Origin of the sequence: Geodermatophilus sp. CPCC 206100 (assembly GCF_048569675.1) — a bacterium.
Taxonomy (GTDB): Bacteria; Actinomycetota; Actinomycetes; order Mycobacteriales; family Geodermatophilaceae; genus Geodermatophilus.
In genome coordinates this window covers 1-57,401 of sequence record NZ_JAQISV010000017.1, presented here as the reverse complement: position 1 = coordinate 57,401, position 57,401 = coordinate 1, and the positions used below count along the sequence as shown (strand labels likewise).

Here is a 57,401-nt window from a genome sequence, read left to right as displayed (position 1 = left end):
AGCACGCACGGTCAGGCCCCCTTCAGCGGGCGGTAGGCGGAGCTGCGGCCGACGACGACCCGCTCCCAGGAGTCGTCGACGCCGAGGGTCGTCTCCGCGGCGCCGAGGAAGAGCCACCCGTCGGGCCGCATGAGGGCGCGGACCCGGCGGAGGATGGCCTGCTTGGTGGGCAGGTCGAAGTAGATGAGGACGTTGCGCAGGTAGACCACGTCGAACGGGCCCATCCGCGGCAGCGCGGCGGCGAGGTTGCACTGGCTGGCCGAGACCATCCGGCGCAGCGTGGGCGCGACCTCCCACTCGGTCCCGGCCCGCGTGAAGTGCCGCACCAGCATCGGCGCGGGCAGCCCGCGGTTGACCTCCAGCTGGCTGAACCGGCCGGCGCGGGTCCGCTCGACCATCTCGCGGGAGATGTCGGTCGCGGTGATCGACACCCGGCCCGCGGCGTTGGGCATCGCGTCCTCGAGCAGCATCGCGATCGTGTACGGCTCCTGCCCGCTGGAGCAGGCCGCCGACCAGATGTGCAGCCGGTCGACCGGGCCGCGCGCGGACAGCAGCGCGGGCAGCACCGTCGAGGTGAGGGCGGTGAACGGGTCGCCGTCCCGGAACCACGAGGTCTCGTTGGTGGTGAGGGCCTCGACGATCTTCCGGGTGGACTCGGGGCTGGGCCGCGAGCGCACCGAGTCGACCAGCTGGCCGACGTCGGGGAGGCCCATCTGGCGGGCGATCGGCAGCAGCCGCGCCTCCACGAGGTACTCCTTGCCGGGAGCGAGCACGATGGCGCTCTCCCGGTGCACGAGCTGGCGGACCCAGTCGAAGCTGGTCGCGGTGAGGGTCATCGCCGTCCTCCGACGGTCGCGGGGGCTGCGGTGGCGGTGCGCGCGGTCGACAGCCGGCGGTGCAGCGCCTCGGCGACCCGGTCCAGCGGCAGGATCTCGTCGGCCAGGCCGGCTCCGGCGACCGCGCCGGGCATGCCCCACACGACCGACGAGGCCTGGTCCTGGACGACGACCGCGCCTCCGGCCTCGCGGATGCGCGCGGCGCCGGCCCGGCCGTCGGAGCCCATGCCGGTGAGGACGACGCCGAGCACCGCGCCGTCGAACGCGTCGACGGCGGAGCGGAACAGCGGGTCGACGGCGGGACGGCAGAAGTTCTCCGGCGGGCCCTGGTCGAGCCGGGTGGCCAGGCCGCGGGTGGTCGTGCGGATGGTCAGGTGGTGGTCGCCCGGGGCCAGGTGCACGGTGCCCGGCGCCAGCGGCGCCCCGTCGACGGCCTCGGTGACGCGCAGGGCGCACAGCCGGTCCAGCCGCTGCGCGAACTGGCGGGTGAACACCGGCGGCATGTGCTGCACGAGCAGGACCGGCACCGGGAGGGTCGCCGGCAGCACGGGCAGCAGCTTGGCCAGCGCCTCGGGGCCCCCGGTGGAGGAGCCGATGACGAGCACGGCCGGCTGCTTCACCGCGCCCTGGCGCGGAGCCGCCGGGGCGATCCGGGCGGGGGCGGGCGCGGCGGCGCGGCCCGGCCCGGGGGTCACCGGGCGCCCGGTCAGGGCCTTGATCTTGGGGATGAGCTGCTGGCGCACGCTCTCCATCGACTGCGCGACGCTGCCGACGTTCGCCGGCTTGGTGACGTAGTCGTTGGCGCCCGAGGAGAGGGCGTCCAGGGTCGCCGCCGCGCCGCGCTCGGTGAGCGTGCTGAACATGATGATCGGCACCCGGCTGCGCGCGGTCCGGATGGCCCGCACCGCCTCGATGCCGTTCATCTCCGGCATCTCGATGTCCATCGTGATCAGGTCGGGCTTGAGCTGCTCGAGCTTGGTCACGGCGATGCGGCCGTTGACGGCCGTGCCGACGACCTCGATCGCGGGGTCCTCGGACAGGACGTCGGTCACGATCTTCCGGACGACGACCGAGTCGTCGACCACCATCACCCGGATCGGGTCCATCCGTCCTCCGTCTCCCCGTGGGGGCAGGCCCAGCAGGGCTCTCGCGTGCGTGGTGCGACCGGACCGTCCGGAGGCCGCGCGGAGCGCGGGGGCGCGCCGCTCCGGTGGGGCGCGTCCGACGACGGTGCTGTCCTCCGAGTTGTCGGCCCGCGGGCGCCGTTCCTTGAGCCGATGCCGAGGATTTCGCGACGTTCTTCGAACGGCCGGAAATGTTGATCAATGACCATTCCCCGCACTCGTCGACTCGTCTCGGGGGCAACCCGGGGTGACCCCGCGCCGGCGGTCGAGCGCCGTCTGCACCTGTCTAGCCACGCACCTAGAGAGCGATAGACCCCGCTACCGAGGGTCGGACGACGGATCGGCGGGTAGCCCGCCCACATGGCGCTCCCCCGGGTCCTCGTCCTCGTGCTCGCCGGCGGCGCGGGCGGCCGCCTGCAACTGCTGACCGAGCAGCGCGCGAAACCCGCCGTCCCGTTCGCCGGCGTCTACCGGCTGATCGACTTCCCGCTCAGCAACTGCCAGCACTCGGGGCTGTCCGACGTCTGGGTGTCGGTGCAGTTCCACCCGACGTCGCTGTCGCAGCACCTCGCCAACGGCCGGCCCTGGGACCTCGACCGCACGAACGGCGGGCTGCTGGTGCTGCCCCCGTACCAGGGCACGGACCGGGGCGGCTGGGTGTCGGGCACGGCGAACTCGCTGTGGCGGTACGCGCCGCTGGTCCGCGACCTCTCCCCCGACGCGCTCGTCGTCGTCAGCGCCGACGCCGTCTACAAGCTGGACTACCGGGAGGTCGTCGAGGGCCACCTGGACTCCGACGCGGAGGTCACGATGGTGACCACCGAGGTCGCGGCCGACGACGCCCCGCGGTACGGCATCGTCGAGGTCGGCGAGGGCGACCGGGTCCGCGACTACTCGTACAAGCCCGACGAGCCGCGGACGACGACGGCCACCAACGAGGTGTTCGTCTTCCGCCCCGGGCCGACGCTGGACCGGCTGGAGGCGCTGGCCGCCGACCTCGGCGAGGAGGGGCTGGAGGACGTCGGCTCGCACCTGCTGCCGGCCCAGACCGGTGACGGGCTGGCCCGCGCCCACCGGTTCGAGGGCTACTGGCGCGACGTGGGCACCGTGGACGCGTACTGGGCGGCCCACCAGGACTTCCGCTCCGCCGAGCCGCCGCTGGACCTCGACGACCCGCGCTGGCCGGTGCACACCCGCGGCGGCCGGCACAGCGCCGCGCGGTTGCTGCGCAGCGCCGAGGTGGAGGACAGCCTGGTGTCCGGCGGGACGAGGGTGGCCGGCCGGGTGGTCGGCTCGGTCCTCTCCCCCGGTGTCGTGGTGGAGGAGGGCGCGACCGTCGTCGACTCGGTGCTGCTGCCGGGCGCGCGCGTGCGGGCCGGGGCGACGGTGACCCGCGCCGTGCTCGACGACCGCGTGGACGTCGGGGAGCGCGCGTCGGTCGGGGGCGAGGGGGAGGTCACCCTCGTCGGCCGGGAGGCGTCCGTGGCGGCCGGCAGCGAGATCCCCGCCGGCGCGCGCTTCCCGGACCCCGACGACGAGGCATAGGAAGCTCTACCCCGCGTCGGCGGCCGCCCGACGTGGGGAGAGCTTCCTATGCCTCGGAGGGGGCGAGCAGCACCTCGAGGGCGTCGGTGCCCAGCAGGTCGGCCATGACGATGCCCTGCACACAGCCGGCGACGGCGTTCCAGGCACCGGCGGCCGCCTGCGCCGCATCGAACCCGCCGTCGCGGAACGCCTGGACGGCGAGCAGCTGCGCGGTCGCCAGGGTGCGGGTGCGGCCGGAGACGTGCGCGGCCCAGGCGGCCTCGTGCATGGCGGTGGCCCACGGCCGGCGCTCGGCCCGGGCGGTGTCGACGGCGGCCAGCCAGCGCGCCCGCCCGGCGGCGTCCAGGCCGCGCAGGGCGTCGAGCAGGCCGGTGAGCTCACCGGTGGCCGGCCCGAGGTCGAGCGACGGCGCGGGCACCAGACCGGCCGCCACCGCGAGGGCGAACGGCCCGGTGAGCTGCCGGCGCACCAGCGGCGGCAGGACGCCGGCGGCCCAGGAGCCCACGGCGGCGTCGGCCAGCACGTCGGCCGCGGCGGCGAGCGCGTCGCCGTCCAGCAGGCCGGTGGCGGGGTGCTCGGGGCCGAGGACGTCGTCGCGGACGATGCGCTCGAGGGCCGCGGCGTCGCCGATGGTGCTGCGCTGCAGCTGGTCGACGAGGACGCTGGTGCGGTCGGCGGCAACCGGCAGGTCGACGACGAAGTTCCGCACGTGCGGGGTGCTGACGGCCATCTCGCGGGCCCGGCGCGCCCGGACGGCGACCGCGGCGCGCTCCTCCCGGTCGCGGCCGGCGGCCGGGTGCGCCCCGGCGACGTGGGCGAGCGTGGTGGCGTCGGCCGTGAGTCCGGCCAGCAGGGCGTCGGCGACGTCTCGGCCGGCCGGCAGGCGGACCAGGTCGAAGCCGAGGGTGGCGGCACTGACCAGCGAGTAGGGCACGGCAGTGCCTCCCTTCCACGTCCCCCGAGGTGAGGTCTGCCCATGCTGGCCGTGATCAGCGGGCTGCGCCACGTGACCGTCACCCGTTCGCCCGACCCCGATGGGGGGAGGATCGCGCGTCGTGCGGCAGACCGTCAGCAGACGACTGCGGGCAGTGATGCCCAGACGCGGACGGCCCCCGGCCCGGCGGCCTCAGTTGAGGACCGCCGGACCGGGGGCCGGAGGTGGGCGTCGGCCGCCGGGGGAGTCCGGCCGCGCCAGGTGGGAGTCCGTCGGTTTCCGCGGAAACCGTCGGGACGAGTCCGTCGGTTTTCGTGGAAACCGACGGGCTGCGGCCGCCTGCAGGGTCCGCCACGAGCGGGCGAGTGGCGGGGGCAGGGGGGTCCTCCTCCTAGGCGCCGACGGCCTTCTGCACGTCGAGCGCCAGCAGCAGCTGACCGTGGAGCTTGAACGCGCCCCGGATCAGCTCCCGGGCGGAGCCGTCCAGGGTGTCCGGCGGCGCCTCGAAGTCGGCCGGGTCGACGTCGACCACGTCGGCGATGGCGTCGACCAGCAGGCTGACCGCCTCGCCGTGCAGCCGGACGACGATCACGACGGCGTCGGTGCCCTCGGGCCGCGGCGGACGGCCCAGCCGCTCCCGCAGCTCGATCGCGGTGACGACCTGGCCGCGCAGGTTGATCAGGCCGGCGACCGCAGCGGGCGCCAGCGGCACCCGGGTGAGCCCCTGGCTGCGCAGCACCTCCTGCACGTGCGCCACCTCGACGCCGTAGAGGTCGCCGTCCAGCCAGAAGGTGGCCAGCTGGCCGCCGACGGCGGGGGCCTCGGTGTCCGTGGTCATCTCAGACCTCCAGCAGGGGAGCGGCGACGCGCGCAGGCGTCGCGGGGGCGGAGTAGAAGGCCGGGTCGGCGGCGAGGATCGCGGCCCGGACGTCGAGCAGCTCGGTCACCTTCTCGCCGAGCACAGCCGAGCCGAGCAGGCCCAGGTCGTCGATGTCGCTGCGGACGGCGGCCTCGCCGTCGACGATGTCCAGGATCTCCTCGACCACGATGGCCACGCTGCGGCCGTGGTCGGAGTAGACGATGACCTCCAGCACCTCGCGGTCGGACTCGCCGTAGGCGCCCAGGTGCCGGTCGAGGCGGACCATCGGCAGGATCGCGCCGCGGTACTGGACCACCTCGCGGTTGCCGACCCGCTCCACGGACTCGGCGCGCACCTGCTCCAGGCGGGTCACCGTGTCCAGCGGGATGGCGACCCGGCGTCCGCCGCCGATCGCGGCCAGCAGCATGCGCTGCCGGTCGGACTCGGTGGCGACGGCCTGCAGGGCGGCCTCGCGGGACTCCTGCCGCTCGGTGGTCTCGGTGCGCAGGGCGCGGCGGGCCAGCGCCTGCACGTCGAGGATGAGCGCGACGGCGCCGTCGCCGAGGACGGTCGCGCCGGAGTACAGGCCGATCGCCTTGAGCTGGCCGCCGACGGCCTTGACCACGATCTCCTCGGTGTTGATCACGCGGTCGACGACCAGGCCGAAGCGCCGGCCCTCCGAGCGCAGCACCGCGATGACCACGTGGCCGTCGTGCCGGTCGGAGGTCAGCCCGAGGACGTCGGTCAGCCGGACCAGCGGGAGCAGCTCGCCGCGCAGCCGGTACACCGGGGCGCCGCCGACCTCCTCGACCGCGGTGGCGGCCTTCTCGGCGTCGAGCGCGACCAGCTCCTGCAGGCTGATCTGCGGGATCGCATAGCGGTCGCCGGCGCACTCGACGGTCAGCGCCGGGACGATGGCCAGGGTCAGCGGGATGCGCAGCCGGCAGACGGTGCCCTTGCCGGGCACCGACTCGACCTCGATCGTGCCGCCGATCGACTCGATGTTGGTCTTGACGACGTCCATGCCGACGCCGCGGCCGGAGACGTTGGTGACCGCCGCGGCCGTGGAGAAGCCGGGCAGGAAGATCATCTGCAGGACGTCCTGCGGGCTCATGCGGTTGAGCACGTCCAGCGAGATCAGCCCGCGCTCGACGGCCTTGGCGCCGACCCGGGCCGGGTCGATGCCGGCGCCGTCGTCGGCCACCTCGACCACGACCTGGCCGCTCTCGTGCTTGGCGCGCAGGGTCAGCACGCCCTCGCCCGGCTTGCCCGTGCTCCTGCGGACGTCGGGGGCCTCGATGCCGTGGTCGACGGAGTTGCGGACCAGGTGGGTCAGCGGGTCCTTGACCGCCTCGAGCAGCGTCTTGTCGAGCTCGGTGTCCTTGCCCTCCATGTCCAGGCGGACCGTCTTGCCGCACTGGATGCCGAGGTCGCGGACGACGCGCGGCAGCTTGGACCAGATGTGGTCGATCGGCTGCATGCGCGTCTTCATGACGCCCTCCTGCAGCTCGCTGGCGATGAGGTTCAGCCGCTGCGAGGCGCGCACCAGGTCGGTGTCGTTGGAGCGGCCCACGTACTGGACGATCTGGTTGCGGGTCAGGACGAGCTCCCCGACGAGCAGCATCAGCTCGTCGAGCAGGTCGACGTCCACCCGGATGGTGCTGTCGGCGACGGCCCGGCGGGCCTGGCCGCCGTTGCTGTCGGCCGCCGGCGCGGCCTCGGCCTCGGGGACCTCGACGGTCTCGACGGCCGGCTGCGGCCGGGGGGCGGGCACGGGGGTCTCGGCCACGGGCGCGGGCACCTCCGCGGCGGGAGCGGGGACGGCGGCAGCGGGGACGGCGGCAGCGGCCGGCTGCTCGGCGACCGGCGCCTCGACGACGGCGGCCTCGGCGACGGGAGCGGCCACCGCGGCGGGCGCCTCGTCGTCCATCGCGGCGCTGATCGCGGCGACCACGGCCTCGACGTCGACCGAACCCTCGCCGCCGCTGGCCTCGATCGAGGCCAGCAGCGAGCGGACGGTGTCGACCATCTGCAGCAGCACGCTGGTCCGGTGCGGGGTCAGCGCCAGGGCACCGTCCCGCAGGCGGGAGAGCATGTTCTCGCCGACGTGGGTGACCTGCTCCAAGCGGTGGAACGCCAGGAAGCCGCTGGTCCCCTTGATCGTGTGGATCGTGCGGAAGATGCTCGACAGCCGCTCCCGGGAGTCGGGCTCCTGCTCCAGGGCGACCAGGTCGGTGTCCAGCTGGTCGAGGTTCTCGTGGCTCTCGACCAGGAACTCCTCGACGATGTCGTCCAGACCGTCCACGTTGCTCTTCTCTCTCGTCCGTCGGCGCAGCGCGCGCCTCGGAGGGGTTCATCGGCCGGGGGGCCTGGGTCCTCAAGCCCAACGGGCTCCTGTCCGGGGGCCGGCGCGGCGGCGGGAGTCGCCGCGCCGGCCCGTGGCCCTCCTGCGGGGTCCCGCCGCGAGCTCGCGAGGGGTGGAGGCAGGAGTGCCCTTCAGTAGGTGAAGCGGGCCACGCTGGTGCGCAGGTCGGCGGCCATCCGGGACAGCTCGTCCACCGCGGTGCGCGTCTGGGTCAGCGCCTGAGTGGTCGCGCCGGCGGCACTGGAGACCCCGGTGATGTTCTCCGCGATCTGCCCCGACCCCTGCGCGGCCTCCTGCACCGACCGCGACATCTCATTCGTGGTGGCGGTCTGCTCCTCCACCGCCGAGGCGATCGTGGTCTGCCGGTCGGAGATCTGGGCCACGATCTGGGAGATCTCCCCGATCGCGGTCACCGCCGCCCCGGTGTCACCCTGGATGGCCTGCACCCGCCGGGCGATGTCCTCGGTCGCCTTCGCCGTCTCCTGCGCCAGCTCCTTGACCTCGTTGGCCACCACCGCGAACCCCTTGCCCGCCTCCCCGGCCCGCGCCGCCTCGATGGTGGCGTTCAGCGCCAGCAGGTTCGTCTGCTCCGCGATGCTCGTGATCACCTTGACCACGTTGCCGATCTCGGCCGAGGACTCCCCCAGCTTGGCCACCGTCGCCGTCGTCGTCTCCGCCGCCGTCACCGCCCGCGCCGCCACATCCGAGGCCTCCGCGGCGTTGGTCGCGATCTCCCGGATGCTGGCGCCCATCTGCTCCGCGCCGGCCGCGACCGTCTGCACGTTGCGCGACACCTCCTCCGCGGCACCGGACACCACCCCGGACTGCGCGCTGGTCTCCTCCGCCGACGCCGAGATCTGCGCCGAGGACGCCGACAACTCCTCCGAGGACGCCGCGACGGCGTCCGCCGAGGCCACGACGGTCGCCATCACACCGCGCAGGCTCTCCTGGGCCCCGGCCAGCGACTGCGCCATCCGGCCCAGCTCGTCCTGGCTGCGGACCTCGGGAGCGACGGTCAGGTCACCCTCGGCCAGCGCCTCGATCGAGGCCTGCACGGAGCGCACGGTGCGCACGAGCTGGCGCACGATCCACGACGCGAGCGCAACGGCGGCGAGGATGCCGATGGCGAGAGCCGTCCACAGCGTCCAGGTCGCGGCGGTCGCGAGGTCCCGGCCGGCCGCCGCGTCGGCACCGGCGTCCGCCTCTTGCCGGTCGAGCTCGGCACCGAAGGCGTCGGACAGCGCTCGCGCGGTGTCCGCGAGCGGCCCCGAGGCCACCCGGGTGGCGGCGGCGCGGTCTCCTGCGTCGGCAGCGGGGACCAACTGCTGGTCGACCACGGCGTAGTAGGCGTCCATCGCCTCCTGCACCGGGGCGAAGTCAGCCGGGTTGCCCAGCGAGGCGACGTAGGCCTCCACCTCCGTGGCCAGCTGATCCCTGCGCTCGGCGAGGTCCGGACGCAGCGAGGTTCGGGTGGTGTCGTCCGACAGGCCGTAGAGGATGTAGCGCGCCCGGTCGCCTTGGAACGTCCGCTGCGCCTCGCTGAGCTTGACGATGGGCACGATCGAGTCCGCGTACAGGACCTCGCCGGAGTCGGCCAGGGTGCCGATCCGCTGGACGGCGAGGCCGGTGAGCGCGACGGCCACGACGGCCAGCAGGAGGAGCGCAGAACCGAGTTTGACCGCGATCGGTCGACTGGCGAACCAACCGGTCCGGTCGGCTGCGGTTGAACGGGCGGTGGACATGTGCGAACTCCGGGGAATGGTGGGGAGGTGGTCGGCTGAATGGTGGGCGCCGACCGCGCCGTCCGCGCCCGCCGCCACGTTAGTGCCATTCCAGCAATGCACTCAGCGCACCGAACAGCGTGTCGGCGACGCCCGTCGGAATTGTCGGCCGCCGTCCGCCGGGAGCCGCCTTGTCGACTTCGCGAGACGTGTCGAGAGAACGCCGCGAGGGGTGCGCGGCCCCGTGGCCGCGCACCCCTCGCGGGTGTCTCGCGCTGTCGCTCAGAAGGTGAAGCGGCCCACGCTGGTGCGCAGGTCGGCGGCCATCCGGGACAGCTCGTCCACCGCGGTGCGCGTCTGGGTCAGCGCCTGGGTGGTGGAGTCCGCGGCGCTGGAGACCCCGGTGATGTTGACCGCGATCTCGCCGGTGCCGCCGGCCGCCTCCGCGACGGAGCGCGACATCTCGCTCGTGGTCGCGGTCTGCTCCTCCACCGCGCTGGCGATGGTGGTCTGCCGGTCGGAGATCTGGGCGACGATCGTGCTGATCTCGTCGATCGCCGCGACGGCCGCGGTCGTGTCGCCCTGGATGGCCTGCACCCGGCGGGCGATGTCCTCGGTCGCCTTCGCCGTCTCCTGCGCCAGCTCCTTGACCTCGTTGGCGACCACCGCGAAGCCCTTGCCGGCCTCGCCGGCGCGGGCGGCCTCGATGGTGGCGTTGAGCGCCAGCAGGTTGGTCTGCTCGGCGATGCTCGTGATCACCTTGACGACGTTGCCGATCTCGGCCGAGGAGTCGCCCAGCTTGGCGACGGTGACCGTCGTGTTGGCCGCGGCGTCCACCGCGCGGGCGGCGACCTGGCTGGCCTCCGCGGCGTTGCTGGCGATCTCCCGGATGCTCGCGCCCATCTGCTCGGCACCGGCCGCGACCGTCTGCACGTTCCGGCTGACCTCCTCGGCCGCCGACGCCACGACCCCCGACTGCGCCGAGGTCTCGCCCGCCGAGGCGGCGATCTGCGCCGAGGACGCCGAGAGCTCCTCCGACGACGCCGCCACCGCGTCCGCGGAGGAGACCACCGCGGTCAGCACGCCGCGCAGGCCGGCCTGGGCGTCGTCGAGGGCGGCGGCCATGCGGCCGAGCTCGTCGGCCGACTCCACGCCGGTGGCGACGGTCAGGTCGCCGCGGGCCATCGCCTCGGCGGTGCGCTGCACCGAGCGGACCGTCCCGACCAGGCGGCGCACCACGACCACGGTCGCGACGGCGGCCAGCAGCACGCTGAGCAGCGCGGTGACCAGGAGCGTGGTGATCGCGGCGGCGGCGTCCCGCTCGGCGTCGGCGTTGCGGGCGGCGGCCTCGGCCGACTGCGCCACGCCCTCCTCCTCGAGCCCGTCGGCGATGGCGGTCAGCAGGGGGCTGGAGACGTCGCGGTACAGCTGCGCGTAGCCGGCCAGGTCGCCGCGGTCGGCGGCCGGGAACAGCTGGGTGGTGTTGCTCTGGAGGAACTCCTCGCGCGACGCCTGGTACTCGTCCATGGCGGCGCGGTCGACCACGAAGGGCTCGTAGTCGGCGAGGGCGGCGTCGACGTCGGCCTGCTTCTCGTCCATCTCCCCCAGCAGCTCGATCCGCCGGGCCGGGCTGGAGACGGCGTACTCCAGCACCCGGGCGCGGTGCGCGGCGGTCGCCCGCTGGACGGCGGACAGCGCGTTCAGCGGCTCGAGGTTCTCGGCGTAGATGCGCTCCTGGTGGTCGCGCATGCCGCCGATGCGGGACACCGCGAGGACGTTGGTCGCCAGGACGACCACCGCCAGGAGTGCCACGACGGCGCCGATCTTGACGCCGACGGGACGGTCGGCGAACCAGCCGCCGCGGCGACGGGTGGGTGAACTGGATGACATGCCGAACTCCTGCTGTGCGCACGGGAAGGGGGTGTAGCGCCGACCACCGTCCTCGGTACGCGGTCGCTGGAACGAACATAGAGCCGTTCCGGCACCGAATTGCGAAGTGAAACGTGTCGCGAGGAGAAAGCGCGGTGACCCCGGGGAATGGCGTCGAGGAATCGACACGGACGCCCCCGGGAACTCGTCGCGCTCCATTGTCGACACGTCGACCGGGCGGATCGACGACCATTTCCCGGGAATGCGGGCGGGCCGGCGACACCGGCGTCCGGGAACGCCGACGGGCTCCGAGGGCGCGTTCTGCGCCCTGCGGAGCCCGTCCAGCGGTGGCCCTCTCTCAGCAGGTGAACGCCGCCACGCCGGTGCGCAGGTCGGCCGCCATCCGGGACAGCTCGTCCACGGCAGTGCGGGTCTGGGTCAGTGCCTGGGTCGTGGACTCCGCCGCGGCCGACACACCGGTGATGTTCGCGGCGATCTGGCCCGAGCCGGTGGCGGCCTCGTGCACCGAGCGGCTGATCTCGCTGCTGGTCGCGGTCTGCTCCTCCACCGCCGAGGCGATGGTGGTCTGCCGGTCGCTGATCTGGGCGACGATCGTGCTGATCTCGTCGATCGCGGTCACCGCGGCGGTGGTGTCGCCCTGGATGGCCTGCACCCGGCGGGCGATGTCCTCGGTGGCCCTCGCCGTCTCCTGGGCCAGCTCCTTGACCTCGTTGGCGACCACCGCGAAGCCCTTGCCGGCCTCGCCGGCGCGGGCGGCCTCGATGGTGGCGTTCAGCGCCAGCAGGTTGGTCTGCTCGGCGATGCTCGTGATCACCTTGACGACGTTGCCGATCTCGGCCGAGGACTCCCCCAGCCTCGCCACGGTGGCCGTGGTGGACGCGGCCGCCGCCACGGCCTGCGCGGCCACGCTCGAGGCCTCCGCGGCGTTGGTCGCGATCTCCCGGATGCTCGCGCCCATCTGCTCGGCGCCGGCGGCCACCGTCTCCACCCCGCGGGAGACCTCCTCGGCGGCACCCGAGACGACCGTCGACTGGGTGCTGGTCTCCTCCGCGGCAGCGGCGATCTGCGCCGAGGACGCCGAGAGCTCCTCCGACGCCGCCGCCACCGCGTCCGCCGACGTGGCCACCGTCGCGAGGACGCCGCGCACCGCGGCCACCGCCGTGTCCAGCGACTCCCCCATGCGGCCGAGCTCGTCCCGGGTGCCCAGGTCGGCGCTGCGGGTCAGGTCCCCGAGAGCCAGCGCCCGCGTCACCACCTCCACCCGGCGCACGCTGCGGGCGATGCCGCGGGCGACGGCGAGGCCGATGCCCCCGGCGAGGACGATCCCGGCCACGGACAACACGATCGACCAGGTGCGCTCGGACTCGTAGTCCGCGCGGACGGCCGCGTCGAGGGCCCGTGCCTTGGTGTCCTCCAGGTCGCGGAGCCCGCCGACCTGCTCGGTGAGCGCGGCGACCAGCGGCCGCCCCTGCGCGTCGTCGGCGGCCACCCAGCCCCGGACGTCGCCGGCGAGGGCGAGCGGCGCCAGCGTGTCCCGGACGACGGTCTCGTAGTCGTCCATCCCCCGGACGACCTCGTCCACGACCGCCTGCTCCTCGGGCTCCAGGCCGCTGGCCGAGTAGTCGGCAACCACGTGCTCGAACTCCTCGTGCAGGACGTCGAGCTCGTCGACGCTGCGCCGGGCGGCCTGGGGGTCCACCGCCAGGACCATGTCCCGGGCGTTGACCCTGATCCGGTTCAGCACCGACTCCATGTCGGCCGCGGCCTCGACGCCGGTGAGGTTGTGGGCGTACATCGCGTGGGTGTCCTCGACCGCCAGCGCCAGGCCGTTGATCCCCATGGCCGCGACCGCAGCGGTGACCACGGCGGAGGTCCCGACGGTGGCCAGCACCTTGGTGGTGACACTGCGGTCGCCCCACCACCGCGGGCGGCGGTGCGACACAGCTGGGGTGCGGACGGCGGTCATCGGCTCTCCTCGAGCGGTCGGGGTGGCGGGTCAGGTGGTGCGGTGGCTCCCGCGCCTGGTCCCGCCACGGTCGAGGCGAGGCGGTGCGGCGCCGGAGCCCGCTGGGCCGGCGCGGCGGGGGAAGTCGCCACGCCGGCCTGCGGTCCTCCGGTGGGTGGATCAGTAGGTGAAGCGGGCGACGCTGGTGCGCAGGTCGGCGGCCATCCGGGACAGCTCGTCCACCGCGGTGCGGGTCTGGGTCAGCGCCTGAGTGGTCGCGCCGGCGGCACTGGAGACCCCGGTGATGTTCTCCGCGATCTGCCCCGACCCCTGCGCGGCCTCCTGCACCGACCGCGACATCTCATTCGTGGTGGCGGTCTGCTCCTCCACCGCCGAGGCGATCGTGGTCTGCCGGTCGGAGATCTGGGCCACGATCTGGGAGATCTCCCCGATCGCGGTCACCGCCGCCCCGGTGTCACCCTGGATGGCCTGCACCCGCCGGGCGATGTCCTCGGTCGCCTTCGCCGTCTCCTGCGCCAGCTCCTTGACCTCGTTGGCCACCACCGCGAACCCCTTGCCCGCCTCCCCGGCCCGCGCCGCCTCGATGGTGGCGTTCAGCGCCAGCAGGTTCGTCTGCTCCGCGATGCTCGTGATCACCTTGACCACGTTGCCGATCTCGGCCGAGGACTCCCCCAGCTTGGCCACCGTCGCCGTCGTCGTCTCCGCCGCCGTCACCGCCCGCGCCGCCACATCCGAGGCCTCCGCGGCGTTGGTCGCGATCTCCCGGATGCTGGCGCCCATCTGCTCCGCGCCGGCCGCGACCGTCTGCACGTTGCGCGACACCTCCTCCGCGGCACCGGACACCACCCCGGACTGCGCGCTGGTCTCCTCCGCCGACGCCGAGATCTGCGCCGAGGACGCCGACAACTCCTCCGAGGACGCCGCGACGGCGTCCGCCGAGGCAGCCACCGACGCGAGCACGGAGCGCATCTCACCGATCGCGCCGTCCAGCGCGGTGCCGGTGCGGCCCACCTCGTCGCGGGTGCGCAGCCCGGTGGCGACGGTCAGGTCACCCTCGGCCAGCGCCTCGGCCGACCGCTGCATCTGGCCCAGCGCCCGGGAGAAGCTGCGAGCGAGCAGGAAGCCGCAGGTGAGCGCGGCGGCCAGGCCGACGACCAGGACGACGACCAGCGTGGTCCGGGTGCTCTCGTAGGAGGCACGCGCGGCCGCAGCGTCGGCGGCGGCCGCCTCCGTGGCGGCGGCGGTGAGCCCCTCGATGTCGGCCACCATCTCCTCGGTGAGGGGGGTGATCTGCTCCTTGCGCAGAGCGTCACGCTGCGGCAGCTGGCCGGCGGCGAGCATGGCGTCCATCTGCAGGCCGAACTGGAAGTACTGGTCCATGTCGGCGAGGACCTCGTCGACCGCGGCCTGGTCGGCGGCGGACGTGCCGGGCACGTCCACGAACTGCTCCCCGGCCGCGACGAAGGCCTGCCGGGCGACCTCGCGCGCGTCGCTGTAGGTCTTCACCAGCTCCGGCGTCGTGGCGTAGGTGCGGCTGGTGCTGGTGAACCGGATGTTCATCAGCTGGAAGCGCATCTCCTCGGCCAGCTGCACCGCGGCGACGTTCTGGGTGTGCATCTGGGAGGTGCGCTCGGCGGCACCGCTGAGGGAGGCGAGCCCCTGGACGCCCACGACGAGGGCGGCCACGGCGGCGACGGCGACGACGGCGAGCACCTTGGTCCGCACCCCCAGGTCGCCCCACCAGGAGCGGCGGGTCGGTACGGGCGGGGACGCCGTGCGGAACGGGGCGGAGCGGGCGGTCATGAACGGTCCTCAAGACGTGGCGGGGCCGGACGGGATGCCCGGGAAATGGTTCCCGGGCGGTGTCCGTGGGATTGCGTGGAGCAATGGTGTGCATTCCGGACGGCGCGGGCACACATTGGCGTGGCGTGTCGCGTCGGGCGCTCGAGAAAGGTCGGTCGACGCCATTCCGCAGTTCCCATGTCGACCTGTCCACCGCCGTCCGGTGCCGGCGTCAGTACGTGAACCGCCCGACGCAGGTGCGCAGGTCGGCGGCCATCCGGGACAGCTCGTCGACCGCAGTGCGGGTCTGGGTCAGCGCCTGGGTCGTCGCCCCGGCGGCCGCGGAGACGCCCGTGATGTTCTCCGCGATCTGGCCCGAGCCGCCCGCCGCCTCGTGCACCGAGCGGGACATCTCGCTGGTCGTGGCGGTCTGCTCCTCCACCGCCGACGCGATCGTGGTCTGCCGGTCGGAGATCTGGCCGACGATCGTGCTGATCTCGTCGATCGCCGCGACGGCCGCGGTCGTGTCGCCCTGGATGGCTTGCACCCGGCGGACGATGTCCTCGGTCGCCTTCGCCGTCTCCTGGGCCAGCTCCTTCACCTCGTTGGCCACCACCGCGAAGCCCTTGCCCGCCTCCCCGGCCCGCGCCGCCTCGATAGTCGCGTTGAGCGCCAGCAGGTTCGTCTGCTCCGCGATGCTCGTGATCACCTTCACCACGTTGCCGATCTCCGCCGAGGACTCCCCCAGCCTCGCCACGGTCGACGTCGTCGTCCCCGCCGCGGCCACCGCCCGAGCGGCGACGTCCGACGCCTCCGCCGCGCTCGAGGCGATCTCCCGGATGCTCGCGCCCATCTGCTCCGCGCCGGCGGCCACCGTCTCCACCCCGCGGGAAACCTCCTCCGTCGCGCCGGCCACCACCGCCGACTGCGCACTGGTCTCCTCCGCCGCGGCGGCGATCTGGGCCGAGGAGGCGCTCAACTCCTCCGAGGCCGCCGCCACCGCGGCCGCCGACGCCGTGACCTCGGTGAGCACCGCCCGCACGCCGTCCTGGGCGGCGGCGAGGGCGGTCGCCATCCGGCCGACCTCGTCCCGGGACCGCACCCCGCTGGACACGGTCAGATCGCCGGTCGCCAGTGCCTCCAGCGCCGCCTGCACCCGCCGGACCGGCCGAGTGACCGACCGCGTCGTGAACCGGCTGAGGGCCAGCACGAGCGCCAGGCCCAGGCCGGCGACCACCATCGTCGTCAGCTGCGTGCGCTCGATCGCCGCCCCGAGCCGGGCCTCGGCGTCCTCGGTCGCCGCCTCCATGGCGTCCTTGGCCGCCTCCACCGCCCCGTCGGTGAGGTCGTTGGCCGCCTGGATGTCCGCCCAGCCCGCCCGGGCGCCGGCCTGGTCGGCGACCGCGCCGGCCACGAAGGCCTGGATGGCGGCCGTGTAGTCGCCGAAGTCGGCCTCGAGGGCGCTGACCGCGGTCGCCGGTCGTCCCGTCAGCCCGAGGCCGTCGAGCTCGTCGATCAGCTGCTCGGGGGTGGCGATGTCGTCGGCGAGCTCGGCCAGCTGCTCCGCCGGCACCTCGCGGACGGCGGCCTTGAAGCCGTCCACCTTGAGCTCGCTGGCGCGGGTGTCCAGCTGCAGGACGAGGCTCTGCGCGTCGGCCAGCACGGCGAGCTCCTCGTTGAGCCCCCGGACCGTGGCGTTGCCGGAGACGACGCTGCCGAGCAGCCCGGCCAGGGCCAGCACGACGACCCCGACGAGGAGGCCGAACTTGACCGCGAGGGGGCGGTCGGCGAACCAGGACGCGGAGGGGGGTAGGGGAGCGGGGGAGGTGTGCACGGCGACGTCCTGAGCATTTCCGGGGGTGGGACGACGCCATGGTTGGACCTACTCCAACAACAGCGACGTCGCCACGGCGGACGGTGACCTGATCGTGCCCGAGAATGCGGTGACCGAATGGCCGAGGGACCGTTTGTCGACATCCCCCGGTGCGGCCCGGAGAGGGCGCGCGACCATTCCGGTGGAATGGCGCAGCGCGGCTCAGGCGAGCCGGTCGGCGAGTTCCTCGAGGAAGGGGACGACGGCGGCGGGGTCGGCCAGGCGGAACCGGGCCGCCGTCGGCCCCGCGCCCACCTTCACGGTGACGTCGCCGGCGGGCAGGGCGCGGAACGCGTCCTCGTCGGTGAGGTCGTCGCCGAGGTACACCGCCGCGGCGGCGCCGAGCTCCTCGCGCAGCCGCAGCAGGGCACTGCCCTTGTCCGCGTCGGTCACGGCGAGCTCGAGCACCTCCTTGCCCGGCTTCAGCGTCAGTGACGGATCCGCCGCCCGGTGCGCCTCCTCCAGGAGTGCCGCGGCCGCCGCCCGGTCGGTGACCTGCCGGACGTGCACCGCCACGCTGGCCGGCTTGACCTCGAGCAGCGCGCCGGGGACGGCGGCCACCAGCGGCGCGAGGCGCTCGGCGAGCGCGTCGCGGCGGTCGGCCAGCTCACCGGTCAGCGGCCCGTCGAACTCCGCGCCGTGACTGCCGACCCAGCGGTAGGGGCCGGAGAGACCGCTCACCGCCTGCAGGTCGGCCACGCCGCGCCCGCTCACCAGGGCGACGACGACCCCGTCGCACGCCGCCACCCGGTCCAGCGCCGCGACGGCGCCGGGGGAGGGGACCGCCGCCGACGGGTCCCCGACCAGCGGGGCCAGGACGCCGTCGTAGTCGCTGGCCACCAGCAGCGGCCGCCGGCCGGCCAGCCCGGCCAGCACCGCGCCGAGGTCGGCGGGCAGGGCGCTCATGCCTGGGCGCGCAGGGCGTCGAAGAAGGACGTCGCCCAGTGCTCGAGGTCGTTCTTGAACAGGTGCCGGCGCATGGCCCGCATCCGCTTGGCGCCCTCGCCCGGCTCCTGCCGCAGTGCCCGCACCAGCTGGTTCTTGACGCCCGCGATGTCGTGCGGGTTGACCAGGTAGGCCTGGCGCAGCTCGGCGGCCGCACCGGCGAACTCCGACAGCACCAGCGCGCCGCCGAGGTCGCCGCGGGCGGCTACGTACTCCTTGGCCACCAGGTTCATCCCGTCGCGGTACGGCGTCACGAGCATGACGTCGGCGGCCCGGTAGAGGGCGGCCAGCTCCTCCCGCGGCACCGACTGGTTGATGTAGTGCACGGCCGGCCCGCCGAGGGTGCCGTAGATGCCGTTGATGTGCCCGACCTGCTGCTCGATGGTCTCGCGCATGTGCACGTAGTGCTCGACCCGTTCCCGGCTGGGGGTGGCGACCTGGACCAGGACCGTCCCCGGCGCCTCCAGGACGGCGTCCTCGAGCAGCTCCTCGAACGCCGAGAGCCGGACGGCGATGCCCTTGGTGTAGTCCAGCCGGTCCACGCCGAGGATCATCTTCTCCGGGTTGCCGAGCTCGTCGCGGATCTCCTTGGCCCGCTGGACCACCTCCGGCGAGCTCGCCAGCTCGTCGAAGGCGGCGACGTCGATGGAGATCGGGAAGGCGCGGGCGGTGACCGTGCGGCCGTCGTACTCGATCGTCGTGCCGCGTGCCGGGAGCTCGTGCAGCCGGCGGGCCAGCTGGACGAAGTTCGCCGCCGCGCTCGGCCGCTGGAAGCCGACCAGGTCGGCGCCGAGCAGGCCCTCCACGATCGCCGAGCGCCAGGGCAGCTGGGTGAACAGCTCGTAGGGCGGGAACGGGATGTGCAGGAAGAACCCGATGGTGAGGTCGGGGCGGCGCTGCCGGAGCATGGCCGGCACCAGCTGCAGCTGGTAGTCGTGCACCCAGACGATCGCACCCTCGGCGGCGACCTCCGCGGTGCGCTCGGTGAAGCGCTTGTTGACCTGGACGTAGGTGTCCCACCAGGTCCGGTGGTACTCGGGCTTCTCGACGACGTCGTGGTAGAGCGGCCACAGCGAGGCGTTGGACATGCCCTCGTAGTAGCGGTCCACCTCCTCCTCGGAGAGCTCCACCGGGATCAGCTGCATCCCGCCGGACTCGAACGGCTCCGGCGCCTCGCCGGCCGAGCCGGACCAGCCCACCCACGCGCCGCCGCGCCCCGCGACGAACGGCTCCAGGGCGGTCACCAGGCCGCCAGGGCTGCGCTGCCAGCGGGTGCTGCCGTCGGGGTCGGTCACCTGGTCGACCGGTAGCCGGTTGGCCACCACGACGACGGGGCTGTCCGCTCGCACGTGTCCTGCCGATGTCCCAGCCATACCGGTCCCGACCCTACTGAGGTCGACGCCGGAACGCGCCGTGGACCCTCACCCGGCTGCGAGGAGGAACGCCAGCGCGGCCGCGCCCAGCCCGAGCACCACGGTGGCCAGCGTGTAGGCCAGCGCCCGGAGCAGTGTGCGCCCGGCCAGGCGGACGACGTCGCTGCCGAAGGTCGAGAACGTGGTGAGCGTTCCGCAGAAGCCGGTGCCCACCAGGGTCACCACCTCCGCCGGGGCGCCGCCCCACCCCAGCAGCGCGCCCAGGACGGCGCTGCCGGCCACGTTCACCGCCAGGGTCCCCGAGGCCGGGTCCCGCCCGCCGCGGCCGGCCAGCCGGGTCGCCAGCAGCCGCAGGGGCGCCCCGGCCAGGGCGCCGGCCGCGACCAGCAGCGGGGTCACCGGGGCGCTCCGCGGCGGACCGCCGCCGCGCCCGCCGCGACCGCGAGCACCCCGCCGAGCACCGACGCCAGCACGTACCCGGCGGCCAGGGGGAGCGCGCCGGCGTCGGCCAGCGCGACGGTCTCCACGGCGAAGGCCGAGTACGTGGTGAAGCCGCCCAGCACGCCGACGGCGAGGAACGGGCGGACCCAGGCCGGCTCGGGGGAGTGGCGGGCCAGGAACCCGAGCAGCACACCCATCAGCAGGCAGCCGGCGAGGTTCACCGTCAGGGTCGCCCAGGGCCAGCTGCCCGAGCGGTGGGGGAGCGCCTCCGCGACGCCCCACCGCGCCAGCGCGCCCAGGACGCCGCCCGCCGCGGCCAGCACGTACGCCACACGACCCCCAGGCATAGGAAGCTCTACCCGCGTCACCGGCCGGCGGACGCGGGTAGAGCTTCCTATGCCTGGGGTCCGGAGCGTCGGCGGGTCTCGGGGAAGAGCAGGTCGACGAAGCGCTCGACGGTCGGCTGCGGCTCGTGGTTGGCCAGCCCGGGCCGCTCGTTGGCCTCGATGAACACGTGCTCGGGGCCTCCCACGTCGGGGACCAGGAAGTCCAGCCCGGTCACCGGGATGCCGATGGCCCGGCTGGCCCGGACGGCGGCCTGCGCGATCGCCGGGTGCAGGCGGTCGGTGACGTCCTCGATGGTGCCGCCGGTGTGCAGGTTCGCCGTCCGCCGGACCCGGACGTGCTCCCCGGCGGGCGGCACGTCGTCCATGTCGTAGCCGGACTCGGCCACCACCTCGGCGGTGGTGTCGTCCAGCGGGATCCGGGACTCCCCGCCCGTCGCCCGCTCCCGGCGCCGGCTGGTGGCCTCGACCAGCCGGGTGACCGGCGTGCGGCCGTCGCCGACCACCTCGGCCGGACGGCGCACCGCGGCGGCGACGACCTCGTGGTCGATGACCACCACGCGCAGGTCGTCGCCCGGGACCAGCTCTTCGACCAGGACGTCGGGGCAGAACTGCAGCGCCAGCCGCACCGCCCGCTCCAGCGCCTCGGGGGAGGTCACGCCGACGGTGATGCCGCGGCCCTGCTCGCCGCGGGCCGGCTTGACCACCACCTCGCCGCACTGGTCGAGCAGCCTCCGGCCGTCGTCCAGCTCGCCGTCGCGCACCACCGCGCCCCGGGGCACCCGCACGCCGGCGCGCTCCATGATCCGGCGGGTGACCCGCTTGTCGTCGCAGCGGCTCAGGGCGACGGCGGTGGTGAACTCCGACAGCGACTCGCGGGTGAGCACGGTGCGCCCGCCGAGGGAGAGCCGCATCTCCCCCCACTCGGGGTCGGTCACCTCGACGCGGACGCCGCGCTGCAGCGCCTCCTCGGCGATGATCCGGGCGTAGGGGTTGACCTCGGCCAGGCCCGGCGGGCGCGCGGCGAACAGGGGCGTGTTGATCGGGTTCTTGCGCTTCACGCAGACCGCCGGCGTGCGCTGGAACCCCAGCTTGCGGTAGAGCGCGATGGCGCCCGCGTTGTCGTGCAGCACCGACAGGTCCAGGTAGGACCGGCCGCGGCCGACGTAGCGCTCGGCCAGCACCCGGACCAGTGCCTCGCCGGTCCCGGGCGGGGCGTCCTGGGCGTGCACCGCCAGGCACCACAGGCTGGCGCCGCCCTCGGGGTCGTCGAAGGCGAGCACGTGGTCCACCCCGGTGACCGTGCCGACGATGGCGCCCGTCCGGCGGTCCTCGGCCACCAGATAGGTGAAGGTCCGGGTGCGGTGGTTGGCCCACATGGTCCCCGGGTCGCCGGTCACCATCGCGTTGCGGGCGTAGATGTCGTTGACCTGGCCCATCTCGGCCAGCGAGGTGACCGTGCGGACGAAGACGCCGCGGATCAGCTCGTGCCGGGGCCGGTAGCGGTGCAGGTCGAGCCGGTAGGTGTAGCTGGGGTCGATGAACAGCTCGTCGGGCGCCAGCCCCACGAGGACGTGCGGATCGCGCGGGTAGATGCAGATGTCGCGGCGCCCGGTCTCCTCGGCCCGCAGGGCGTCGACGATGCCGCGCAGGTCGGCGAACGTCTGGCCGAACACCAGCCGGCCCCAGCCGACGTCCAGGACGACGTCGGTGGCCATCCCCTGGCGCTGGTGCTCCGAGGGCTGCTGCCACGAGCGGCTGGTGAACGAGGGGGTGTCCGCCACCGTCGTCCGGCGGCGGTGCCCCGCGATGCGCGCGGCCACGCTCAGACCCCGTGCGTCTGCAGCCACAGCTCCAGCAGGCCCAGCTGCCACAGCTTGTTGCCGCGCAGCGGGGTCAGCTCACCGTTCGGGTCGGCCAGCAGGTCCCGGACGTACTCCGGGCGGAACAGCCCGCGCTCGCGGGCGGCCTCCCCGGTGAGCGCGTCGCGCACCAGGTCGAGCACCTTGCCCTCGAGGTGGGTGATCGCCGGGACGGGGAAGTAGCCCTTGGGCCGGTCGATGACCTCCGGCGGGATGATCCGGCGGCCGATCGCCTTGAGCACGCCCTTGCCGCCGTCGGCGAGCTTGAGCTCGGGCGGGCACATGGCGGCCAGCTCGACGAGGTCGTGGTCGAGGAAGGGCACCCGGGCCTCCAGGCCCCACGCCATGGACATGTTGTCCACCCGCTTCACCGGGTCGTCGACCAGCATGACCTCGCTGTCCAGGCGCAGGCCGGCGTCCACCGCGGTCTGCGCGCCGGCCATGCCCATGTGCTGCCGGACGAACTCGAGGCTCGGGTCGCCGTCCACCGTGTAGCGGTCGGCGACCAGGCGGGCCATGTCGGCCGCGTCGCGGTCGAAGAACGCCGCCGCGTAGCGGTCCACGGCCTCGTCCCGGCCGCGGCCGGCCAGCGGCGGGTACCAGTGGTAGCCGGCGAACACCTCGTCGGCGCCCTGCCCGGACTGCACGACGCGGATGGACTGGCTGACCCGCTCCGACAGCAGGTCGAAGGCGACGACGTCGTGGCTGACCATCGGCTCGGCCATCGCGCCGATCGCGTGGTCCAGCGCCGCGACCAGCTCGTCGGAGGCCACGCGGATGCGGTGGTGGTCGGTGCCGAAGCGCTCGGCGATGACGTCGGAGTACTGGAACTCGTCGCCCTCGCGCCCGCCGGCGGCCTCGAAGCCGATCGAGTAGGTGGCCAGCCCGGTCTGCCCCTCCTGCGCGAGCAGCCCGACGATGAGGCTGGAGTCCAGCCCGCCGGACAGCAGCACGCCGACCGGGATGTCGGAGACCAGCCGGCGGCGGACGGCGACCCGCAGCGCCTCCTCGATGGCGTCCTCCCAGTCGCGGTCGGACCAGGAGGCGTGCTCGGGGTGGCGCTCGTAGCTGGCGTTCCAGTAGCGGTGCTCGCGGCTGGTGCCGTCGGCCTCCAGCACCCGCACCGTGGCCGGGGGCAGCTTGCGGACGCCGTTGAGGATCGTTCGCGGTGCCGGGACGACGGCGTGCCAGGTGAGGTAGTGGTGCAGCGCGACCGGGTCGATCGAGGTGTCGACGTCCCCCGCCCGCAGCAGTGCGGGCAGCGACGAGGCGAACCGCAGCCGGCCGGGCGTCTCGCTGAGGTACAGCGGCTTGATGCCCAGCCGGTCGCGGGCGAGCACCACCCGGCCGGTGTCCCGCTCGTGGATGACGAAGACGAACATCCCGTGCAGGTGGTCGACGACGTCGGTGCCCCAGTGGTGGTAGCCCTTGAGGATCACCTCGGTGTCGCTGGTGGAGAAGAAGCGGTAGCCGTGCCCCTCCAGCTCGGCGCGCAGCTCCTGGTAGTCGTAGATGCAGCCGTTGAAGACGGCGGTCAGGCCCAGCTCGCTGTCCACCATCGGCTGCGACCCGTGCGGGGACAGGTCGATGACCGACAGCCGGCGGTGCCCGAAGGCGACCGGGCCGCTGCTCCACGAGCCCTGGCCGTCCGGCCCACGGGGGACCAGGGCCTCCACCATCCGTGCCACGGCGGTGGTGTCGGCCAGGGTGCCGTCGAACCGGATCTCGCCGGAGAGGCCACACATGAGTTCGATCCAACCCCCGTCCCGGATGACCCGCCAGGGGGCGACGAGAACGTCACACGCGTGAAACACGGGCCGGTTCCACGTGGAACGGAGGGGCGGGGACGGCGCTCTCCACCCCTCCGCTGGCCGGCTCGGGGGCGCGGGGACGGGCCGGAGGAGACCTCAGCCGTAGTAGAGGGCGACCGGCCGGCCGTCGATCTCGCGGACGTCGACGGTCGTGTCGTAGACGGCCGCGAGGACCTCCGGGCGCATGATCTCGCGCGACGCCGCGTCCGCCACGACGACCCCGTCCCGCATCGCGACGATCCGGTCGGCGTACGTCGCCGCGAAGTTGATGTCGTGGAGCACGGTGACGACCCGCTTGCCGAGCTCGTCGGCCATCTTCTGGACCAGCCGCATGATCTCCGTCATGTGCCGCAGGTCGAGGTTGTTGAGCGGCTCGTCGAGCAGCACGTACTTCGTGTCCTGCGCGAGCACCATCGCGATGAAGGCGCGCTGGCGCTGGCCGCCGGAGAGCTCGTCGAGGAACCGGGTCCGGTAGGCGTCGAGCTCGAGGTAGGCGATCGCCCGCTCGATGTGCTCGCGGTCGTCCACCGTCAGGCGCCCGCGGGAGTGCGGGAACCGGCCGAACTCCACCAGGTCGTGCACGGTCAGCCGCGCGGCGACGTGGTTGTCCTGGCGCAGCACGGCGAGGGTGGTGGCCAGCCGGCTGGACGGCGTCGTCGCGACGTCCAGGCCGTCGACCGTGATCCGGCCGGCATCGGGCCGGAGGAGGCGGCCGACGAGGCTGAACAGGGTGGTCTTGCCTGCGCCGTTCGGGCCGATGAGCGCGGTCACGCCCTCCTCGCCGAAGCCGATCGACAGGTCGTCGATCACCGGCCGGCCGGCATAGCGCTTGGTGACGCCCTCGAGCGTGATCATCGCGCCACCTTCCGCAGGACGAGGTGGAGGAAGAACAGCCCGCCGGCGAAGTCGATGACCGTGGACAGGGTGCCGCCGAAGCCGAGCGCCCGCTCGAGGACCAGCTGGCCGCCCAGCAGGCACACCATGCCGATGAGCACGGCGGTGGGCACCGTCCACACGTGGCGGAAGGAGCCCGCGTAGGAGTAGGCCAGGTTGGCGACGATCAGCCCGAGGAACAGGATCGGCCCGACCAGCGCGGTCGACGCGGCGATCATGACCGAGACGATCGTGAAGAGGGTCATGACGACCCGGCGGTGGTCGACGCCGAGGCCCACGGCCGTCGGCTCGCCCAGGGTCAGCACGTCGAGGGTGCGCAGCAGCGGCACGACCGCGGCGCAGCCGAGGACGACGAGCAGCGCGCTGAGCAGCAGCAGCGTCTCGTCGGGCCGGGTGAGCGAGGCGAACACGGCGTCGGAGAGCACCTGGAAGTCCAGCGGGTCGAGCATCCGCTGCATCCACTCGGTGAAGCTGCGGAAGAACGTGCCCAGCACGATCCCGACCAGCAGCATGAGGTGGATCGAGCGTCGCCGGCCGCCGAACAACCAGGTGAACAGGGTGACGCTGAACGCCACCATCACGACGACCTGGACGAGCCACAGCGTCACCGGGTCGGCGGCCAGGAACGACGCCGAGCCGGCGGAGAACACGATGACGGTCGAGATCAGCACGTAGAAGGCGTCGAACCCCATGATCGAGGGGGTGAGGATGCGGTTCTGCGTGATCGTGTGGAAGACCACCGTCGACACCCCGACCGCCGCCGCGACGACGAGCATCGCGAGCACCGTGCGACCGCGGATCTCCAGGGCGAAGGCCAGCGAGCCGGGGACGTCGGTGAAGCAGTAGCCGGCGGCCAGGCCCAGGACGGCGAGGCCGAGCGCGGCCAGCCGGACGCGGGGGTCCGCCCAGCGCCGGTCGACCCGGAGGCGCGGCGCGCGGGCGATGGCACGGGACGCCGGGGGAGCGGGATCAGTGAGCACCGCTCCGCCTCCGCAGCAGCAGCCAGAGGAACAGCGCCGCGCCGATGACGCCGACGATGACCGACAGCGGGATCTCGTAGGGGAAGCGCACGAGCCGCGCGAGGATGTCGCAGCCGAGGACGAACACCGCTCCGAGGCCCGCGACCCACGGGATCGCGCGGCGCACGTTGTCGCCGATGATGAGGCTGACGACGTTCGGCACGACGAGCCCCAGGAAGGGGATCAGGCCGGCGGTCACGAGCACCGCCGCCGTGATCACCGCGATGACCACCATGCCGACCGCGACGACGCGTCGGTAGTCGAGCCCGAGGTTGGTCGCGAACTCCTCACCCAGGCCGATCACGCTGAAGCGGTCGGCGGCCAGCCAGGCGACGCCGACCATGAGCCCCGCGATCCACACGAACTCGTAGCGCCCCTGCATGACCGTGGCGAAGCTGCCCTGCGACCACTGCCCGAGGGACTGCAGCAGGTCCAGTCGGTAGGCGAAGAAGGTCGTCACGGCGCCCACGACCCCGCCGAGCATGATGCCGACCAGCGGGACGAGCACGAGCTGGCGCACCGGCACGACCCGCACCACGCGGAGGAAGACCCAGGTGCCGACGAGGCCGAAGACCGCGGCGACGCCCATCTTCCCGATGACGGCCATGCCCGGGAAGAACACGATCGTGACGAGCATGCCGAGGGTGGCGAACTCGCTGACGCCCGTGGTGCCCGGCTCCACGAACTTGTTGCGCACCAGCATCTGCATGATCAGCCCGGCGATGCCCAGGGAGGCGCCGACGAGGACGACCGCGACGGTGCGCGGGACGCGGCTCACCACGAGCAGGAAGGCCGCGGAGCCGTCCGGGCCGGCCGCGAGGACGGACACCGGCGACACGTCCGAGACGCCGACGAACAGGCTCGCCAGCGCGAGGACCGCGAGGAGGACGCCGACGAGCACCCCCACCCAGGTGCGGCCGGGCCGCACGCGGGCAGGGGTGCTCGTCGAGGGGGTGTCGAGCGCCGTCACTGACGGGGGAGGCGCCCGGCCGCTGCCACGTGGGTCACGCGGCGATCTGCAGGACGTCGTCGATCATGATCTTCGTGGTGTCGATGCCGCCGAACACGATGTACCAGGCCGTCGGGTCGAGGTAGACGATGTGGCCGTCCCGGGCCGCCTTCGTCTGCTTCACGATGTCGTTGTCGAGCACGGCCTCGGCCGACTGGGTCCCCTCGCCGGTGGCGGCGTCCCGGTCGACGACCCAGAGGTAGTCGGGGTCGGTCTCGAGCAGGAACTCGAAGGAGACCGGCTCGCCGTGGGTGGCGGCGGCGATGTCGTCCACCACGGGCTGCACGCCGAAGGCGTCGTAGATGAGGCCGCCACGGGCGCCGCGCGCGTCGGAGCCGTCGCCGGCCGGGGCCAGCGCGCTCAGCTCGCCGCCGGAGACCATGACGCCCAGGCCCGTGCCCGCGTCGGCGGTGGCGGCCCGCGCCTCCTCGATGCCCGCCTCGATCTCGGCGATCGCGGCGGCCGCCTCGTCCTCGGCGCCGAGCACCTCGCCGAGGAAGGTGGCGTTGCGCTCGAGGTTCTCGGTGTACGAGCCGCGCAGGCTCAGGTCGACCGTCGGTGCGATCTCGCTCAGGTCCTCGTAGAGCGCCGACGAGCGGCCGCCGATGACGATGAGGTCGGGCTGCTGCGACTCGACCTCGACGAGGTCGGCCTCGAACAGCGTGCCCGCGTTGAACGCGTCGTCGGCGAGGTACCCCTCCAGGTAGTCCGGCACGGACTCGAGCGGAGCGCCGGCGACCTCGCCCCCCAGCGCGCCGATGGTGTCCAGGCTGGCCATGTCGAAGACGACGATCTTCTGCGGGTCCTTCGGGACGTCGACCGTGGTCTCCTCGAGCACGGGGTCCTGGTCCTCGGCGGCGGTGTTCCGGTCCCACGTGAAGGAGACCGTCTCGGTCCCGGCGGCGGCCTCGGCGGTGGTGTCCCCCTCGCCGCACGCGCCGAGGGCCAGCGTGGCGGCGACGGTCAGGGAGAGGGCGGCCAGCGGCCGGGCGGTGGTGCGCATCGGGCTCCTGTCGTACCGGTCTGAGGTGAGGCTGCCCTCACTAAGGGATGCCTAACCTGTCACACCCCCCGTTGCGCCTGTCAACCGGGTCCGCACCGGCCGGTTGACGGGACCGGCCGGCGGGCAGGCACGGGGCCATGGAGATGCGCGCACTGGGGGAGCTGACCGTCCCGGCCCAGGGACTGGGCTGCATGGGGATGAGCGAGTTCTACGGGACCGGCGACCAGGCCGAGGCCGAGGCGACCATCCGGCGGGCCGTGGACCTGGGCGTCACCTTCCTGGACACCGCCGACATGTACGGGCCCTTCACCAACGAGCGGCTGGTCGGGCAGGCGATCGCGGGACGCCGCGACGAGGTCGTCCTCGCCACCAAGTTCGGCAACGAGCGCGGGGAGGACGGCTCGTTCCGCGGCATCAACGGCCGCCCCGACTACGTGCGCCGGGCCTGCGACGCCTCGCTGCAGCGGCTCGGCGTCGAGGTCATCGACCTCTACTACCAGCACCGCGTCGACACCACGGTCCCGGTCGAGGACACCTGGGGCGCCCTGCGCGAGCTCGTCGAGGCCGGCAAGGTGCGGTACACCGGCATCTCGGAGGCCGCGCCGGAGACCATCCGGCGGGCGCACGCCGTCCAGCCGGTGACCGCCGTCCAGACCGAGTACTCGCTGTGGACCCGCGACCCCGAGGACGACGGCGTGCTGGCCACCTGCGCCGAGCTCGGCATCGGCTTCGTCGCCTACTCGCCGATCGGCCGCGGCTTCCTCTCCGGCCAGATCCGCAGCCTCGACGACCTGGCGCCCGACGACTTCCGCCGCCGCAACCCGCGCTTCCAGGGGGAGAACTTCGCCCGCAACCTGGAGCTGGTGGACCGCGTCCGGGAGATCGCCGAGGAGAAGGGCGTCACCGCGACCCAGCTCGCGCTGGCGTGGGTCATGGCGCAGAGCGGGCGCGGGAACGGTCCGACGGTCGTTCCGATCCCCGGCACCAAGCGGGTCGCCTACCTCGAGGAGAACGCCGCGGCCGCCGACGTCCGGCTGACGGGGGACGACCTCCGCCGACTGGACGAGGCGGCTCCGGCCGGGGCCACCGCGGGGGACCGCTACCCGGACATGTCGACGGTCCACCGCTGATCAGGGCGCGGCCGGTCGTGCCCGCCCAGCAGCTCGGCGACGTACCGGCGGGCGGGCTCCACCACCGCCGCGCAGAACTCGCTCCACACCTCCCGCAGCTCGTTACCGGGCCAGCCCGGCGGCCGCAGCGCGTCGGGCAGCATCGGGTCGCCGACCGCGACCCGCCGCACCCGGCCCAGCGTGCGCAGGTGGCTGACCAGCGCCTGCCGGCCGTCGGGCTCGGGGCCGGCGAGGACCGCCCGGAGGTGCTCGATCTCCTGCCGGTAGGCGGCGGCCACGCCGTGCAGGTCCCAGCACCGGGCGGCGAGGTCCACGTCGGACCCGCCGGTCTCGGGCGTCAGCTGGGCGGTGAGCAGGTCCAGGCGGCTGATCGGCTCACCCGCCAGGTCCGTGCGGACGTCGTCCAGGGCCACCCGGTGCGGGGACAGCCAGGTCGCCGGCGCCAGGGGGCCGAACCCGTGCCGGGTGAGGGTGCGGCGGACCCGCTCGCGGGCGGCCCGGTCGGTCTCGGGAACGGTGTAGATCACCACGCGCCACCGGCCGTCCCACGGCCCCAGCCGCTCGTCGAGCCGGGCCCACCGGGTCCGGACGGCGTCCCGGAGGACCTCGGTGGGGGAGTAGAGCGTCTCCCGGCCCCGGCGGGAGGCCGCCAGCCAGCCCGCGCGGCGCAGGGCCGCCGTCGTCATCCGCGTGGTCGGCTCGGCGACGTCCAGGGCCTCCAGCAGCTCCACGAGGGAGCGCAGGCGCACCGGGCGGTCGGTGACGGGGTCGAGGTGCTCGGCGAACAGGTCGACGACGAGTTCACGGACGGTCATGGAGGTCCTTTCGACGCGCCCCGGTGCTGAGCGCGCCCCCGTGGTGTCCGTCCCGGCCCGAGGGCGGTGCCCGGGACTCTCCCCCTACGCGGGAGGATGGCACCCGTGCTCGCCGCCTCCACCACGGGGTCCGCCCGGTGACCCTCCCGCTCGTGGTGGCGGTGACCGTGGTCGCCGCCCTGCTCGCCGTCGCCGGCCTCGCCTCGACGTTCGCCCGGCGGCGGACCGGGCTGCTGCACCTGTGGGGGGCGGCGCTGCTGGAGGCGCTGCTGCTGGTGCAGGCGGTGCTGGCCGTCGTCCTGCTGGTGCGCGGGGAGCGCCCCGCGGACACCCCCACCTTCCTGGGCTACCTGGCGGGGATCGTGCTGCTGCCGATCGCGGGGGTCCTGTGGGCGCGGTCGGAGCCGACCCGCTGGGCGGGGACCGTGCTGGCCGTGGCGGCGGCCACGGTCGGGGTCATGATCTGGCGGTTGCTGCAGCTGTGGGAGGCGACGGGTGGCTGAGACGGCGCCGGGCGGGCGGCGCGTGGACGGCGCGACCGCGGGAGGACCGGGCCGGGTGCTGGTCGCCGTCTACGGCGTCTTCGCCCTGGCCGCGGGGGCGCGGGCGGCGGTGCAGCTGTCCACCCGGTTCGCCGAGGCGCCGGTCGCCTACCTGCTCTCCGCGCTGGCGGCGGTGGTCTACGCCGTGGCGACGGTCGCCCTGGCCCGCGGCGGACGGCGCACCGCGCTGGTCGCGATCACCACCGAACTGGTCGGCGTGCTGGTCGTGGGCACGCTGTCGCTGCTGGACCCGGCCGCCTTCCCGGACGAGACGGTGTGGTCGGACTACGGCCGCGGCTACCTGTTCGTCCCGCTGGTGCTGCCGGTGCTGGGGCTGCTCTGGCTGCGCCGGTCCGGCCGCCCGGCGTCCCGGCCCGGTGCGAGCGGCTAGAACTCCCCGCCGCCGAAGTCCCCTCCGAAGTCACCGCCGCCGCCGAAGTCACCACCGGAGTCGCCCCAGCCGCCGTCGGCCCCACTCGCGAAGTCGGCACCGGGGTCACCGCCATAGTCCCCTCCGGCGTCGCCGCCGTCGGCTCCGGCACCGTCCTCGTAGCCCTCGGCGTAGGCCTCCTCGTCACCGCCGCCGAAGAGCCCGCCGTCACCGATCCCGGTGTCGAACAGGGCGTCGGCGACCGCCGTCCCGACCACCAGGCCCCCGACCGTGCCCAGCAGGCTGGCGCCCATCATGCCGCCGAAGCTCGGCCCGTAGCCGCCGCCGCCGAAGCCGCCGCCGTAGCCGCGGCCGCCGTGACCCGGGCCGTAGCCCGGCCCGTAACCGCCGCCGAAGGCGCGCTCGAGGGTGCCCGGCTGGCGGACCTCGGCGCGGGTCGCGGCGCGGGCCAGGCTGCGCGGGTCGTCCGAGCTCGGGCGTTCACCCGAGGGCACCGCGGCGGCCAGCTGGACCAGCACCTCCTGCCGCTGCTGCGGGGTCAGCTTGGCGAACGCCTCGGCGTGCGCCTCCTCGATCTGGTCGGGCGGCGCCGTCTTCAGCAGGTACCGGTAGCGCTCGACCGCCTGCTGGTCCTCCGAGCGCCCGGCCGGTGGCTGCGGGGGAGGGGGCGGAGCCTCGTAGCCGCCGTAGGCGCGGGCGTGCCCGTCGTCGTACCCGGAGCGGCGTCGGCCGAAGAGCCGGTCGAGCAGTCCCATCGCGATCGTCTCCCTCCCCGGCGCACGCAGCGCCTCTCCGAGGTGGTTGCCCACGGGGCCCGAGCCCACACCTGGCGGTGGAACCGCAGGTCCGAGCGGTCCCCGCGCCCTCCGTGGCGGTGCCGTGCGGGTTAGTGTGCTCCCCGTGCAGGAGGTGCGGGACCCGTCGCCCCTCCCGCCGTCCCCCGCCGGCGACCAGGCCGACGTGGTCAGCGCGGCCACCGCCGTGGTCAGCCGGCACGGGCGCTCCGGTGCCGCCTCTGCGGCGCTGCCGGGGGTGCTCGCCGACGTCCCGGTCGCGGTGCTCGTCATCGACCGCGGCACGGGCCTGGTGACCTACGCCAACACCGCCGCGGTGGAGATGGCCGGCAACGTCGCCCTGCCGGTCGACATCGACACCTGGGGTGCCGCCGCCGGCCTCACCGACCTGGGCGGGGAGCCGCTGGCCGCCACGAGCGGGCCGCTGTCGCTGGTCGCCGAGGGGCAGCCGGTCAGCGGCGAGGCGGTGCGCCTGTCCCCGGGCCGCAGCACCCGGCCGGAACGCTCCGCGGACGACGACGGCGCCGGCGACCACCTGCTCTGGGTCACCGGCTTCCCGCTCTCCCGGCCCGACAGCGAGCAGCAGCTGTCGCTCGTCGTCCTGCTCGACGTGGACCCCGGCGTCCCGCCCGAGGACCCCGACCGGTACCTGCAGGCGCTGCGCGAGCGGGCCGTCCTGGCCACCGACATCGCGTTCACCATCACCGACCCGCGGCAGCCGGACGACCCGCTGATCTGGGTCAACCCCTCGTTCACCCGCATCACCGGCTACGAGTACGGGGAGGCGGTGGGCCGCAACTGCCGCTTCCTCCAGGGCGACGCCACCGACCCGGCCACCGTGGCCGACATCCGGGCGGCCCTGCGGGAGCAGCGCGCCGTCACCGCGACGCTGCTCAACCACCGCAAGGACGGCACCGCCTTCTGGAACCACCTGTCGGTCAGCCCGGTCTTCGACGGCGACGGGGAGCTGGTCAGCTTCGTCGGCGTGCAGACCGACGTCACCGAGCGGGTCCGGGTCGAGGGGGAGCGGGCGGCGGCCTTCGCCGCCGAACGGGCCGCCCGCCGGGATGCCGAGCTCGCCCGGGCGACGGCCGAGCAGGCACAGGCCGACGCGGAGCGGGCCCGCGCCGAGGCCGAGCGGGTGCAGGTCCGGCTGGCGCTCATGGCCGAGGCGACGACCACGCTGATCGCCACCCTCGACCTCGGCAGCGTCCTCGACCGGCTGGCCGGGCTGTGCGTCCCGGTGCTCGGCGACTGGGTGTTCGTCATCCTCCTCGACGACGCCGGCACGGTGCAGGAGACCGCCGCTCGGCACCGCGACGGCCACGAGGCGGACCTGCGCCTGCTCAGCGCCGCGCAGGCTCCGCACCTGCCGGCGAACTCGCTCACCCGGCGCGCCATCGCCACCGCCCGCCCGGTGCGGGTGGAGCGGGCCGGGGAGGAGCTGGAGCGGCTCTTCGGCTCGGCGGCGGCCCGGGAGGCGGCCCGCCGGCTGGGCGCGGCCTCGGTGCTGGCCGTGCCGATGACCGCCCGTCGCCGGACCCGCGGCGCCCTCGTGCTCGGCCGCACCGACGCGGACCGCGCGTTCACGCAGGAGGACGTCGACCTCGCCGAGGACCTCGCCCGCCGGGCCGCGCTCGCGATGGACAACGTGCGCCTCTACCAGCAGGAGCACACCGTCGCGGAGACCCTGCAACGGTCCCTGCTGCCGACGCTGCCCGAGATCGCCGGGCTGGAGTCGGCGGCCCACTACGTCAGCGCCTCCACCGCCGCCGACGTCGGCGGCGACTTCTACGACCTGCTGCAGCTGCCCGACGGCTCGGTGGGCGTGGTCATCGGGGACGTCGTCGGGCACGACGTGGCCGCCGCCGCGGCGATGGGTCACCTGCGCGGGCTGATCCGTGCCTGCGTGTGGGAGGCGCCCGACCCCGACCCCGCCGTCGTCCTCACCCGGGTCGACCGGCTGGTCCAGGGCCTGGGCGTGGCCTCCATGGCGACCCTCGTCTACGCCCGCGCGGTCCCACCGGCCGAGCCGGGCGGGGCCTGGCGGCTGCACGTCGCCAGCGCCGGCCACCCGCCGCTGCTGCTGCGGGAGCCGACCGGCGCGGTGCGGGTGCTGGCGGGCGTCACGGGCCTGCTGGTCGGGGTGGACGACCGCGCGCACCGGCGCAGCACCGACCTCGACGTGGCGCCGGGGACCACCCTGCTCGGGTACACCGACGGCCTGGTCGAGCGCCCGGGCACCGACCTGGACCAGGGGATCGCCGAGCTGGTCGCCCGCGTGGCGGCCGCTCCGGCCGACGCCGGCCCGCGCCGGCTCTGCGACGCCGCGGTCGCCGGCTCCCTGGACGGCCGGGACGACGTCGCGCTGATCGCCGTCCGCTTCGGCTAGGCCCCCGCCGGGGTCAGTCCTCCGGCGTCCCCAGCAGGCCGTACGCGCCGCGGTGGAACAGCAGCGGCCGGCGGCCCGCGTCGGCCCCCAGGTCGAGCACCCGGGCGGCGACGAGGGTGTGGTCCCCGCCGTCGTACTCGGCCCACAGCTCGCAGTCGATCCACGCCACCACGTCGTCCAGGACCGGCTGGCCCAGCTTGCTGGGCCGCCAGTGGACACCGGCGAACTTGTCCTCGCCGGAGCGGGCGAAGGTCCCGGACAGGCCGGTCTGGTCCTCGGCGAGGACGTTGACGCAGAACCGCCCGATGTCGCGCAGCCGCGGCCAGGTCTTCGACGTGCGGGCGGGCGCGAACACCACGAGGGGCGGGTCCAGGGACAGCGAGCTGAACGACTGGCAGGTGAAGCCGATGGGCCCCTCGCCGGTGGTGGCGGTGACCACCGTGACCCCGGAGGCGAAGTGCCCGAGCACGTCGCGCATGACCCGGGGGTCCACGATCTCCACCGCGCCGCTCGTTCCCGGGTGCGCGTCACTCATGGGGTCAGGAAACCATGCGCCGACCGGCCGGCTCAGCCGACCGGCTGGGAGCGCGGGACCGAGCGGCCCCCGGCCCGGTACAGCGAGCTCGGCAGCTCGTGCCCGACGGCGTCCTCGGTGACCCGGGCGGCGGCCAGGACGGCGTCGAGGTCCAGTCCGGTCCGCACGCCGGACTCCTCCAGCAGGTAGACCAGCTCCTCGGTGGCGATGTTGCCGCTGGCGCCGGGGGCGAAGGGGCAGCCGCCGAGGCCGCCGACCGAGGAGTCCAGTTGGGTGACCCCGGCCTGGACGGCGGCCAGCGCGTTGGCCTGGCCGGTGCCGCGGGTGTCGTGGAAGTGCACGCCGACCGGCACCCCGGGGCAGGCGCGGCGGACCGCGTCCAGCAGCTGGACCACCCGCAGCGGCGTCGTCGTCCCGATCGTGTCGCCCAGGCACAGCGCGTCGGCACCGGCGGTGACCGCGGCGCGGGCGACGTCGACGGTGCGGGCGATGGGCGTGCGGCCGTCGAACGGGCAGTCCCAGGCGGTGGCGATGACCACCTCGAGCGACCCGCCTGCCCCGTGCGCCAGCGCGGTGATCTCGGCGACCGCGCCCACGGCCTCGGCGGTCGAGCGGCCGGCGTTGGCCCGGCTGTGCCCGTCGGAAGCCGAGACCACGTACTCGAGGTCGGCGACCCCGGCGTCCACCGCGCGGGTGGCGCCGCGGGGGTTGGCGACCAGCGCCGACCACTGCACGTCGCCCCAACGGCCCAGCTCGGCGGCCACCTGGTCGGCGTCGGCGAGCGCCGGAACGGCCTTGGGGGAGACGAAGGAGGTCGCCTCGATGCGCCGGACGCCGGTGGCCACCAGCGCCTCGAGCATCGCCAGCTTCCCCTCCAGCGGCACCGGCGCCTCCAGCTGCAGGCCGTCGCGCATCCCGACCTCGCGGATGTCCACGGCGGCCGGCAGCACCAGGTCGAACTCGTTCACGCGCGGACCTCCTCGTCGGTAGCAGCCCCCATCCTGCCCCTGCAGCAGGTTCCACGTGGAACTCGCCGGGGAACCCCCACGTCGAGAACCTGCAGCGAGAGGCCCCTGTTGGCGCAGGATGTCCGGCACGGAGGTGGAGATTGACGAACGCGATGGGCACGCTGCCGCCGGCCGACCGCCGCAGCGCGTTCGCCAACGCGCCGATGGGCATCGTGCTGGCCACGCCGTCCGGGCTGCTGGTCGACGTCAACGCGGCGTTTGCCTCGATGCTGGGCCGCAGCACCGACGACCTCTACGGCTGCTCGGTGCTCGACCTGATCCACCCCGACGACGCACCGTCCACGGCCGATGCGTACTCGGAGCTGGTCCAGCGGCGCCGGACGATGCGGCACGAGACCCGGCTGGTGCGGCAGGACGGCAGCGCGGTCCCGGTGCAGGTCACGTCGTCGTGGGTCGAGGGGACGCCGGAGGGCGACCCGCCGCACATCGTCGCGATCGTGGAGGACATCACCGAGCGAAAGGCGCTGGAGGCCGCGCTCGTGCACCGCTCGCTGCACGACCCGCTGACCGGCCTGCCCAACCGCATCCTGTTCGGCGACCGGTTGCGGCACGCCCTCGAGCGCGGTCACCGCGAGCGCACCCCGACCTGCCTGCTCGGCATCGACCTCGACGGGTTCAAGGAGATCAACGACCAGTACGGGCACCCGGTCGGCGACCAGGTGCTGGTCGGCTTCGCCGAGCGGCTGCGCTCGGTGCTGCGGGCCAGCGACACCGCCGCCCGGGTGGGCGGCGACGAGTTCAGCATCGTGTGCGAGAACAGCGAGCGGGCCGACGGCGAGGTGCTGGCCCAGCGCCTGCAGCACACCGTCACCGAGCCGCTGCGGATCGACGGCGGGACCATCGTGCTGGGCATGAGCATCGGCATCGGCACGGTGGCCGGCGGCACCGACCCCGAGCTGGCCTACGAGCTGCTCATCCGCGAGGCCGACGACGCCATGTACGCCGACAAGGCCGCCCGCCGCCGCTGAGAGAGGACCCCCTACCGGGGATCCTGTTTCAGGGGACCGCCGGCTCGGGGTGGCGCGACGCCGGGGCGTCAGGGGTCGGGGCCGGGCCAAGCTTGGCGCCCTCGACGTCCAGGTCGGGCAGCGCGCGGTCCAGCCAGCGCGGCAGCCACCAGGCGGAGCGGCCCAGCAGCGCCAGGACGGCGGGCACCAGCGTCATGCGCACGACGAAGGCGTCCAGCAGGATGCCGACGGCCAGGCCGAAGGCGATCGCCTTGACGATGACGTCGTCGATGGTCACGAAGCTCGCGAAGACCGAGAACATGATCAGCGCGGCCGCCACGACCACCCGCGAGGCGTGCCGTGCGCCGCCCAGGACCGCCTGCCGCGGCGAGGCCCCGTGCACGTACTCCTCCCGCATCCGGGAGACGAGGAAGACCTCGTAGTCCATGGCCAGGCCGAAGAGCACCGCCATGAGGATGACGGGCATGAAGCTGATGATCGGCCCGGTCGTCGGCACACCGAAGACGTCGGCCAGCCAGCCCCACTGGAAGACCGCCACCACGGCGCCGAACGAGGCGCCCACCGACAGCAGGAACCCGACGGCGGCCTTGAGCGGCACCAGGATCGAGCGGAACACCAGCAGCAGCAGGACGACCGCGAGGCCGACGACGACCAGTGCGAAGGGCAGCAGCGCGTCGTTGAGCCGGTCGGAGACGTCGATGGCGACGGCGGTCTGGCCGGTGACCGAGACCTCCGCGCCGGTCTGCGCCTCGAGGTCCGGGGCGAGGGCGCGCAGCGCGGCGACCAGGTCGCTGGTCGCCTCCTCCTGCGGCCCGCTCTCGGGGATGACGGTGACCAGCGCCGCGGTGCCCTCGGGCAGCGCGACCGGAACGGCGTAGGCGACGTCGTCCAGCCCGCCCTCGAACTGGCCGGGGGTCTGGGTGGGCGTCCCGCCCAGGGTGACCGCGACCTGCCCGGCGGCCTGCTGGGCGGTGGCGGGCTCCAGGCCGTCGACGAGGACGACGAGCGGGCCGTTGACGCCGGGGCCGAAGGTCTCGCTGATCAGGTCGTAGGCGCGCCGCTGCGGTGCGTCCTCGGCGGCCGCGCCGTTGTCCGGCAGCGCCAGCTGCAGCTGTGCGGCGGGGATCGCCAGGACGCCCAGGCCGATGACCGTGACCAGGACGGTCAGCAGCGGGCGGCGGATGACGAGCCCGGCCCAGCGCTCGCCCATGGAGCGCCCGGGTCGCTCGTGCGCGGAGAGCGCCCCCTCGCGACGCGCGGCCCGCGAGCCCGGCTTCGGGGCGAGGCGGCGGCCGGCGAAGCCGAGCAGGGCCGGCAGCAGGGTGAGCGCGACCAGCACGGCGACCAGGACCGTGGCCGCGGCGGCCAGGCCCATGACGGTGAGGAAGGGGATGCCGACGACCGCCAGGCCCGACAGCGCGATGACCACGGTGAGCCCGGCGAAGACCACCGCGGTCCCGGCCGTGCCGGTGGCCCGCGCGACGGACTCCTCCGGGTCCATGCCCGCGGCCAGCTGGGTGCGGTGCCGGGACAGGATGAACAGCGCGTAGTCGATGCCGACGGCCAGGCCGATCATCAGCGCCAGCGTCGGGGCGGTCGACGACAGGGAGATGAGGCTCGAGGCGCCGAGCAGCCCGCCGAGGCCCACGCCGATGCCGACGATCGCCGTCAGCAGGTTCATGCCGGCGGCCAGCAGGGAGCCGAAGGTCAGGACCAGCACGAGCACGGCGACGGCCACGCCGACGAACTCGGTGGGCCCGATCTCGACACCGGTGGTGCCGAACGCGCCGCCGCCGACGGCGACCTCGAGGCCGGCGTCCTCCGCGGCCTGGGTGGTCTCCTGCAGGGCGTCGAGGCTGCCCTCGGCCAGGCCCTCGCGCTGCACCGTGTACTCGACGGTGGCCAGGGCGGCGCGGCCGTCGGGGGTGATCGACTGGCTGGTGAAGGGGTCGGCGACCGCCGCGACCTCCGGTGCGTCGGCGGCCTCGGCCACGACCTGCGCGATGGCCGCGGCGAAGCGCGGCTCGGCGACCGTGGCGCCCTCGGGGGCGACGAAGACGATCTGCGCGCTCACCCCGGCCGCGGCCGGCTGGAGCTCGGACAGCCGGTCGAGGGCGGCCTGGGACTCCGAGCCGGGGATCGTGAACTGGTCGTCGAACTGGCCACCCACGGTGACCAGGACGGCGACGACGCCGGCGAGCACGAGCACCCAGATCGCCGTCACGAGGCGGCGGGTGCGGTAGGCGGCCCGGCCGAGCCGGGCGAGCAGGGTGGCCATGGGTGTCCTCGGTCCTCGGGGGTCAGGCGGAGACGGCCGCGCGCAGCAGGAGCAGCAGCGCGGTGTGCTCGAGGGAGTCCTCGGGCCGGTGGGGGTCGGTGGCCTGCGCGACGACGATCCCGTCGTGCAGGGCGAGCACGATGCGCGCCAGCTGCCCCGCCGGGACGGTCAGGCGCAGACCGAGGCGGGCGACGGAGCGCTCGATGAGGTCGGTGAGGCGGGCGTGCAGGGCGGCGGTGTGCTCGCGCAGGGCCGCGGCGGCCTCCGGCGAGCGGGCGGCGTGCAGCGCGTACTCGGTGTGCACGAGCACCCAGGTGCGGTCGGCGCGGAACGTGGACAGGCACCGCTCGACGGCGGCCGCGACCGGGTCCCGCTCGGACTCGATGCCCGCCAGCTGCTCCTCCACGCGGGCCAGCTCCCGGCCGGTCTCCCGCGCGTAGAGGGCGGCGAACAGCTCGTCCTTGGTCCGGAAGCTGGAGTAGAAGGCGCCGCGGGTGAAGCCGCCGCGACGGCAGATGTCCTCCACGCTGGCCGCCGCGAACCCGACGTCGGCGAAGGTGGCCAGCGCGGCGTCGAGCAGCCGTTCGACGGTGACGGCCCGCCGGCGCTTGGGCCGGTCCAGGTCGGTCGTCGTCACGATGCACGACTGTATCGGATACGCGGGTGTATCGAGTTGTGTGCTGCCCGACATCCGGGAGCTTCGGCGCGGCCGGGGTCCGGGGTCGATTTCCGCGGAAACCGACGCTCCGGTCGCGGCGGTTTCCGCGGGAATCGTCGCTGGGTCAGCCCCTCCAGCGGGCCGCGACCTCGGTGAACGCGGCCGCGGCCTGCTCCAGTTCAGCGAGCTCGACGTACTCGTCGACGGCGTGCATCACCGCGGGCGTCCCGGGGCCCCACACCACGACCGGGGCGCCGCCCACGACCTGGCCGAGCACCGAGGCGTCGGTGAAGTAGGTCGCCGGGGCGGGCAGCACCGGAGCAGGCAGGCCGGCCACCCACGGGTCGTCGGCCGGGGTGCCGACCGGCGGCAGGTCCACCCGCACCTCGACGTCGGCCACCTCGGGCTGCGTCCGCCACCAGTCCAGCAGCTCGCCGCCGTCGGCGACGGTGCGCATGTCGATGACGACCTCCGCGCGCTCGGGGACCACGTTGGGCACCGTCCCGCCGGCCACGACGCCGGGGTTCCACGTCTCGGTGCCCAGGAACGGATCGGTCCGGAAGGGCAGCGTCCCGCCGGCCCGCCCCAGCAGCGCAGCGAGGTCGAGGACGGCGTTGTGCCCGCGCTCGGGGGTGCTGCCGTGCGCGGCGCGCCCCGCCGTCCGGACCGCCAGCCACAGCGCCCCCTTGTGCCCGAGGACGACCTGGTTGCCGGTCGCCTCCGGGACGACGACCGCGCCGATCGACTGCTCGGCGACGGCGGCGGCCGCGGCGGCGGCGCCCTTCGAGCCGATCTCCTCGTCGCTGGTGAGCAGCAGGGCCGCCGGGGTCTCCGGGTCGGCGGCGGCCAGTGCGGCGACCGCGGCGACCACCCCGGCCTTCATGTCGCTGCCGCCGCGGCCCCAGACCCGGCCGCCGTCGAGCTCGGCGCCGAACGGGTCCCGGGACCAGGCCCCGGGGTCGGGCACCGGCACGGTGTCGACGTGGCAGGCGAGCAGGAGCTGCCGGCGGGTGGGGTCGGTGGGGGTGCGCAGCAGGGTCCACGGGTGGTCGGGGTCGCGGCCCGTGGTGACCTCCAGGTGCGGCGCCCGGTCCCGGAGGACGTCGGTCAGCGTGCCGAGGGCGTCGCGCTGCGCCCGGGCGTCCCCGGAGACCGTCGTCCGGGCGACGAGCTCGCGCAGCAGGCCCAGCAGGTCCACGGTGGCCACCTCAGCCGCCCAGCGCGGCGGTGACCACCTGCCGGGCCTCCTCCTGGACGCGCGCCAGGTGCTCGGGGCCGGAGAAGGACTCCGCGTAGACCTTGTAGACGTCCTCGGTGCCCGACGGGCGGGCGGCGAACCAGGCGTTCGCGGTCTCCACCTTCAGTCCGCCGATCGCCGCGTCGTTGCCCGCGGCGCGGGTGAGCTTCGCGGTGATCGGCTCGCCGGCCAGCTCGGTCGCCGTCACGTCGTCCGGCGACAGCCCGCCCAGGGCGGCCTTCTGCTCCCTGCTGGCCGGGGCGTCGATCCGCGCGTACGCGGAGCTGCCGTACCGGTCGGTCAGCTCGGCGTGCAGCTGGGACGGCGACCGGCCGGTGACGGCCTGGATCTCGCTGGCCAGCAGGGCGAGCAGGATGCCGTCCTTGTCCGTCGTCCAGACGCTGCCGTCCCGCCGCAGGAACGACGCTCCGGCCGACTCCTCGCCGCCGAAGCCGACCGAGCCGTCCAGCAGCCCGGGCACGAACCACTTGAAGCCGACCGGCACCTCCACCAGGCGCCGGCCCAGGCCGGCGACGACCCGGTCGATGAGCGAGGAGGAGACCAGCGTCTTGCCGACGGCGGTGTCGGGCGACCAGCCGTCGCGGTGGCTGAACAGGTAGGAGATCGCGACGGCGAGGAAGTGGTTGGGGTTCATCAGCCCGCCGTCGGGGGTGACGATGCCGTGCCGGTCGGCGTCGGCGTCGTTGCCGGTGGCGATCCGGAACTGGTCGCGCTTGTCGATCAGCGACGCCATGGCGCTGGGGGAGGAGCAGTCCATGCGGATCTTGCCGTCCCAGTCCAGCGTCATGAACCGCCACGTCGGGTCGACCAGCGGGTTGACCACCGTGAGGTCCAGGCGGTGCCGTTCGGCGATCGCGCCCCAGTAGTCGACGCTGGCGCCGCCGAGGGGGTCCGCGCCGATCCGCACGCCGGCGTCGCGGACGGCGTCCAGGTCGAGCACCGACGGCAGGTCGTCGACGTAGTCCCCGAGGAAGTCGTGCGCCTGCGCCGCGGCCCGCGCCCGCGCGAAGGGGACCCGCCGGACGCCGTCGAGCCCCGCGTGCAGCAGCTCGTTGGCCCGCGCCGCGATGACCTTGGTGGCGTCGGTGTCCGCGGGGCCGCCGGAGGGCGGGTTGTACTTGAACCCGCCGTCGCGGGGCGGGTTGTGCGACGGGGTGACGACGATGCCGTCGGCCAGGCCGGTGGTGCGGCCGCGGTTGGCCCGCAGGATGGCGTGGCTGACGGCGGGCGTCGGCGTGTACCGGTCGGCGGCGTCGACCAGGACCGTGACGTCGTTGGCGGCCAGCACCTCCAGCGCGCTGGCCCAGGCCGGCTCGGACAGGGCGTGGGTGTCCCGGCCGATGAACAGCGGGCCGTCGTAGCCCTGCGCCGCGCGGAACTCGCAGATCGCCTGGGTGGTGGCCAGGATGTGCGCCTCGTTGAACGCCGCGTCGAACGACGACCCGCGGTGGCCGCTGGTCCCGAACGCCACCTGCTGGGCGGGGTCGGCCGGGTCCGGCTCCCGCGTGTAGTAGGCGGTGACCAGCGCGGCGACGTCGACGAGGTCGCTGGGGGCGGCGGGCTGTCCGGCGCGGGGGTCGGTCATGCGCCGATCCTGGCCCGCGGTCGGGCGGCACCGCGAGCCGGCGGCGTCAGTCGGGCGGCCGGGACCGGAGCAGCCTGGCCGGAGCGCGCCGGCGCCAGGCCTCCTCGAGGAGCTCGGCGACCAGTCCGGCGTCGGCTTCGGCCAGTTCGATCCGGACCCCCGACAGCCGCCGTCCCCACCACAGCAGGCGGACCGGACCGCCCTCGGCGGCGCGCGCCTCCGACTCGTCCACCATGACGTTGAGCGCGCTCTCGTCGGGAACGGTCGCGAGCACCGCCGTCCCCAGGCGGAAGGAGGGCCGGCCGTGGTGGTCGGCCTCGGTGACCCCGGGCAGGGCGAGGGCGAGCGCGCGGACCTCGTCCTGGGTCACTGGCGGGGCTCCCCGCGGTAGTCGCCGACGCTCCACGCGTTGCCCTCGGGGTCCCGGACGCTGAACTCCTTGCCGCCGTGCGGGACGTCGGCGAGCGGGCGCAGCACCTCGGCGCCGGCCGCGAGCACGCGGTCCCAGACGGCCGCCACGTCGTCGGTGACCAGGTAGGCGCCGCTGACGCCGGCGGCGACCGGCCAGCCGCCGTCGTCGCGCACCGAGCCGAGCATGACCCCGCCGCCGGGCGGCCAGGCCAGCTCCGCGTGGACGACGAGGTCGCCGTCCCGGACGACGAGGGTCTCCTCGAAGCCGAGGACGTCGACGAGGAAGCGGATGAGGGCGGGGGCGTCGGCCGCGCCGAAGGCCGGCCAGACGGTCGGTGCGGGTGGAGTCATGCCGCCGAGCCTGCCCGGGGAACGGGGGCTTGGTCTTGGACGAATCCGAACTCGGCGGCCAGCCAGCGCAGCGGCGACAGCCCGCTGAACGCCCGCCAGTCACGGGTCAGGTGCGACTGGTCGGCGTACCCGGACGCGGCGGCGAGGGCGGCCAGGTCGGGACGGCGCCCGGCGGCCACCCGGGCGGCCAGCGCCCGCCGCGCGCGGTCGAAGCGGACCACCCGGGCCGCCTCCTTCGGTGCCAGCCCCGTCTCGATCCGGAAGCGTGCGGTGAGGTGCCGCTCCGACCAGCCGACCCGCGCCGCCACCTCGGCCACGCGCAGCCGCCCGCCGGTCGCCAGCGTCAACCGCCACGCCTCGGCCACCTCGGGGGCCGGGCCGGCCGCCGGGCGGACCGGGCGCCGCAGCACCTCGCGCCGCAGCACCTCCTCGACGGCGGCGAACCGGCCCGGCCAGCCCGGCGCCGACCGCACCCGGTCGAGCAGCTCGGCGGTCACCGGGGACCCGAGGACGTCGTCCAGCCCCACGTCGACCGAGGCCAGCTCCCCCGCCGGCACGCCGAGCAGGGCGCGGGTGCCCAGGGGGGTGAGCGCGAGCTGGAGTCCCTCCTGGCGACCCGGGAGGGCCATCAGCGCCGGGCGGGTGTGCAGACCGCCGAGCACCGTGTCGAACGCGCCGGGCGGCTGGCGCGGGTCGGCGTGCGCCACTATCTGCAGCGGCGCGTCGAGCGGCAGGACGAGGGTGAGGAACGGCGAGGGCAACCCGCGGTGCACGCCGGCCGGCACCCCGTCCTGCCGGTAGCCGACCGCGCCGGCGACCACCCCGCGCAGGGCCGGGTGCGGCCGCTGCGCGACGAACTCGCTGGTCACGACCCCAGGATGGCAGGGCGGTCCGCGTCGCTCCAGCGGTCCACCCGCCGGGAGGAGGGACTAGACGCTGGTGCCGATCGCCGCGATGAGCGCGATGGTCAGGATGCCCACGCCCACCCAGCCGAGGACGATGCCGGCGATGGCCATGCCGTCTCCGCTGTCGCCGCGCTCGCGGATCTGCTTGCGGGCGACGTAGCCGAAGACCAGCGCCAGGATGCTGCCGATCCAGTAGATCCACAGGATGCCCAGCACCATCGAGGCGATGGCCAGCCCGTTGGTGCGCTGCGGCGGCGCGTACGGGTAGCCGTAGGGGACCTGGGCCCCGGGGAAGGGACCGGCCGGCGGCTGGCCGTAGGGCGCACCCGGGCCGGCGGGATAGCTGCCGTACGGGGCCGGCTGCTGGCCGCCGTACGACGCCGGGTTGCCGGTCTGCGGCGTCCAGGCGGTGCCGCCGTAGGGCGCCGGGTCGCCGGTCTGCGGCGTCCAGGCGGTGCCACCGGACACGGGTCCGCCGCCGTACGCCGGCCCGGAGCCCGACCCGCCCTGTGTCTCGTCGGCGCCGGCGTGCTGCGGGCCCTCGTGCGTCATGCGTCGTCCCCCGTCGTCCCTGCGTCGGCACCGGCCACGTCGTGCGCCGGCGCCCATCCGGCCGACACGGTACGAGCCGGCCGATCCCGCGACCAACCACGCCACTCCGAAGGGGGCATGACCACCTCGGCCGGCGGCCCGGTCCAGGCTCGGTCCGGGTTCGGTACGGGAGCGTCGGGACGTCACCGTCACCGCCGTCGTCCACCTGGCCTCCACCGCGCTGACCTGCGGTTCGTGTCGTACCCCCGGCCTACTGTCAGAGGAACGATCCGGTGGTCTACGGGAGGAGGCGAGGGCGTGTCCGAGCTGCGTTCGGCCCTCGACGACCTCGCCGGGATCGACCTCGACGAGCTGTCCCCGGACGCACTGCTCGACCTGGTCGGAGAGCTCAGCACCGCGGCCAACCGCGTTGCCGCCGTCCTCACCACCGCCGTGCGCGCGGCCGACCGCCGCGAGGCCCACCGCCGGGACGGCGCGGTGTCGATGGCGAGCTGGCTCCTCGGGATCTGCCGACTGGCACCGGCGGACGCGACGGCGATCGTCGCGACCGGGCGCCGGCTGGAGCAGCTGCCGTCCACCGCCGCTGCCTTCGCCGCGGGACGGATCACCGCCACGCACGCGTGGGTGATCACCGGCGCCATGACTCCTCGGCGGGTCGCGAAGGCCGTCGACGCCGGCATCGAGATCGCCGACACCGACCGGATCCTGGCCGACCTGGCGCGGGAGACCGCGCCGCACGAGACGGCGCGAGCAGTGCCTCGGTGGGTGGCTGGGGTCGATCCCGACGGCGCCCTGGACGACGCGGCCGACACCCGCCGCCGCCTCACCATGGCCGCCGGCCTCGACGGGCGGGTGCACCTCCGCGGGAACCTGGACGCCGTCGGCGGCGAGTACCTGCACACCGCACTGGCCGCGTTGATGAACGGCGATCGCCCCGACAGGTGATCCCCGCAGCTCCGCCGAGCGGCAGGCCGACGCGCTGGTCGCCCTGGCTCGCGGCGCCCTGGACGGCGGCGGGCTGCCCGACGTCCGCGGAGAGCGCCCACACGTGCGCGTTCCCATCGACTGGCAGGCCCTCTGCGCTGCCCGCGGAGCCCCCGGCGTGGCCGGGGGGAACCTGGGCTGGGCCGGGCCGATCACCCCGGAGACGGCACGGCGCCTGGCCTGCGACGCCGGCGTCGTCCGCGTCCTCACCGGGCCGAACGGGCTGCCTCTGGACGTCGGCCGGGCGCAGCGCACGGCGAGCGCGGCGATCCGCCGGGCCGTCGAGATCCGCGACGGACACTGCGTCTTCGCCGGATGTGACGCCCTCCCCGAGTGGTGCGACGTCCACCACGTCGTGCACTGGGCCTTCGGCGGTCCGACGAGCTGTGAGAACGGCGCCCTGCTCTGCGAACGGCACCACACCGCCTGTCACGAGGGCGGCTTCTCCGTCGCCCGGGACGCCGGGACGAGTCGCTGGCGCACCTGGCGACCGGACGGCACGGAGGTCCTCAGTCGCGCCGGTCCGTGACGACGGCGGCGCGCCCGCCGCATGGTCTCGCCTCCCGACAAGCCGAGGTCAGGAAGGACCTCCTCATCGGCTGCGTCAGGCCGCGGCTCGCGGAGGTGTCATCCCATTCCGGCTCGTCGACCACGGCACGACCTCGTTCAGCGACTCTCGCCGTGCCCGTCGCCATGAGGACCTCGCGAACCACGACCCATGGGGCTCGAGGTTCGGAGGTCAGCCCTCGACCCGCTCCAGGAAGCGCTTGAGCGTCTCCAGGAAGACCTCGGGCTGCTCGGAGTGCACCCAGTGGCCGGCGTTCTTGATCCGCACCAGCCGGGTGTTCGGGTAGAGCTCGTCCATCCTCGTGCGGTCCTCGGGGAGGACGTAGTGCGAGTTGGCGCCGGCGATCCAGAGCACCGGACCGTCGTAGCGGGCCCCCGGCGGCGGCTCCGGGAAGCCCCGCAGCTCCTCCAGGTCCCGGCCCAGCAGCTCGAGGTTCAGCCGCCAGCGCCAACCGCCGTCACTCCCGAGCCCCTCCCGGACCAGGCTCTGCAGCAGGAACGAGCGGACCATCCGGCTCGGGACGGCGGAGCGCAGCGCGGCGTCGGCCGCCTCGCGGCTGGCCAGCGAGTCCAGGTCCAGCTCCCGCATCGCGGCGATGAAGGCGCCGAACGGCGAGGCCTCCTCGTCCGGGTCGTCGGTGCGGCCGCCCGACACCGGGTACTCGGTGGGGCTGATGTCGACCACGACCAGCGCGCGCAGCAGTTCGGGGTGCCGCAGCGCCAGCTGCATCGCCACCTTGCCGCCCATCGAGTGCCCGATCAGCGTCACCGGCTCCCCGAACGAGCGCAGCTCGTCGGCGACCAGGCGCGCCATGTCCAGGTAGTCGACCCGGTCGGTCCACGGCGAGTGCCCGTGGTTGGGCAGGTCGAGGAGCGTCACCCGGTGGTCCCCGGACAGCCCCCTGGCGATCGTCGTCCAGTTCTTGCCCTGGCCGAACAGCCCGTGCACGAACACCACCCGCGGGCCGGCCTCGCCCAGCGTGCGTGTGTGCAGCCGCTCCTCGGGGTTCGCCGTCACGTCGGCGATTCCACCAGATCCCGTCGTCCCCTCCGCCTACCGTCGACGGCCGACGAAGACACTGGCTGCTCCTCGCTGCGATGCGCCCGGGTCCGTCAACCGACGAAGGGAGAGCACACCCATGCCCGGACGGCGCCGCCGGACGACGACCCGCTCGGCCAGCACCACCCGCACGACGACGACCACCCGCCGGAAGCCGGCACCCCGCCGGACGGCGAAGCCCGCACCCGAGCGGCCGGTCGCCGGCCCGGGGGAGCGGGTGTGGGTGCTCGCCGTCCCCTTCCGTGCCCCGGCACCGGGCGCGCAGTGGCGCCCGGACCTGCAGGCCCACGTCTGGGTCGGCCGGGAGCTGCCGCCGGAGCTCGCCCCCTACGACCCGCCGCCGTACACCTTCGAGCGCTTCCTCGAGGACGAGCTCAACGCGACGCCGCGACCGGTGCCCCCCGGTCGGCCCCTCGTCCCGCGCGAGGAGCAGGCCACCGGCGCCGAGGCCGTCGTCGCCTCCGCCGCCGCCGGGCACCGGGTGTTCCTCCTCGGGGACGACCCGGGGGTGGGCAAGACCGGCACGGCCGTCCTCGCCGCCCGGGAGATCTGCGAGCTGCGCGGCGGTCGCAGCGTGCTCGTCGTCGCCGACCGGCCCGCCGCCATCACCATCCCGCACTGGACCCGCTCGATCGCCGGCTTCGGCGACGGCGGGCTGCGCTGGTGCGTCACCACCTGGGACCGGCTGGCCAAGGTGGCCGAGCTGCGGTTCGACGTCGTCATCGCCGACGAGGCGCACATGGTGCGGCACACGACCACCCAGCGCTGGAAGCACTGGAAGGCCGTCTCGGGTGCCGGCCGGGTCAAGGACGCGCCGTTCGTCATCGCCGCCACCGCCACCCCGGCGCACACGCCGCTGGAGCTGCCCTACCTGGCACCGCAGTTCGCCCAGCAGCACGGGGAGCCGCTGCGCGCGTGGTCGGACCTGGCGGAGAAGCTCGCGGAGCACCGGTTCCACGTGGAACGTGGCCGCTACGGCTGGGCCTGGACCGAGGACCCCGACGAGCGCCGGACCGACCTGGCCCGCCTGCAGGGCTGGCTGGCCGACGGCCGGCCGCCGGCCACCCTGCACCGCCCCGCGCCGTGGGGCCCGGTGTCGGTGACCGGCACGCCGGTGGCCCTGACCCCGGCCGAGCGCGCCGCCTACGAGTCGGAGTGGCAGGAGTTCCGCGCCGAGATGCAACTGGCGCGGCGCGCCCGGCAGACCGCCCGCGGCCGGGCCGCCCTGCTGCGGTTCCGGCAGAAGGCCGGGCTGATCCGCGCCCAGGCCACCGTCGACTGGGTCCGGGCCCAGGTGGAGGCCGAGCGGCAGGTCGCGGTGTCGGTGGAGTTCGTGGAGACGGCGGCCGACCCGATCCGCGAGTCCCTGCTGGACTCCGGCATCCCGGTGGCCTCGATCTACGGCCGCGACCGGTTCGACGTCGAGGCCGAGCGGCTGCGCTTCCAGACCGGCGCGGCGCCCGTCTGCGTGTTCACCGTGACCGCCTCGATCAGCCTGCACGCCGGCGAGCTGCTGCCCAGCGGCGCACCGGCCTCGGCCACGCCCCGGGTGGGGCTGTTCCACCAGCCGCGGTTCTCGGGCATCCAGGCCCGCCAGGTCACCGGTCGCACCCACCGCGACGGCCAGGTCTCGCCGTGGCGGGTCGCCTTCGCCGAGGACACCGTCGAGGAGCAGGTGGCCCGGGTGATGGTGGAGCGGCTCGCGGTGAGCGGGTCGACCGCGGGCGCCGACACGTCGTCCCTGCAGGACATCGCGGAGCTGCTCGAGGCCGACTGGCTGCCGCCCGCCGCGCTCACCGACGCCTGAGCACGGCACGCGAGGGGTCCGTCGCCGGGCCGGACCAGAGCCGCGACGACCCGCTGGGCAGGCGGGGGCGGGAGCTGCACGGCTGGCACATCGGCGACCCACTGGCCAACGACGCCGACCGGATCGCGAACGAGTGGCTCATGCGCCCGCGGGGCGCGTACGTGATGGGTCGGAACGTGTTCGGCCCCATCCGCGGGGACGGGGACGAGGAGTGTGCGGGGCCTCGACCGTCCGACGGGCACTGATCGCCGGGGTGATCGACGAGCTCACCCTCGACATCGCGCCGGTCCTGCTCGGTGCGGGCGAGCGCATCTTCGACGGGGTCGAGACCCTCGGCTTCGAACCGGTCGAGGTGCTGCACTCCCCGCTGAGCAACCACATCCGCTACCGCCGCGTCAGCTGGCGCAGCAGGCGCCGACGCCCGAGGTCGGCTCGGCGGGTAGGTTCGGGGGCGTAAGTGACACGGGGTGTCCCCGCCGCGGGGACTGAGAGCACACCCGTCGAACCTGCTCCAGTTCGTACTGGCGAAGGGATGTCACGGCGTGGATGCCGACGTTCTGCGCGCTGCCCGCGGGGCCCTGCGCGCCACCACCCCCCTGGTGCACTGCCTGACCAACACGGTCGTGCAGGCCCTCACCGCCAACGCCCTGCTGGCCGTCGGTGCCGCGCCGGCCATGGTCGACGCCCCGGAGGAGGCGGCCGACTTCGCCGCCGTCGCCTCGGCCGTGCTCGTCAACGTGGGCACCGTCAACGCGCGCACCGCCGAGGCGATGCGGCTGGCCGCCCGCTCGGCCGGCGCGGCCGGCACGCCGTGGGTCCTGGACCCGGTCGCGGTCGGCGGCCTGGTCTACCGCACCGAGCTCGCGACCGAGCTGGCCGGACTGCGCCCGGCGGTGGTCCGCGGCAACGCCTCGGAGGTCATGGCGCTGGCCGGTGCGGGCGCCGGCGGCCGCGGGGTGGACAGCACCGCGGGCGCCGACGACGCCGCCCCGGCTGCCGCCGCGCTGGCCCGCCGCACCGGCGGGGTGGTCGCCGTCAGCGGCGCCGTGGACCTGGTGACCGACGGCCGGCGCACCGTGCGGATCGGCGGGGGATCGGAGCTGCTGACCCGCACCACCGGCGCCGGCTGCGCCCTCGGCGCGCTCGTGGCGGCCTACGTCGCGGCCACCCGCGACCCGCTGGCCGGCACGGTGGCCGCGCACGCCCACGTGGCCCTCGCCGCCGAGATCGCCGCCGACGTCGCCGACGGGCCGGGCACGTTCACCCCGGCCTGGCTGGACGCGCTCGACGCCCTCGACGGGGACTCCCTGGCGTCCGCCGACGTCCGGGAGGAGCCGTGAGCCGCCCGGTCGACTGGACCCTCTACCTGGTCACCGACACCGCCCTGTGCCGGCCGCGCCCGGTCGCGGACGTCGTCCGGGCCGCGGTGGCCGGCGGGGTGACCGCCGTCCAGGTCCGCGACAAGACCGCGCCGCGGCGGGAGCTGCTGGCGCTGACCCGCGCCGTCCGGGCGGCGCTGGCCGACCGGCCCGACGTGCCGGTGGTCGTCAACGACGCGGTGGACGTCGCCCTGCTCGCCGGCGCCGACGGGGTGCACGTCGGCCAGGACGACCTGCCGCCGGAGGGCGCGCGGGCGCTGCTGGGCACCGGGCGGCTGGTCGGCGTGAGCGTCTCCTCGGCCGCCGAGCTGGACGCGGTGCTCGCCCTGCCGGCCGGCACGGTGGACGTCGTCGGCCTGAGCCCGGTGTGGGCCACCCCCACCAAGCCCGACGCCGCCCCGGGCCTCGGACCGGCCGGTGCGCGCACGCTGGCCGCCGCCGCCCGCGCCGGCGGCCTGGCCGCGGTCGCCATCGGCGGCATCTCCGCGGGCAACGCCGCCGCCGTGGCGGCCACCGGCGTGGACGGCCTCTGCGTGGTGTCGGCGGTCTGCGCGGCCACCGACCCGGAGGCGGCGGCCCGGGAGCTGCGCCGCGCCGTGGGCGCCGGGGTGCCGGCGTGACCGGCCCGACCGTCCCGGTCGCGCTGACCGTCGCCGGCAGCGATCCCAGCGGCGGAGCCGGCATCCAGGCCGACCTCAAGACCTTCAGCGCGCTCGGCGCCTACGGAACGGCGGTCCTCACCGCGCTGACCGCGCAGAACACCCGCGGGGTGACCGGGGTGCACGCCGTTCCGCCGGAGTTCGTCGCGCTGCAGCTGGCCACCCTCCTCGACGACGTCGAGGTGCACGCCACCAAGCTCGGCATGCTGGGCAGCGCGGAGGTGGTCACCGTCGTCGCGGACGCGCTCGTCGGTCGCCCCGCCGGCCCGGTCGTCTGCGACCCGGTGATGGTGTCGACCAGCGGGCACCGGCTCATCGACGAGGCCGCGGTGGACGCCGTCCGCACCGCCCTGCTGCCGGTCTCGGACCTGGTGACGCCCAACGTGCCCGAGGCCGCGGCACTGCTGGACGTCGCCCCCGCGACCGACCTCGACGGGCTGGTCGAGCAGGCGACGGCGTTGCTGGCGCTGGGTCCGGGGGCGGTGCTGCTGAAGGGCGGGCACCTCGGCGGCGCGGAGAGCGTCGACGTCCTGGTGACCGCGGACGGCGCGACCGCCACCCGGCGCCCCCGGGTGACCACCGACGCCACCCACGGCACCGGCTGCACGCTCTCCTCCGCCCTGGCGGCCCTCGCCGCCCATCGAGCCGGAGCCGGGGGCGCCCCCGACTGGCTGCCCCTCGTCGAGCGGGCCCGGGACTACCTGCAGGCGGCGCTGACCGGCGGAGCGGGCCTGGGCATCGGCTCGGGGCACGGACCGGTGCACCACTTCGCCGGGATCTGGCCGTCGTGACCACCTTCAGCGAGCGCGCCTGGGCGGCGACCGCCGACCTCCGGCGGGCCATCGACGGGCTGCCGTTCCTCGCCGAGCTGGGCGCCGGCACGCTGGCGCCCGAGGCGTTCCGCCACTACCTGGAGCAGGACGCGCTCTACCTCGACGGCTACGCCCGCGCGCTCGCGCTGCTCGCGGCCCGGGCGCCCGACTCCGCCGCGGCCGCCTTCTGGGCCACCTCGGCCGCGGAGTGCGCCGCCGTGGAGACCCAGCTGCACGCCGACCTGCTCGGCGCCGGCGCGCTCGGCGACCCGGCGCCGGACGCGCCGTTGGCGGAGTCCCCGACCTGCCTGGGCTATGTCTCGTACCTCGTCGCGACGGCGGCGACGGCGCCCTACGCGGTCGCGACCGCCGCCGTCCTGCCCTGCTACTGGGTCTACGCGCACGTCGGTGGGCAGCTGGCGCGGGCGGCGGCCGCGGCGCCCGCGCACCCCTACCGGCGCTGGGTCGAGGCGTACGGCGCGCGGTCGTTCCAGGCGAGCGCGCGGGCGGCCCGCCGGCTGACCGACACCGCGGCCGCCGCGGCACCGCAGGAGGAGGCCGCCATGCAGCGGGCCTTCGCGGTGGCGGTCCGGTACGAGCTGGCGTTCTGGGCCGCCGCGCACGCCCGGGAGAGCTGGGCCCTCCCGGGCTGACCGCGTCAGCGGGCCGGCGGCTCGCCGTCGGCCGGCACGATCGGGACCCGGACCGCGCCGTCCGCACCGGCCGTGCCCGCACCGCCCAGCCGGCGCAGCAGGGCCGCGACGTCGACACCGGTGAGGTCGCCCGACAGCTGCAGCCCCTGCGCGACGTTGGCGGCCACCGAGCGGCCGAGCGAGCCCGCGCCGTCGGCGGAGATGACGGTCATCTTGTCCACGCCGGCCAGCGGTGCGGCGGCCGCCTGGACGACGTCCGGCAGGACCTTGACCAGCATCTCCAGGATCGCCGCCTCGCCGTACTTGGCGAAGGCCTCCGAGCGGGCGTCCAGCGCCTCGGCCTCCGCCTGGCCGCGGGCGAGGATCGCCGCCGCCTCGGCCGCGCCCTCGCGCTCGACGGCGTCGGCGACCGCCTGCCGCCGCAGCTTCTCCGCCTCGCCCCGCTTGGCGCCCTCGATCGCCTCGGCATCGGCGAGCGCGGACCGGCGCGCCCGCTCGCCCTCACCGGAGAGCCGGGCCTGCTCGGCCGCGGCCTGGGCGCCCGCGATGGTGGCCTGCCGCTGCGCCTCGGCGGTGAGGATCGCCGAGTTCTTGCGGCCCTCGGCCTCCTGCTCCACCTTGTAGCGCTGCGCGTCGGCGGGCCGGCGGACCTGGGTGTCCAGCTGCCGCTCGGTCAGCGCCGCGGTGCGGACGGCGACCTTCTCCTGCTCGACGAGGATCGCCTGGTCCTGCGCCGCCCGGGCGAGCGGGCCGGCTGCGGCCGCGCGGGCCGTCGCCGCGTCGGTCTCGGCGGTGATCTCCGCCTGCCGGAGCGCCAGCTGCCGCTGGGCCACGGCGATCGCCTCGTCGGCCAGCAGCTGCTCCTGCCGGGCCGCCTGCCGGGCGCGAGCCTCGGCGATGCTGGCCTCCTTCTGCACCCGGGCGGCCTCGGGACGGCCGAGGTCGGCCAGGTAACTGCCCTCGGCCTGGATGTCCTGCAGCTGGAAGGTGTCCAGGACCAGGCCCTGCCCGGTCAGCGAGGACTCCGCCTCCTCGGCGACGGCGGAGGCGAAGGCCGCGCGGTCGCGGATGATCTCCTCGATCGTCAGCCGGCCCACGATCGAGCGGAGCGCACCGGCGAGCACCTCCGAGGTGAACGTGTCGATGCCCTCCTGCTGGTTGAGGAAGCGCTGCGCGGCGGCGCGGATGGAGTCCTCGGTGCCGCCGACCTTGACGATGGCCACGCCCTCCAGGTCGCACTTGACGCCCTGCTTGGACACCGCGCCGCGGATGCCGACCGGGATCCGCCGGCTGGAGAGGTCCATCGTGTGCAGCTTCTGCACGACGGGCAGCACGAAGACGCTGGCGCCGAGGACCACCTTCTGCCCGGAGGCGTCCCGGGAGGTGACCCCCGAGTCGCTGGTGACCTCGCGGCCCTGCCGGCCGGTGACGAGGAAGGCCTGGTTGGGCCCGGCCACCTTGATCCGGGAGAGCACGAACAGCACGAGCAGCAGCACGAGGACCGCGATGCCGCCGATGGCGATGAGCAGGGTCAGGTCCACGGACGGGGTCCTCCGGTCTCGGGGGCGGTGGAGACGACCTGGACGGCGGTCTCGCTGAGGGCCTCGACGACGTACACGGGCGTGCCCGTCGGCAGCGGGACGTCGCTGCGGGCGGCGAGCTTGAACTGCTGGCCGGCGACGACCAGGCGGACCTCGCCGAGACCGGGGCTGGGCACGGCCGAGACGACGACGCCCTGGGTGCCCACCAGGTGGTGGCGGGTGAGGGTCGGGGCGGTGGGCATGTCGCGCAGCCCGCGCGACAGGCGGACCGCACCCCAGGCGAGCGGCGCGGCGACGGCCAGCCCGATGCCGAGCGCCAGCAGCACCCGGCCGGCGTCGGGCAGCCCGTCGGGCAGCACGGACGCGGCCGCCGCGCCGCCGAAGCCGACGCCACCGAGCAGGGCCGCGACGGCGGGCACGGAGAACGGGCCGTCGGCGTCCCCGGCGAGGTCGCCGATCTCGCCCACGATCAGGGAGAGCAGCAGGATCCCGAGGCCGAGCGCACCCACGACGAGGAAGACGACCGCCACGCTGCCCCTTCCCCGTCGGTGTGCCGGCCGAGCCTGGCAGCCGGGGATGATCGTGATCAAGCCGATCCGGCACGGGGGCGTCCGCATCACCCGCTCGGAGGACGGGGACGATGGGCCGGACCGGCGGACGAGGGGGAGGTGCGGGGCGTGCGGCGGGAGGCGAGCATCCTGCACCTGGACCTCGACGCGTTCTTCGCCGCCGTCGAGCAGCGCGACAAGCCCTCGCTGCGCGGCCGGCCCGTGGTGGTCGGGGGCGTGGGCGGCCGGGGCGTGGTGGCGACGGCGTCCTACGAGGCGCGCGCCTACGGCGCCCGCTCGGCGATGTCGACGGCCGAGGCGCGCCGCCGGTGCCCGGCGGGCACGGCGTTCCTCGGCGGCCGGTTCCCCGCCTACCGCCGCACCTCCGACGTCGTCATGGAGCTGCTGCGCGAGCTGTCCCCGCTGGTCGAGCCCGCCTCCCTCGACGAGGCATACGTCGACCTGGCAGCCGGCCCCGCCGGCTCCGACCTGTCGGTGGCGGGGGTGACCGCGCTCGGCGCCCGGCTCAAGGAGCGGATCGCCGCGGCCACCGGCGGGGTGTCCGGTTCGGTCGGGATCGGGTCGTCGAAGCTCATGGCGAAGATCGCCTCCGACCTGGACAAGCCCGACGGGCTCGTCGTCGTCCCGCCCGGGTCGGAGCTCGACGTCCTGCACCCGCTGCCGGTGACCCGGCTGGGCGGCGTGGGCCCCGCGACGGCCGAGCGGCTGCACCAGGTCGGCGTGCGCACGGTGGGCGACCTCGCGGCCAGGTCGCTGACCGACCTGGTGACCCTCGCCGGCCGCGCGCACGGCTCGGGGCTGTACGCGCTGGCCCGCGCGGAGGACGACCGGCCGGTGGTGGCCGAGCGCGAGGCGAAGTCCGTCTCCCAGGAGGAGACCTTCGAGCGCGACCTCACCGACCTGACCGTCCTCGGCCGGGAGATCGACGCGATGGCCGGGCGGGTGGCGGGGCGGCTGCGCGGGTCGCAGTACTCGGGGCGGACGGTGACCCTCAAGCTGCGCCGCTACGACTTCACCACCCTCACCCGCTCGCAGACGCTGCCGCAGCCCACCGACGACGCCCGGGTGATCGCCTCGATCGCCCGGCGGCTGCTCACCGAGGCCGGCACCCAGGGCGGGCTTCGGCTGCTCGGCGTGGGCGTCTCCGGGCTCTCCCTCTACGCGCAGGGCGACCTGTTCGCCGCCGACGACGAGCCGGTCGCCGAGGACCCCGCGACGCCCGACGAGGCGGAGGAGCCGGCGGCGCTGCCGCCGACCGAGGTCCGCTGGTGGCCGGGGCAGGACGTGCGGCACGACGAGCTGGGGTCCGGCTGGGTGTGGGGCCGGGGGCTGGGGCGGGTGACGGTCCGCTTCGAGGGCCCGCGCACCGCCCCGGGACCGGTGCGTACGCTGCGCGCCGACGACCCCGCCCTGCACCCCGCCGATCCGCCGGACTGGCGATCGGCGACGATCGACCCCGTGGAGGCGACCGGTGGCTGAGCAGAGCGTGTGGGTGCGGATGACCCAGGAGGACCCCGGCCACTCGGCGGCCTACGTCCGGCGGTTCCGGGACCTCGCCGCCCAGGGCTTCGACCTCGGCGGGGAGGCCCGCCTGGTGGACGCCATGCTGCCCCGGGGCTCGCGGGTGCTCGACGCCGGCTGCGGTCCGGGCCGGGTCGGCGGCTGGCTGGCCGCGCTCGGGCACGACGTCGTCGGGGTGGACGTCGACCCGGTGCTCATCGCCGCCGCCGAGGAGGACCACCCCGGTCCGCGGTGGCTGGTCGGCGACCTCGCCGAGCTGGACCTGCCGGCGCTGGGCATCCCCGAGCCGTTCGACGCGATCGTCTGCGCCGGCAACGTGATGGCGTTCCTGGCGCCGAGCACGCGGGTCGCCGTGCTGCGGGGGATGCGGGCGCACGTCGCCGACGACGGCCGGGCGGCGATCGGGTTCGGCGCCGGCCGGGGCTACGAGTTCGACCAGTTCCTGGCCGACGCGCGCTCCGCCGGGTGGACGCCGGACCTGCTGCTGTCCACGTGGGACCTGCGGCCGTTCACGCCGGGGTCGGACTTCCTGGTCGCCGTCCTCCGCCCGGCCTGAGCGCCGGCCGCGGTCAGCGCGGGCGCCACGCGGGGACGTCGACGAACGCGGCCGGGAACCGCCACGGCGGGGAGCCCGGCGGCGCCACGAGCGTGACCGCGCCCTCGGGCGAGGGCAGGGACAGCAGGTGCGGCGCGGGGTCGTCCGGACCCCGGCCGACCTCCGCCCGCACCGGGGCCGCGAGCAGCCAGTGCGCCGTCCGCGCCAGCGAGAGCTCGCCGTGCCAGCCGCCGCCCTCCGCGCGCTGCCGCACCAGCGCGGCCAGCACGGTGGCGGCGGCGAGGTGGCCGGTGGCGTGGTCCAGGGCCTGCGCGGGGAGGACGCCGGGCTCTCCCGCGGTGCCGCAGCGGACGGCGATCCCCGTCGCGGCCTGCACCAGCGAGTCGAAGCCGCGGCGCCCGCCCCACGGGCCGGCGGTCCCCCACGCCGAGAGGCTGACGACGACCAGGTGCGGGTGCCGCTCGGCCAGCGCGGCGGGGTCCAGCCCGTACGGCGCGAGCGCCCCGGGCCGGTACCCCTGGACGACGACGTCGGCGGCGGCCAGCAGCTCCTCCGCCGTCCGCCGGTCGGCGGGAACCGCCAGGTCGAGCCGGGCGTGCCGCTTGCCCGGCCCGGTGTCGACCAGCTGGCCCGGGTCCTCGGGCAGGCGGGGGCTGTCGAGGCGCAGGACGTCGGCCCCGTGCGAGGTCAGCGTGCGGGTGGCGACCGGCCCGGCGATGACCCGGGTGAGGTCCAGGACCCGCAGGCCGGCGGGCGAGGTCGCGCGCGCCGGGCCGTCCGCCGTCCGGCGGAGGGCGACCAGCGGCGCGGCGGCGACGGCCCGCCCCGGCTCGGCGGCCGCCCACCGCTCCGGCGTCCGGACGGCGGCCGCGGCGCCCCCGGCCGCCACGACGGCCGCGTCCCGCTCCTCGGCCGCCCAGCTCCGCCCCCCCGCCCCCACCCCGGGGGAACCCCCCTCCGCCGCGCCGGCCCCCACCGCCGACTGCGCACTGGTCTCCTCCGCCGCGGCGGCGATCTGGGCCGAGGAGGCGCTCAACTCCTCCGAGCCCGCCGCCACCGCGGCCGCCGACGCCGTGACCTCGGTGAGCACCGCCCGCACGCCGT

The 57,401-nt window shown here is 75.1% G+C and carries 52 protein-coding genes and 1 riboswitch; of the genes, 16 read left to right on the top strand and 36 right to left on the bottom strand.

Annotation, left to right across the window (positions count from 1 at the left end; genetic code table 11):
* Positions 1-11: 11 nt before the first annotated feature.
* Positions 12-836 carry a CheR family methyltransferase gene (locus PGN05_RS10150; protein WP_419752412.1) on the bottom strand — a complete coding sequence of 275 codons (825 nt, stop codon included), beginning with the start codon at positions 834-836 and terminating at the stop codon, positions 12-14.
* Positions 833-1,942, bottom strand: coding sequence for a protein-glutamate methylesterase/protein-glutamine glutaminase (locus PGN05_RS10145; RefSeq protein WP_419752411.1), 1,110 nt, complete (start codon positions 1,940-1,942; stop codon positions 833-835). The genes PGN05_RS10150 and PGN05_RS10145 overlap by 4 nt, the downstream gene beginning before the upstream one ends.
* A 378-nt stretch (positions 1,943-2,320) precedes the next feature.
* Here PGN05_RS10145 and PGN05_RS10140 point away from each other — a divergent pair, with 378 nt between their 5' ends.
* Positions 2,321-3,505, top strand: coding sequence for a glucose-1-phosphate adenylyltransferase family protein (locus PGN05_RS10140; protein ID WP_419752410.1), 1,185 nt, complete (start codon positions 2,321-2,323; stop codon positions 3,503-3,505).
* A 46-nt stretch (positions 3,506-3,551) separates the two neighbouring features.
* Here PGN05_RS10140 and PGN05_RS10135 read toward each other — a convergent pair whose 3' ends face one another.
* The 18 genes from PGN05_RS10135 to PGN05_RS10050 form a co-directional block, all read right to left on the bottom strand.
* Positions 3,552-4,439 (bottom strand): hypothetical protein, encoded by an 888-nt coding sequence (locus PGN05_RS10135; RefSeq protein WP_419752409.1) that lies wholly within the window; start codon positions 4,437-4,439, stop codon positions 3,552-3,554.
* Positions 4,440-4,830: 391 nt separating this feature from the next.
* Entirely contained in the window at positions 4,831-5,277 is a 447-nt protein-coding gene (locus tag PGN05_RS10130; RefSeq protein ID WP_419752408.1) for a chemotaxis protein CheW, read from the bottom strand.
* Position 5,278: 1 nt separating this feature from the next.
* On the bottom strand, positions 5,279-7,603 hold the full coding sequence (locus tag PGN05_RS10125; protein WP_419752407.1) for a chemotaxis protein CheA: 2,325 nt from the start codon (positions 7,601-7,603) through the stop codon (positions 5,279-5,281).
* Between the two features lie 191 nt (positions 7,604-7,794).
* A complete protein-coding gene (locus PGN05_RS10120; protein WP_419752406.1) occupies positions 7,795-9,405 on the bottom strand; it encodes a methyl-accepting chemotaxis protein in 1,611 nt (536 codons plus the stop codon).
* 261 nt (positions 9,406-9,666) lie between these two features.
* Positions 9,667-11,274 carry a methyl-accepting chemotaxis protein gene (locus tag PGN05_RS10115; protein WP_419752405.1) on the bottom strand — a complete coding sequence of 536 codons (1,608 nt, stop codon included), beginning with the start codon at positions 11,272-11,274 and terminating at the stop codon, positions 9,667-9,669.
* 337 nt (positions 11,275-11,611) lie between these two features.
* A complete protein-coding gene (locus tag PGN05_RS10110; RefSeq protein WP_419752404.1) occupies positions 11,612-13,240 on the bottom strand; it encodes a methyl-accepting chemotaxis protein in 1,629 nt (542 codons plus the stop codon).
* A 159-nt stretch (positions 13,241-13,399) separates the two neighbouring features.
* The gene (locus PGN05_RS10105) at positions 13,400-15,043 is read right to left on the bottom strand and encodes a methyl-accepting chemotaxis protein (protein ID WP_419752403.1); all 1,644 of its coding nucleotides are present in this window, start codon (positions 15,041-15,043) and stop codon (positions 13,400-13,402) included.
* A gap of 211 nt (positions 15,044-15,254) precedes the next feature.
* The gene (locus PGN05_RS10100; RefSeq protein WP_419752402.1) at positions 15,255-16,856 is read right to left on the bottom strand and encodes a methyl-accepting chemotaxis protein; all 1,602 of its coding nucleotides are present in this window, start codon (positions 16,854-16,856) and stop codon (positions 15,255-15,257) included.
* 201 nt (positions 16,857-17,057) lie between these two features.
* Positions 17,058-17,801, bottom strand: coding sequence for a trehalose-phosphatase (gene otsB, locus PGN05_RS10095; RefSeq protein ID WP_419752401.1), 744 nt, complete (start codon positions 17,799-17,801; stop codon positions 17,058-17,060).
* Positions 17,798-19,189 (bottom strand): alpha,alpha-trehalose-phosphate synthase (UDP-forming), encoded by a 1,392-nt coding sequence (locus PGN05_RS10090; protein WP_419752400.1) that lies wholly within the window; start codon positions 19,187-19,189, stop codon positions 17,798-17,800. The genes otsB and PGN05_RS10090 overlap by 4 nt, the downstream gene beginning before the upstream one ends.
* Positions 19,190-19,261: 72 nt before the next feature.
* Positions 19,262-19,612, bottom strand: a complete 351-nt coding sequence (locus PGN05_RS10085) for a fluoride efflux transporter FluC (protein ID WP_419752399.1) — start codon at positions 19,610-19,612, stop codon at positions 19,262-19,264.
* Positions 19,609-20,001 (bottom strand): fluoride efflux transporter CrcB, encoded by a 393-nt coding sequence (gene crcB / locus PGN05_RS10080; RefSeq protein ID WP_419752398.1) that lies wholly within the window; start codon positions 19,999-20,001, stop codon positions 19,609-19,611. The genes PGN05_RS10085 and crcB overlap by 4 nt, the downstream gene beginning before the upstream one ends.
* A gap of 47 nt (positions 20,002-20,048) precedes the next feature.
* Entirely contained in the window at positions 20,049-21,821 is a 1,773-nt protein-coding gene (ngg, locus tag PGN05_RS10075) for an N-acetylglutaminylglutamine synthetase (RefSeq protein ID WP_419752397.1), read from the bottom strand.
* A gap of 2 nt (positions 21,822-21,823) precedes the next feature.
* Positions 21,824-23,605: an N-acetylglutaminylglutamine amidotransferase gene (locus tag PGN05_RS10070; protein WP_419752396.1), complete on the bottom strand. Its 1,782-nt coding sequence runs from the start codon at positions 23,603-23,605 to the stop codon at positions 21,824-21,826.
* Between the two features lie 162 nt (positions 23,606-23,767).
* Entirely contained in the window at positions 23,768-24,526 is a 759-nt protein-coding gene (locus PGN05_RS10065) for an ABC transporter ATP-binding protein (RefSeq protein ID WP_419752395.1), read from the bottom strand.
* Positions 24,523-25,545 carry an iron chelate uptake ABC transporter family permease subunit gene (locus PGN05_RS10060; RefSeq protein WP_419752394.1) on the bottom strand — a complete coding sequence of 341 codons (1,023 nt, stop codon included), beginning with the start codon at positions 25,543-25,545 and terminating at the stop codon, positions 24,523-24,525. The genes PGN05_RS10065 and PGN05_RS10060 overlap by 4 nt, the downstream gene beginning before the upstream one ends.
* Entirely contained in the window at positions 25,535-26,512 is a 978-nt protein-coding gene (locus tag PGN05_RS10055; protein ID WP_419752393.1) for an ABC transporter permease, read from the bottom strand. The genes PGN05_RS10060 and PGN05_RS10055 overlap by 11 nt, the downstream gene beginning before the upstream one ends.
* Positions 26,513-26,588: 76 nt before the next feature.
* Entirely contained in the window at positions 26,589-27,596 is a 1,008-nt protein-coding gene (locus PGN05_RS10050; RefSeq protein WP_419752392.1) for a siderophore ABC transporter substrate-binding protein, read from the bottom strand.
* Positions 27,597-27,733: 137 nt separating this feature from the next.
* On the opposite strand from PGN05_RS10050, the gene PGN05_RS10045 reads away from it, so the two are divergent.
* A complete protein-coding gene (locus PGN05_RS10045; RefSeq protein WP_419752391.1) occupies positions 27,734-28,726 on the top strand; it encodes an aldo/keto reductase in 993 nt (330 codons plus the stop codon).
* Here the strand turns inward: PGN05_RS10045 and PGN05_RS10040 are convergent.
* Positions 28,696-29,541 carry a PaaX family transcriptional regulator C-terminal domain-containing protein gene (locus tag PGN05_RS10040; protein ID WP_419752390.1) on the bottom strand — a complete coding sequence of 282 codons (846 nt, stop codon included), beginning with the start codon at positions 29,539-29,541 and terminating at the stop codon, positions 28,696-28,698. The genes PGN05_RS10045 and PGN05_RS10040 overlap by 31 nt on opposite strands.
* 137 nt (positions 29,542-29,678) lie before the next feature.
* Between PGN05_RS10040 and PGN05_RS10035 the strand changes: the two genes are divergently transcribed.
* Positions 29,679-30,044, top strand: coding sequence for a hypothetical protein (locus tag PGN05_RS10035; protein ID WP_419752389.1), 366 nt, complete (start codon positions 29,679-29,681; stop codon positions 30,042-30,044).
* Positions 30,037-30,474: a hypothetical protein gene (locus PGN05_RS10030; RefSeq protein ID WP_419752388.1), complete on the top strand. Its 438-nt coding sequence runs from the start codon at positions 30,037-30,039 to the stop codon at positions 30,472-30,474. The genes PGN05_RS10035 and PGN05_RS10030 overlap by 8 nt, the downstream gene beginning before the upstream one ends.
* On the opposite strand, the gene PGN05_RS10025 is transcribed toward PGN05_RS10030, so the two are convergent.
* Positions 30,471-31,229 (bottom strand): hypothetical protein, encoded by a 759-nt coding sequence (locus tag PGN05_RS10025; RefSeq protein WP_419752387.1) that lies wholly within the window; start codon positions 31,227-31,229, stop codon positions 30,471-30,473. The genes PGN05_RS10030 and PGN05_RS10025 overlap by 4 nt on opposite strands.
* Positions 31,230-31,374: 145 nt before the next feature.
* On the opposite strand from PGN05_RS10025, the gene PGN05_RS10020 reads away from it, so the two are divergent.
* Positions 31,375-33,660 carry a SpoIIE family protein phosphatase gene (locus tag PGN05_RS10020; protein ID WP_419752386.1) on the top strand — a complete coding sequence of 762 codons (2,286 nt, stop codon included), beginning with the start codon at positions 31,375-31,377 and terminating at the stop codon, positions 33,658-33,660.
* A gap of 13 nt (positions 33,661-33,673) precedes the next feature.
* Here the strand turns inward: PGN05_RS10020 and PGN05_RS10015 are convergent, their stop codons facing one another.
* Entirely contained in the window at positions 33,674-34,195 is a 522-nt protein-coding gene (locus PGN05_RS10015; RefSeq protein ID WP_419752385.1) for a flavin reductase family protein, read from the bottom strand.
* 32 nt (positions 34,196-34,227) lie between these two features.
* Positions 34,228-35,163 carry a hydroxymethylglutaryl-CoA lyase gene (locus PGN05_RS10010; RefSeq protein ID WP_419752384.1) on the bottom strand — a complete coding sequence of 312 codons (936 nt, stop codon included), beginning with the start codon at positions 35,161-35,163 and terminating at the stop codon, positions 34,228-34,230.
* Positions 35,164-35,303: 140 nt separating this feature from the next.
* On the opposite strand from PGN05_RS10010, the gene PGN05_RS10005 reads away from it, so the two are divergent.
* A complete protein-coding gene (locus PGN05_RS10005) occupies positions 35,304-36,191 on the top strand; it encodes a diguanylate cyclase domain-containing protein (RefSeq protein ID WP_419752383.1) in 888 nt (295 codons plus the stop codon).
* Positions 36,192-36,219: 28 nt separating this feature from the next.
* On the opposite strand, the gene PGN05_RS10000 is transcribed toward PGN05_RS10005, so the two are convergent.
* From PGN05_RS10000 to PGN05_RS09965, 8 genes are all read right to left on the bottom strand, one after another.
* Entirely contained in the window at positions 36,220-38,469 is a 2,250-nt protein-coding gene (locus tag PGN05_RS10000) for an MMPL family transporter (protein ID WP_419752382.1), read from the bottom strand.
* Between the two features lie 22 nt (positions 38,470-38,491).
* Entirely contained in the window at positions 38,492-39,106 is a 615-nt protein-coding gene (locus PGN05_RS09995; RefSeq protein ID WP_419752381.1) for a TetR/AcrR family transcriptional regulator, read from the bottom strand.
* A 145-nt stretch (positions 39,107-39,251) separates the two neighbouring features.
* On the bottom strand, positions 39,252-40,325 hold the full coding sequence (locus PGN05_RS09990) for a M20 family metallopeptidase (protein WP_419752380.1): 1,074 nt from the start codon (positions 40,323-40,325) through the stop codon (positions 39,252-39,254).
* 10 nt (positions 40,326-40,335) lie between these two features.
* A complete protein-coding gene (gene pgm, locus PGN05_RS09985; RefSeq protein WP_419752379.1) occupies positions 40,336-41,970 on the bottom strand; it encodes a phosphoglucomutase (alpha-D-glucose-1,6-bisphosphate-dependent) in 1,635 nt (544 codons plus the stop codon).
* 46 nt (positions 41,971-42,016) lie between these two features.
* Positions 42,017-42,340, bottom strand: coding sequence for a hypothetical protein (locus PGN05_RS09980; RefSeq protein ID WP_419752378.1), 324 nt, complete (start codon positions 42,338-42,340; stop codon positions 42,017-42,019).
* Positions 42,337-42,732: a VOC family protein gene (locus PGN05_RS09975; RefSeq protein ID WP_419752377.1), complete on the bottom strand. Its 396-nt coding sequence runs from the start codon at positions 42,730-42,732 to the stop codon at positions 42,337-42,339. Before PGN05_RS09975 ends, PGN05_RS09980 begins: the two co-directional genes overlap by 4 nt.
* On the bottom strand, positions 42,729-43,601 hold the full coding sequence (locus PGN05_RS09970) for a helix-turn-helix domain-containing protein (protein ID WP_419752376.1): 873 nt from the start codon (positions 43,599-43,601) through the stop codon (positions 42,729-42,731). The genes PGN05_RS09975 and PGN05_RS09970 overlap by 4 nt, the downstream gene beginning before the upstream one ends.
* A gap of 60 nt (positions 43,602-43,661) precedes the next feature.
* Positions 43,662-44,189 carry a DUF4190 domain-containing protein gene (locus PGN05_RS09965; RefSeq protein WP_419752375.1) on the bottom strand — a complete coding sequence of 176 codons (528 nt, stop codon included), beginning with the start codon at positions 44,187-44,189 and terminating at the stop codon, positions 43,662-43,664.
* Positions 44,190-44,486: 297 nt separating this feature from the next.
* Between PGN05_RS09965 and PGN05_RS09960 the strand changes: the two genes are divergently transcribed.
* Both PGN05_RS09960 and PGN05_RS09955 read left to right on the top strand, forming a co-directional pair.
* Positions 44,487-45,134 carry a DUF222 domain-containing protein gene (locus PGN05_RS09960; protein ID WP_419752374.1) on the top strand — a complete coding sequence of 216 codons (648 nt, stop codon included), beginning with the start codon at positions 44,487-44,489 and terminating at the stop codon, positions 45,132-45,134.
* Positions 45,118-45,702 (top strand): DUF222 domain-containing protein, encoded by a 585-nt coding sequence (locus PGN05_RS09955; RefSeq protein WP_419752482.1) that lies wholly within the window; start codon positions 45,118-45,120, stop codon positions 45,700-45,702. The genes PGN05_RS09960 and PGN05_RS09955 overlap by 17 nt, the downstream gene beginning before the upstream one ends.
* 210 nt (positions 45,703-45,912) lie before the next feature.
* On the opposite strand, the gene PGN05_RS09950 is transcribed toward PGN05_RS09955, so the two are convergent.
* Positions 45,913-46,758, bottom strand: coding sequence for an alpha/beta fold hydrolase (locus PGN05_RS09950; protein WP_419752373.1), 846 nt, complete (start codon positions 46,756-46,758; stop codon positions 45,913-45,915).
* A gap of 121 nt (positions 46,759-46,879) precedes the next feature.
* Between PGN05_RS09950 and PGN05_RS09945 the strand changes: the two genes are divergently transcribed.
* The 6 genes from PGN05_RS09945 (at position 46,880) to PGN05_RS09920 (ending at position 52,110) form a co-directional block, all read left to right on the top strand.
* The gene (locus PGN05_RS09945) at positions 46,880-48,607 is read left to right on the top strand and encodes a helicase (protein ID WP_419752372.1); all 1,728 of its coding nucleotides are present in this window, start codon (positions 46,880-46,882) and stop codon (positions 48,605-48,607) included.
* Between the two features lie 211 nt (positions 48,608-48,818).
* Positions 48,819-49,064 (top strand): dihydrofolate reductase family protein, encoded by a 246-nt coding sequence (locus PGN05_RS09940; RefSeq protein WP_419752371.1) that lies wholly within the window; start codon positions 48,819-48,821, stop codon positions 49,062-49,064.
* A riboswitch (TPP riboswitch) is annotated at positions 49,061-49,157 on the top strand. It overlaps the preceding gene by 4 nt.
* The gene (gene thiM, locus PGN05_RS09935; RefSeq protein WP_419752370.1) at positions 49,150-49,947 is read left to right on the top strand and encodes a hydroxyethylthiazole kinase; all 798 of its coding nucleotides are present in this window, start codon (positions 49,150-49,152) and stop codon (positions 49,945-49,947) included. Its footprint overlaps the riboswitch before it by 8 nt.
* Positions 49,944-50,606 carry a thiamine phosphate synthase gene (gene thiE / locus PGN05_RS09930; RefSeq protein WP_419752369.1) on the top strand — a complete coding sequence of 221 codons (663 nt, stop codon included), beginning with the start codon at positions 49,944-49,946 and terminating at the stop codon, positions 50,604-50,606. The genes thiM and thiE overlap by 4 nt, the downstream gene beginning before the upstream one ends.
* Positions 50,603-51,436 carry a bifunctional hydroxymethylpyrimidine kinase/phosphomethylpyrimidine kinase gene (gene thiD, locus PGN05_RS09925; RefSeq protein WP_419752368.1) on the top strand — a complete coding sequence of 278 codons (834 nt, stop codon included), beginning with the start codon at positions 50,603-50,605 and terminating at the stop codon, positions 51,434-51,436. Before thiE ends, thiD begins: the two co-directional genes overlap by 4 nt.
* Positions 51,433-52,110 (top strand): TenA family protein, encoded by a 678-nt coding sequence (locus PGN05_RS09920; RefSeq protein ID WP_419752367.1) that lies wholly within the window; start codon positions 51,433-51,435, stop codon positions 52,108-52,110. Before thiD ends, PGN05_RS09920 begins: the two co-directional genes overlap by 4 nt.
* A gap of 5 nt (positions 52,111-52,115) precedes the next feature.
* On the opposite strand, the gene PGN05_RS09915 is transcribed toward PGN05_RS09920, so the two are convergent.
* Both PGN05_RS09915 and PGN05_RS09910 read right to left on the bottom strand, forming a co-directional pair.
* The gene (locus tag PGN05_RS09915) at positions 52,116-53,651 is read right to left on the bottom strand and encodes a flotillin family protein (RefSeq protein WP_419752366.1); all 1,536 of its coding nucleotides are present in this window, start codon (positions 53,649-53,651) and stop codon (positions 52,116-52,118) included.
* Entirely contained in the window at positions 53,642-54,181 is a 540-nt protein-coding gene (locus PGN05_RS09910; RefSeq protein ID WP_419752365.1) for a hypothetical protein, read from the bottom strand. The genes PGN05_RS09915 and PGN05_RS09910 overlap by 10 nt, the downstream gene beginning before the upstream one ends.
* 147 nt (positions 54,182-54,328) lie before the next feature.
* Here PGN05_RS09910 and PGN05_RS09905 point away from each other — a divergent pair, with 147 nt between their 5' ends.
* Together PGN05_RS09905 and PGN05_RS09900 are read left to right on the top strand one after the other, a co-directional pair.
* The gene (locus tag PGN05_RS09905; RefSeq protein WP_419752364.1) at positions 54,329-55,699 is read left to right on the top strand and encodes a DNA polymerase IV; all 1,371 of its coding nucleotides are present in this window, start codon (positions 54,329-54,331) and stop codon (positions 55,697-55,699) included.
* Positions 55,692-56,297, top strand: a complete 606-nt coding sequence (locus PGN05_RS09900) for a class I SAM-dependent methyltransferase (RefSeq protein WP_419752363.1) — start codon at positions 55,692-55,694, stop codon at positions 56,295-56,297. Before PGN05_RS09905 ends, PGN05_RS09900 begins: the two co-directional genes overlap by 8 nt.
* A 13-nt stretch (positions 56,298-56,310) precedes the next feature.
* On the opposite strand, the gene PGN05_RS09895 is transcribed toward PGN05_RS09900, so the two are convergent.
* A partial coding sequence (locus PGN05_RS09895) for a CoA transferase (RefSeq protein ID WP_419752362.1) occupies positions 56,311-57,401 on the bottom strand: 1,091 nt, incomplete at its 5' end.

Excerpts from the sequence above, each read along its gene's own strand:
- PGN05_RS10150 (WP_419752412.1), bottom strand. The coding sequence starts at position 836 with ATGACCCTCACCGCGACCAGCTTCGACTGGGTCCGCCAGCTCGTGCAC.
- PGN05_RS10145 (WP_419752411.1), bottom strand. The coding sequence starts at position 1,942 with ATGGACCCGATCCGGGTGATGGTGGTCGACGACTCGGTCGTCGTCCGG.
- PGN05_RS10140 (WP_419752410.1), top strand. The coding sequence starts at position 2,321 with ATGGCGCTCCCCCGGGTCCTCGTCCTCGTGCTCGCCGGCGGCGCGGGC.
- PGN05_RS10130 (WP_419752408.1), bottom strand. The coding sequence starts at position 5,277 with ATGACCACGGACACCGAGGCCCCCGCCGTCGGCGGCCAGCTGGCCACC.
- PGN05_RS10120 (WP_419752406.1), bottom strand. The coding sequence starts at position 9,405 with ATGTCCACCGCCCGTTCAACCGCAGCCGACCGGACCGGTTGGTTCGCC.
- PGN05_RS10115 (WP_419752405.1), bottom strand. The coding sequence starts at position 11,274 with ATGTCATCCAGTTCACCCACCCGTCGCCGCGGCGGCTGGTTCGCCGAC.
- PGN05_RS10110 (WP_419752404.1), bottom strand. The coding sequence starts at position 13,240 with ATGACCGCCGTCCGCACCCCAGCTGTGTCGCACCGCCGCCCGCGGTGG.
- PGN05_RS10105 (WP_419752403.1), bottom strand. The coding sequence starts at position 15,043 with ATGACCGCCCGCTCCGCCCCGTTCCGCACGGCGTCCCCGCCCGTACCG.
- otsB (WP_419752401.1), bottom strand. The coding sequence starts at position 17,801 with ATGAGCGCCCTGCCCGCCGACCTCGGCGCGGTGCTGGCCGGGCTGGCC.
- crcB (WP_419752398.1), bottom strand. The coding sequence starts at position 20,001 with ATGCCTGGGGGTCGTGTGGCGTACGTGCTGGCCGCGGCGGGCGGCGTC.
- PGN05_RS10070 (WP_419752396.1), bottom strand. The coding sequence starts at position 23,605 with ATGTGTGGCCTCTCCGGCGAGATCCGGTTCGACGGCACCCTGGCCGAC.
- PGN05_RS10065 (WP_419752395.1), bottom strand. The coding sequence starts at position 24,526 with ATGATCACGCTCGAGGGCGTCACCAAGCGCTATGCCGGCCGGCCGGTG.
- PGN05_RS10050 (WP_419752392.1), bottom strand. The coding sequence starts at position 27,596 with ATGCGCACCACCGCCCGGCCGCTGGCCGCCCTCTCCCTGACCGTCGCC.
- PGN05_RS10045 (WP_419752391.1), top strand. The coding sequence starts at position 27,734 with ATGGAGATGCGCGCACTGGGGGAGCTGACCGTCCCGGCCCAGGGACTG.
- PGN05_RS10040 (WP_419752390.1), bottom strand. The coding sequence starts at position 29,541 with ATGACCGTCCGTGAACTCGTCGTCGACCTGTTCGCCGAGCACCTCGAC.
- PGN05_RS10025 (WP_419752387.1), bottom strand. The coding sequence starts at position 31,229 with ATGGGACTGCTCGACCGGCTCTTCGGCCGACGCCGCTCCGGGTACGAC.
- PGN05_RS10015 (WP_419752385.1), bottom strand. The coding sequence starts at position 34,195 with ATGAGTGACGCGCACCCGGGAACGAGCGGCGCGGTGGAGATCGTGGAC.
- PGN05_RS10000 (WP_419752382.1), bottom strand. The coding sequence starts at position 38,469 with ATGGCCACCCTGCTCGCCCGGCTCGGCCGGGCCGCCTACCGCACCCGC.
- pgm (WP_419752379.1), bottom strand. The coding sequence starts at position 41,970 with ATGACCGACCCCCGCGCCGGACAGCCCGCCGCCCCCAGCGACCTCGTC.
- PGN05_RS09975 (WP_419752377.1), bottom strand. The coding sequence starts at position 42,732 with ATGACTCCACCCGCACCGACCGTCTGGCCGGCCTTCGGCGCGGCCGAC.
- PGN05_RS09965 (WP_419752375.1), bottom strand. The coding sequence starts at position 44,189 with ATGACGCACGAGGGCCCGCAGCACGCCGGCGCCGACGAGACACAGGGC.
- PGN05_RS09945 (WP_419752372.1), top strand. The coding sequence starts at position 46,880 with ATGCCCGGACGGCGCCGCCGGACGACGACCCGCTCGGCCAGCACCACC.